General features: G+C 60.3%; 52 protein-coding genes (1 of these 52 only partly in view). 28 read left to right on the forward strand and 24 right to left on the reverse strand.

The window, feature by feature from the left end:
- The first annotated feature begins 116 nt into the window (after positions 1-116).
- The 3 genes from IM284_RS06650 to IM284_RS06660 all read left to right on the forward strand — a co-directional run bounded on the left by IM284_RS06650 (position 117) and on the right by IM284_RS06660 (position 2,997).
- Positions 117-1,022: a LysR substrate-binding domain-containing protein gene (locus IM284_RS06650; RefSeq protein ID WP_049138709.1), complete on the forward strand. Its 906-nt coding sequence runs from the start codon at positions 117-119 to the stop codon at positions 1,020-1,022.
- 140 nt (positions 1,023-1,162) lie between these two features.
- On the forward strand, positions 1,163-2,386 hold the full coding sequence (locus IM284_RS06655; protein WP_047367717.1) for a phosphoadenosine phosphosulfate reductase: 1,224 nt from the start codon (positions 1,163-1,165) through the stop codon (positions 2,384-2,386).
- On the forward strand, positions 2,371-2,997 hold the full coding sequence (locus IM284_RS06660) for a ParB/RepB/Spo0J family partition protein (protein ID WP_028012316.1): 627 nt from the start codon (positions 2,371-2,373) through the stop codon (positions 2,995-2,997). The genes IM284_RS06655 and IM284_RS06660 overlap by 16 nt, the downstream gene beginning before the upstream one ends.
- Here IM284_RS06660 and IM284_RS06665 read toward each other — a convergent pair whose 3' ends face one another.
- Positions 2,998-4,158, reverse strand: a complete 1,161-nt coding sequence (locus IM284_RS06665) for a pyridoxal phosphate-dependent aminotransferase (RefSeq protein ID WP_047367716.1) — start codon at positions 4,156-4,158, stop codon at positions 2,998-3,000.
- Between the two features lie 121 nt (positions 4,159-4,279).
- Between IM284_RS06665 and IM284_RS06670 the strand changes: the two genes are divergently transcribed.
- From IM284_RS06670 to IM284_RS06680, 3 genes are read left to right on the forward strand one after another with little or no spacing between them, the layout of a single operon-like run.
- Positions 4,280-4,894 (forward strand): methylthioribulose 1-phosphate dehydratase, encoded by a 615-nt coding sequence (locus IM284_RS06670; protein WP_047367715.1) that lies wholly within the window; start codon positions 4,280-4,282, stop codon positions 4,892-4,894.
- On the forward strand, positions 4,891-5,580 hold the full coding sequence (mtnC, locus tag IM284_RS06675; RefSeq protein WP_047367714.1) for an acireductone synthase: 690 nt from the start codon (positions 4,891-4,893) through the stop codon (positions 5,578-5,580). The genes IM284_RS06670 and mtnC overlap by 4 nt, the downstream gene beginning before the upstream one ends.
- Positions 5,577-6,119, forward strand: a complete 543-nt coding sequence (locus tag IM284_RS06680) for an acireductone dioxygenase (RefSeq protein WP_047367713.1) — start codon at positions 5,577-5,579, stop codon at positions 6,117-6,119. The genes mtnC and IM284_RS06680 overlap by 4 nt, the downstream gene beginning before the upstream one ends.
- 53 nt (positions 6,120-6,172) lie before the next feature.
- Here IM284_RS06680 and IM284_RS06685 read toward each other — a convergent pair whose 3' ends face one another.
- Positions 6,173-6,643, reverse strand: coding sequence for an SRPBCC family protein (locus IM284_RS06685; RefSeq protein WP_047367712.1), 471 nt, complete (start codon positions 6,641-6,643; stop codon positions 6,173-6,175).
- Positions 6,644-6,685: 42 nt separating this feature from the next.
- Positions 6,686-7,702: an S-methyl-5-thioribose-1-phosphate isomerase gene (mtnA, locus tag IM284_RS06690; protein WP_047367711.1), complete on the reverse strand. Its 1,017-nt coding sequence runs from the start codon at positions 7,700-7,702 to the stop codon at positions 6,686-6,688.
- Between the two features lie 104 nt (positions 7,703-7,806).
- On the opposite strand from mtnA, the gene mtnK reads away from it, so the two are divergent.
- Complete coding sequence (mtnK, locus tag IM284_RS06695) at positions 7,807-9,006, forward strand: S-methyl-5-thioribose kinase (RefSeq protein ID WP_047367710.1); 1,200 nt, start codon at positions 7,807-7,809, stop codon at positions 9,004-9,006.
- Positions 9,007-9,046: 40 nt separating this feature from the next.
- On the opposite strand, the gene IM284_RS06700 is transcribed toward mtnK, so the two are convergent.
- Genes IM284_RS06700 through IM284_RS06715 form a run of 4 tightly spaced genes read right to left on the reverse strand, consistent with a single transcriptional unit; the run spans position 9,047 to position 13,863 of the window.
- Positions 9,047-10,288 (reverse strand): LVIVD repeat-containing protein, encoded by a 1,242-nt coding sequence (locus IM284_RS06700; protein ID WP_047367709.1) that lies wholly within the window; start codon positions 10,286-10,288, stop codon positions 9,047-9,049.
- On the reverse strand, positions 10,285-11,349 hold the full coding sequence (locus IM284_RS06705; RefSeq protein ID WP_047363695.1) for a sugar ABC transporter substrate-binding protein: 1,065 nt from the start codon (positions 11,347-11,349) through the stop codon (positions 10,285-10,287). The genes IM284_RS06700 and IM284_RS06705 overlap by 4 nt, the downstream gene beginning before the upstream one ends.
- Positions 11,350-11,368: 19 nt before the next feature.
- Positions 11,369-12,364, reverse strand: a complete 996-nt coding sequence (locus IM284_RS06710; RefSeq protein WP_047367708.1) for an ABC transporter permease — start codon at positions 12,362-12,364, stop codon at positions 11,369-11,371.
- A complete protein-coding gene (locus tag IM284_RS06715) occupies positions 12,361-13,863 on the reverse strand; it encodes a sugar ABC transporter ATP-binding protein (protein ID WP_047367707.1) in 1,503 nt (500 codons plus the stop codon). The genes IM284_RS06710 and IM284_RS06715 overlap by 4 nt, the downstream gene beginning before the upstream one ends.
- A 159-nt stretch (positions 13,864-14,022) precedes the next feature.
- Here IM284_RS06715 and IM284_RS06720 point away from each other — a divergent pair, with 159 nt between their 5' ends.
- The 4 genes from IM284_RS06720 to IM284_RS06735 all read left to right on the forward strand — a co-directional run bounded on the left by IM284_RS06720 (position 14,023) and on the right by IM284_RS06735 (position 16,777).
- Positions 14,023-15,111: an oxidoreductase gene (locus IM284_RS06720; protein WP_047367706.1), complete on the forward strand. Its 1,089-nt coding sequence runs from the start codon at positions 14,023-14,025 to the stop codon at positions 15,109-15,111.
- A 57-nt stretch (positions 15,112-15,168) separates the two neighbouring features.
- On the forward strand, positions 15,169-15,912 hold the full coding sequence (locus IM284_RS06725; RefSeq protein ID WP_028012303.1) for an SDR family NAD(P)-dependent oxidoreductase: 744 nt from the start codon (positions 15,169-15,171) through the stop codon (positions 15,910-15,912).
- Positions 15,913-16,095: 183 nt separating this feature from the next.
- A complete protein-coding gene (locus tag IM284_RS06730; RefSeq protein ID WP_048338850.1) occupies positions 16,096-16,392 on the forward strand; it encodes a type II toxin-antitoxin system RelE/ParE family toxin in 297 nt (98 codons plus the stop codon).
- Positions 16,373-16,777, forward strand: a complete 405-nt coding sequence (locus IM284_RS06735) for a helix-turn-helix domain-containing protein (RefSeq protein ID WP_047367705.1) — start codon at positions 16,373-16,375, stop codon at positions 16,775-16,777. The genes IM284_RS06730 and IM284_RS06735 overlap by 20 nt, the downstream gene beginning before the upstream one ends.
- Here the strand turns inward: IM284_RS06735 and IM284_RS06740 are convergent.
- From IM284_RS06740 to entC, 7 genes are all read right to left on the reverse strand, one after another.
- Complete coding sequence (locus IM284_RS06740) at positions 16,774-16,971, reverse strand: YbdD/YjiX family protein (RefSeq protein WP_006809671.1); 198 nt, start codon at positions 16,969-16,971, stop codon at positions 16,774-16,776. The genes IM284_RS06735 and IM284_RS06740 overlap by 4 nt on opposite strands.
- A gap of 59 nt (positions 16,972-17,030) precedes the next feature.
- Positions 17,031-19,136, reverse strand: a complete 2,106-nt coding sequence (cstA, locus tag IM284_RS06745; RefSeq protein ID WP_017694336.1) for a pyruvate/proton symporter CstA — start codon at positions 19,134-19,136, stop codon at positions 17,031-17,033.
- 149 nt (positions 19,137-19,285) lie between these two features.
- The gene (entH, locus tag IM284_RS06750; protein WP_047367704.1) at positions 19,286-19,699 is read right to left on the reverse strand and encodes a proofreading thioesterase EntH; all 414 of its coding nucleotides are present in this window, start codon (positions 19,697-19,699) and stop codon (positions 19,286-19,288) included.
- Positions 19,699-20,454, reverse strand: coding sequence for a 2,3-dihydro-2,3-dihydroxybenzoate dehydrogenase EntA (gene entA, locus IM284_RS06755; RefSeq protein WP_047367703.1), 756 nt, complete (start codon positions 20,452-20,454; stop codon positions 19,699-19,701). The genes entH and entA overlap by 1 nt, the downstream gene beginning before the upstream one ends.
- Positions 20,454-21,308, reverse strand: a complete 855-nt coding sequence (locus IM284_RS06760; RefSeq protein WP_041910945.1) for an isochorismatase — start codon at positions 21,306-21,308, stop codon at positions 20,454-20,456. The genes entA and IM284_RS06760 overlap by 1 nt, the downstream gene beginning before the upstream one ends.
- Positions 21,309-21,318: 10 nt before the next feature.
- Positions 21,319-22,929 (reverse strand): (2,3-dihydroxybenzoyl)adenylate synthase EntE, encoded by a 1,611-nt coding sequence (gene entE / locus IM284_RS06765; RefSeq protein WP_047367702.1) that lies wholly within the window; start codon positions 22,927-22,929, stop codon positions 21,319-21,321.
- Positions 22,930-22,938: 9 nt separating this feature from the next.
- Positions 22,939-24,114: an isochorismate synthase EntC gene (gene entC / locus IM284_RS06770; protein WP_047367701.1), complete on the reverse strand. Its 1,176-nt coding sequence runs from the start codon at positions 24,112-24,114 to the stop codon at positions 22,939-22,941.
- 188 nt (positions 24,115-24,302) lie between these two features.
- On the opposite strand from entC, the gene fepB reads away from it, so the two are divergent.
- Positions 24,303-25,262 (forward strand): Fe2+-enterobactin ABC transporter substrate-binding protein, encoded by a 960-nt coding sequence (fepB, locus tag IM284_RS06775; protein WP_047367700.1) that lies wholly within the window; start codon positions 24,303-24,305, stop codon positions 25,260-25,262.
- 46 nt (positions 25,263-25,308) lie between these two features.
- Here the strand turns inward: fepB and entS are convergent, their stop codons facing one another.
- Positions 25,309-26,556, reverse strand: a complete 1,248-nt coding sequence (entS, locus tag IM284_RS06780; RefSeq protein WP_047367699.1) for an enterobactin transporter EntS — start codon at positions 26,554-26,556, stop codon at positions 25,309-25,311.
- Positions 26,557-26,664: 108 nt separating this feature from the next.
- Between entS and fepD the strand changes: the two genes are divergently transcribed.
- From fepD to fepC, 3 genes are read left to right on the forward strand one after another with little or no spacing between them, the layout of a single operon-like run.
- The gene (gene fepD, locus IM284_RS06785) at positions 26,665-27,669 is read left to right on the forward strand and encodes a Fe(3+)-siderophore ABC transporter permease (protein ID WP_047367698.1); all 1,005 of its coding nucleotides are present in this window, start codon (positions 26,665-26,667) and stop codon (positions 27,667-27,669) included.
- The gene (gene fepG, locus IM284_RS06790; protein ID WP_120247346.1) at positions 27,669-28,658 is read left to right on the forward strand and encodes an iron-enterobactin ABC transporter permease; all 990 of its coding nucleotides are present in this window, start codon (positions 27,669-27,671) and stop codon (positions 28,656-28,658) included. The genes fepD and fepG overlap by 1 nt, the downstream gene beginning before the upstream one ends.
- Positions 28,655-29,449, forward strand: coding sequence for an iron-enterobactin ABC transporter ATP-binding protein (gene fepC / locus IM284_RS06795; protein WP_047367696.1), 795 nt, complete (start codon positions 28,655-28,657; stop codon positions 29,447-29,449). The genes fepG and fepC overlap by 4 nt, the downstream gene beginning before the upstream one ends.
- 82 nt (positions 29,450-29,531) lie before the next feature.
- Here the strand turns inward: fepC and entF are convergent, their stop codons facing one another.
- From entF to fes, 3 genes are read right to left on the reverse strand one after another with little or no spacing between them, the layout of a single operon-like run.
- Positions 29,532-33,389, reverse strand: coding sequence for an enterobactin non-ribosomal peptide synthetase EntF (gene entF / locus IM284_RS06800; RefSeq protein WP_047367695.1), 3,858 nt, complete (start codon positions 33,387-33,389; stop codon positions 29,532-29,534).
- Complete coding sequence (locus IM284_RS06805; protein WP_028012289.1) at positions 33,386-33,598, reverse strand: MbtH family NRPS accessory protein; 213 nt, start codon at positions 33,596-33,598, stop codon at positions 33,386-33,388. Before IM284_RS06805 ends, entF begins: the two co-directional genes overlap by 4 nt.
- Before the next feature lie 10 nt (positions 33,599-33,608).
- Positions 33,609-34,808 (reverse strand): enterochelin esterase, encoded by a 1,200-nt coding sequence (fes, locus tag IM284_RS06810; RefSeq protein WP_047367694.1) that lies wholly within the window; start codon positions 34,806-34,808, stop codon positions 33,609-33,611.
- 145 nt (positions 34,809-34,953) lie between these two features.
- On the opposite strand from fes, the gene IM284_RS06815 reads away from it, so the two are divergent.
- A complete protein-coding gene (locus tag IM284_RS06815) occupies positions 34,954-37,194 on the forward strand; it encodes a TonB-dependent siderophore receptor (protein WP_047367693.1) in 2,241 nt (746 codons plus the stop codon).
- A gap of 81 nt (positions 37,195-37,275) precedes the next feature.
- Positions 37,276-37,968 (forward strand): enterobactin synthase subunit EntD, encoded by a 693-nt coding sequence (gene entD / locus IM284_RS06820; protein ID WP_047367692.1) that lies wholly within the window; start codon positions 37,276-37,278, stop codon positions 37,966-37,968.
- On the opposite strand, the gene IM284_RS06825 is transcribed toward entD, so the two are convergent.
- The 5 genes from IM284_RS06825 to betT all read right to left on the reverse strand — a co-directional run bounded on the left by IM284_RS06825 (position 37,904) and on the right by betT (position 43,573).
- On the reverse strand, positions 37,904-38,743 hold the full coding sequence (locus IM284_RS06825) for a metal ABC transporter permease (protein ID WP_047367691.1): 840 nt from the start codon (positions 38,741-38,743) through the stop codon (positions 37,904-37,906). The two genes, entD and IM284_RS06825, sit on opposite strands and share 65 nt — an antisense overlap.
- Positions 38,740-39,588 (reverse strand): iron/manganese ABC transporter permease subunit SitC, encoded by an 849-nt coding sequence (gene sitC, locus IM284_RS06830; RefSeq protein WP_047367690.1) that lies wholly within the window; start codon positions 39,586-39,588, stop codon positions 38,740-38,742. Before sitC ends, IM284_RS06825 begins: the two co-directional genes overlap by 4 nt.
- The gene (locus tag IM284_RS06835; RefSeq protein WP_047367689.1) at positions 39,585-40,391 is read right to left on the reverse strand and encodes a manganese/iron ABC transporter ATP-binding protein; all 807 of its coding nucleotides are present in this window, start codon (positions 40,389-40,391) and stop codon (positions 39,585-39,587) included. Before IM284_RS06835 ends, sitC begins: the two co-directional genes overlap by 4 nt.
- 2 nt (positions 40,392-40,393) lie before the next feature.
- Positions 40,394-41,305 (reverse strand): metal ABC transporter substrate-binding protein, encoded by a 912-nt coding sequence (locus IM284_RS06840; RefSeq protein WP_047362700.1) that lies wholly within the window; start codon positions 41,303-41,305, stop codon positions 40,394-40,396.
- 234 nt (positions 41,306-41,539) lie between these two features.
- Positions 41,540-43,573, reverse strand: a complete 2,034-nt coding sequence (gene betT / locus IM284_RS06845) for a choline BCCT transporter BetT (RefSeq protein WP_047367688.1) — start codon at positions 43,571-43,573, stop codon at positions 41,540-41,542.
- Between the two features lie 128 nt (positions 43,574-43,701).
- On the opposite strand from betT, the gene betI reads away from it, so the two are divergent.
- The 8 genes from betI to IM284_RS06885 all read left to right on the forward strand — a co-directional run bounded on the left by betI (position 43,702) and on the right by IM284_RS06885 (position 52,148).
- On the forward strand, positions 43,702-44,289 hold the full coding sequence (gene betI / locus IM284_RS06850; RefSeq protein WP_047367687.1) for a transcriptional regulator BetI: 588 nt from the start codon (positions 43,702-43,704) through the stop codon (positions 44,287-44,289).
- 13 nt (positions 44,290-44,302) lie between these two features.
- Positions 44,303-45,775, forward strand: coding sequence for a betaine-aldehyde dehydrogenase (gene betB, locus IM284_RS06855; RefSeq protein ID WP_047367686.1), 1,473 nt, complete (start codon positions 44,303-44,305; stop codon positions 45,773-45,775).
- Positions 45,776-45,788: 13 nt separating this feature from the next.
- On the forward strand, positions 45,789-47,453 hold the full coding sequence (gene betA / locus IM284_RS06860) for a choline dehydrogenase (protein WP_047367685.1): 1,665 nt from the start codon (positions 45,789-45,791) through the stop codon (positions 47,451-47,453).
- 148 nt (positions 47,454-47,601) lie between these two features.
- Positions 47,602-48,165, forward strand: a complete 564-nt coding sequence (locus IM284_RS06865) for a fasciclin domain-containing protein (protein WP_028012276.1) — start codon at positions 47,602-47,604, stop codon at positions 48,163-48,165.
- A gap of 43 nt (positions 48,166-48,208) precedes the next feature.
- Positions 48,209-48,763 (forward strand): RNA polymerase sigma factor, encoded by a 555-nt coding sequence (locus tag IM284_RS06870; protein WP_045260746.1) that lies wholly within the window; start codon positions 48,209-48,211, stop codon positions 48,761-48,763.
- Positions 48,760-49,407, forward strand: coding sequence for an anti-sigma factor domain-containing protein (locus IM284_RS06875; RefSeq protein ID WP_028012274.1), 648 nt, complete (start codon positions 48,760-48,762; stop codon positions 49,405-49,407). The genes IM284_RS06870 and IM284_RS06875 overlap by 4 nt, the downstream gene beginning before the upstream one ends.
- Before the next feature lie 272 nt (positions 49,408-49,679).
- On the forward strand, positions 49,680-50,420 hold the full coding sequence (locus IM284_RS06880; protein WP_126326958.1) for an SDR family oxidoreductase: 741 nt from the start codon (positions 49,680-49,682) through the stop codon (positions 50,418-50,420).
- Positions 50,421-50,453: 33 nt separating this feature from the next.
- A complete protein-coding gene (locus IM284_RS06885; RefSeq protein WP_047367683.1) occupies positions 50,454-52,148 on the forward strand; it encodes a thiamine pyrophosphate-binding protein in 1,695 nt (564 codons plus the stop codon).
- Between the two features lie 32 nt (positions 52,149-52,180).
- Here IM284_RS06885 and IM284_RS06890 read toward each other — a convergent pair whose 3' ends face one another.
- Positions 52,181-52,879 carry a GNAT family N-acetyltransferase gene (locus IM284_RS06890; protein WP_028012271.1) on the reverse strand — a complete coding sequence of 233 codons (699 nt, stop codon included), beginning with the start codon at positions 52,877-52,879 and terminating at the stop codon, positions 52,181-52,183.
- A gap of 199 nt (positions 52,880-53,078) precedes the next feature.
- Between IM284_RS06890 and IM284_RS06895 the strand changes: the two genes are divergently transcribed.
- The 3 genes from IM284_RS06895 to IM284_RS06905 form a co-directional block, all read left to right on the forward strand.
- Complete coding sequence (locus tag IM284_RS06895) at positions 53,079-54,647, forward strand: ABC transporter substrate-binding protein (protein ID WP_047367682.1); 1,569 nt, start codon at positions 53,079-53,081, stop codon at positions 54,645-54,647.
- Between the two features lie 97 nt (positions 54,648-54,744).
- Entirely contained in the window at positions 54,745-55,758 is a 1,014-nt protein-coding gene (locus tag IM284_RS06900; RefSeq protein ID WP_047367681.1) for an ABC transporter permease, read from the forward strand.
- Positions 55,758-56,535, forward strand: partial view of an ABC transporter permease gene (locus tag IM284_RS06905; protein WP_193053037.1) — the 5' portion only. It continues 56 nt past the right edge of the window; only the first 778 of its 834 coding nucleotides appear in the window; it begins with the start codon at positions 55,758-55,760; its stop codon lies off the right edge, out of view. The genes IM284_RS06900 and IM284_RS06905 overlap by 1 nt, the downstream gene beginning before the upstream one ends.

Genomic DNA, 56,535 nt, shown 5'->3' on the forward strand with positions numbered 1-56,535 from the left:
AAGATAACTTAAATAACACTTTAAGTTAGTTAACCACAAGGATTGTAAATGGTTAGCTTTAATCTATAGTTATCATCAATATGTTAACAACAGACTCACGGCAAACAGGATGACACATGGCAAATCTTTATGACCTTAAAAAATTCGACCTTAATTTACTGGTCATTTTTGAGTGTATCTATCAACATCTTAGCATCAGCAAGGCCGCTGAAACGCTTTACATTACCCCTTCAGCCGTCAGTCAGTCTTTGCAACGCCTACGTGGCCAGCTTAACGATCCGCTGTTTATCCGTTCTGGCAAAGGGATCACCCCCACGACCGTCGGGACTAACCTGCACCTGCATCTTGAGCAAAACCTCAATCAGATTGAGCAGACCATCAACCTGATGCACCACACCGACATCAAGAAAAATTTTGTCATTTATTGTTCTCAGATGGTGACGCCAGGCTATCTTCTCGACCCCATTCAACTGTTAATGTCTCAAGAAAATTGTGAGGTAGAACAACGCGATATGCTTGTCTCTGCGGAATCAGCAGAGGATTTACTGGCCTACCGTAAAGCCGATCTCATTTTTACCGTTGCGCCCGTGAATAATCGCTCCGTTGTCTGCTCGCATTTCACCACCATTCCCACCGTGATGATCTGCCGCGAAGACCATCCGAGAATTGGTACAGAAGTCTCCGCCGAGCAGTTATACAATGAGAAATTCACGATGTATCAAAGCACGAATACGGGCGTGAAGGAGTATCAGGTTCGAGCCAACGAAGCGTTCCCGGAGAGAAACATCGCGTTCCGTTCGGACTCTCTCAGTTCGCTCCTCTCTATGATCAGCATGTCTGATTTAGTCGGCTATATTCCTCTTTCCATTTTTGAAACCTATAAACACGCTTTAAAATTAAAGTCCGTAGCCGCGCCCTTCAAATTGCCCGAAGCGCAAATCTATATGGTCTACAACCGCGCGTCGTTAAACAGCAGTGTATTCGCCAGCTTTATTGAAAAATTGCATAAGTTGGCTCAATAGAATGGACGCGTCATCGCGAAGGTATTTCCAGCAAGAATAGAGTGAAGGCGTAAAATAATTAGTTGAGAATGAAAACATATAATAACATGATGGCAGTTTAATAGCATTAACGGTATTCCATACGCAGGATGCGACTCATCATGTCTATCTATAAATACCCTCTTCAGGAAAACGTTCTGGAGGCTGCTTCAGAACGCATAAACTGGACGCTGCAAAATTTTACCCGCGTGTGCGTCTCTTTTTCTGGCGGAAAAGATTCAACGGTGATGCTTCATCTTGCTGCGCAACGGGCGCGGCAGCTGAACAGAAAAATAGATGTCCTTTTTCTGGACTGGGAAGCACAGTTCTCCTGCACCATTGAGCATATTGAGAACATGAGGACCCAATATCGTGACGTCATCAATCAGTTCTGGTGGGTGGCGCTGCCGATCACCACGCAAAATGCCCTCTCTCAGTACCAGCCGGAATGGCAGTGCTGGGAACCCGGCATAAGCTGGGTCAGACAGCCTCCGCCTGATGCCATCACCAGTACGTGTTATTTTGATTTTTATCAGCAGGGGATGACCTTCGAGGCCTTCGTCAGGGACTTTGCCGAATGGTATGCGCGAAGGCGCCCCGCCGCAGTGATGGTGGGCATCCGCGCCGACGAATCCTATAACCGCTTCCTGGCAATCGCCTGCGCACGCAAGCAGCGCTTTTCCGACGACAAACCCTGGACGACCGTCGCGCCCGGCGGTCATGCCTGGTATATCTATCCTCTCTACGACTGGAAAACCGCCGACATCTGGACCTGGTTTGCCAAAACGGGCTGCGCCTATAACCCCCTCTACAATCTGATGTACCAGGCCGGCGTGCCACCGCGCTACATGCGCATCTGTGAACCCTTTGGCCCGGAGCAGCGACAGGGCTTATGGCTCTATCATGTCGTTGAACCTGAACGCTGGGCCGCCATGTGCGCACGCGTCAGCGGCGTGCGCAGCGGCGGAATTTACGCGGGGCATGACAACCACTTCTACGGTCACAGAAAGATCCTCAAGCCCGACCACCTCAGTTGGCAAGAGTACGCCATGCTGCTCCTCGACAGCATGCCGCAACAGACGGCTGAACATTATCGCAATAAAGTCGCGGTGTACCTGCACTGGTATCAGAAGCGCGGGATGTCCGATCTTCCCGATACGCAGGAGGGTGATATCGGCTCAAAGGATATCCCGTCCTGGCGGCGAATATGCAAGGTTCTGCTCAACAACGATTACTGGTGTCGGGCCCTCTCCTTTAGCCCGAACAAACCAAAGCACTATCAGCGCTATAGCGAACGGATGAAATCAAAACGCAATGAGTGGGGGATCTTATGCAGCAACGACTGATTACCGAACTGGAAACCTATTTGCAGACGCTCACCGACGAGCAACGTATAGATGCCATCAATGCTTTTCGCCAGGCCATGCATCATCTCAGCCCGTTCAGCGACCAGCCCGTCGACTGCGTGCTGTGGATAAAGCAGGACGCTATCGTTGCCAACGACTACAACCCGAATAACGTGGCGCCGCCCGAAAAGCGTCTGCTGAGTCAATCGCTCGAACTCGACGGGTTTACGCAGCCCATCGTGGTGACGGAAAGCGAGCCGGCGCATTACGAAATTGTCGACGGCTTCCATCGTCACGAAATCGGTAAAAGCAGGGCCGCGCTGAAGCGCCAGCTTCGGGGCTATTTGCCCGTCACCTGCCTGCGCAAAGATCGCCAGCAAAAGCTTGACCGGATGGCCGCCACCATCCGCCACAACCGTGCGCGGGGACGCCACCAGATCAACGCCATGTCCGACATCGTCCGGGAGCTGGCCCAGCTTGGCTGGAATGATGAGAAAATCGGTAAGGAACTGGGGATGGACAGCGACGAGGTGCTGCGCCTGAAGCAGATCAACGGCCTGCTGGAACTGTTTGCAGACCGTCGCTATTCCGAAGCCTGGACGGTGAAATAGTCAGAGCGTCGCCAGACGCTCTGCCGCCGCCAGCAGCGTCGATTCCTGCTTCGCAAAGCACAGGCGAATCAGCTTATGCGGGAAGGGATCGGCGCAGAACACCGACAGCGGAATAGCCGCCACGCCCACCTCCTCCGTCAGCCACCGGCAAAAGCTGACGTCGTCCAGATCGGAAATCGCACTGTAGTCCGCCAGCAGGAAGTAGGTCCCTTCACACGGCAGAATTTCCAGACGGCTTTTGCTCAGCGCATTTACAAACAGATCCCGACGCGCGCGGTAAAAATCCGGCAGCTCGCGATAATGCTGCGGTTCGCTGCGCAGCATGTCCGCCAGCGCCAGCTGGGCAGGCGTGTTGACCGCAAAGGTCAGGTACTGATGCACCTTGCGCAGCTCCGCGCTGATGGCCGCCGGGGCCACGCAGTACCCTACCTTCCAGCCGGTCATATGGTAGGTCTTGCCAAATGACGACACCGCAACCGCGCGCTCGCGAAGCTGCGGATGGGCCAGCACGCTGGCGTGCCCTTCCTCCGCAAAGCAGATGTGCTCGTAGACTTCATCGCTCAGGACGTAAATTTCCCGCTCGGCGATAGCCTGCCACAGCGCGGCAAAATCGGCCTTTTGCCACACCGTCGCCGACGGGTTGTGCGGGGTATTCAGGATCACCAGGCGCGTTTTATCACTCAGCAGCGCGGCGAACGCCTGCCAGTCCGGGCGGAAATGCGGCGGCTGGAGCGCCACGCGCTTCACCACGCCACCGGAGAGTTCAACCGCAGGCGCATAGCTGTCGTAGCTTGGGTCAAAGCAGATGACTTCATCCCCCGCGCGCACCAGCGCGGTGATGGCCGCATACAGCGCTTCGGTCGCCCCTGCCGTCACCGTGATATCGCTGTTCGCATCGGGGTGATAGCCATACAGCGCCGCCGTTTTGTCGGCAATGGCCTCCCGCAGCGCCTGCACGCCGGTCATCGGCGCATACTGATTCGCACCCTGCGCCACGTGGTGCGCCAGACGTTCCTGCAAATATTTCGGACCATCGAAATCGGGGAACCCCTGCGAGAGGTTAATGGCATTGTGCTGCTGCGCCAGGGCGCTCATCTGCGTAAAGATGGTGGTACCGAGATTAGGAAGTTTACTCTGCGGGATCAATGCGTTATTGCTCATGTTGTCGTGCCTGCTTGTAATACTTATGTTGCTGCCACTATAACACGATGTTAGTCTTTGGCAATCAAGACGCTTAGACGTCTAAACCATATCAATATTCCTGGCCGAGGGGTAAAAGGAAATGACAGACAACCTGCTGCTCACACACCTGGTCGACGCCTGCCGCTGGATAGGCGCCAAAGGCTGGGCACCCGCCACCGGCGGTAATATGTCGGTGCGTCAGGACGAGCACCTCTGCTGGCTCAGCGAATCCGGCAAGGACAAAGGCAGCCTGACCACCGACGATTTTCTACAGGTGGAGATCGCCACCAACCGGGCGCCGTCCGGTCGAAAACCGTCGGCGGAGACCGAGCTACACACCCTTATCTATCGCCTGTTCCCGGAGGCTAACGCTGTCCTGCACGTTCATACCGTTAACGCCACGGTGCTGTCGCGTCTGGTCAAAGAAGCCGAACTGAATATCAGCGGTTTCGAGATGCAGAAATCGCTTACCGGGCAGACTACCCATCTGGATACCGTCGCCATCCCGGTGTTTGATAACGACCAGGACATCGACGCCCTCGCCTCGCGCATCGCTCATTACGCCCAGGAGCGTCCGCTTAATTATGGTTTTCTTCTGCGCGGCCATGGCTTAACCTGCTGGGGACGCGACGTGGCCGAAGCCCGCCGTCATCTGGAAGGTTTAGAATTCTTATTTGAATGCGAAATGCGTTTACGACAACTGGAGAGAGTATGATTCGCGCGATTGTGACGGATATTGAAGGAACCACCAGCGATATTCGTTTTGTCCATGATGTTTTGTTCCCCTACGCGCGTGAGCGGCTGGCGGCCTTCGTGACCGCCCAGCAGTACGCCGAGCCGGTCAAATCGATTCTGGACAACCTGCGCGATGAAATCAGCGATCCGCATGCCGGCGTCGGCGATCTCATCAACGTGCTGTTTAGCTTTATGGATGAAGACCGCAAATCGACGGCGCTCAAAGCCCTGCAAGGCATCATCTGGCAGGAGGGCTACATCAACGGTGACTTTACCGGCCATCTCTACCCTGACGTTCTGCCCGCGCTGGAAAAATGGAAGGCGCAAGGGATTGATCTCTATGTTTATTCCTCTGGCTCCGTTGCTGCGCAGAAACTGTTATTTGGCTACAGCGACGAAGGTGATATTACTCATCTGTTCAGCGGCTATTTTGATACCCACATCGGCGCCAAGCGCGAGGTGCAGTCTTACAAGAACATAGCGGCACACACGGGCATCGCCCCGTCGCAGATCCTGTTCCTGTCGGATATTCACCAGGAGCTGGACGCGGCTGAACAGGCGGGTTTTCGCACCCTGCAACTGATTCGCGGTGAAGATGACGGCGCGAGCCATCACCATCAAATCCACCAGTTTGACGAGATTAATCCGGAGCAGATCCCTTCATGAGCGCATTGACCATTTATTCCGATAAAGACGCCAGACAGCACCAGTGGCACAGCACCGACGCCGCCGAGATCGCTCAACAGCTGAACGCTAAGGGCGTGCGCTTTGAGCGCTGGGCGGCAGACCGTGATTTAGGGCAGGATCCTGCGCCCGAAGCCGTGATCGAAGCGTATCAACATGCGATCGACAAGCTGGTGGCAGAGAAAGGCTATCAGAGCTGGGATGTCATCAGCCTGCGCGCCGACAATCCGCAGAAAGAGGCGCTGCGCGCGAAGTTCCTGAACGAACACACCCACGGCGAGGACGAAGTACGCTTTTTCGTGGAAGGTGCCGGGCTGTTCTGCCTGCACATTGGCGATGAGGTCTATCAGGTGCTGTGCGAGAAAAACGACCTGATTTCCGTGCCGGCGGGCACGCCGCACTGGTTTGATATGGGTTCAGAGCCGAACTTTACCGCCATTCGTATTTTCGACAATCCGGAAGGCTGGGTGGCGCAGTTTACGGGCGATGCAATCGCGGATGCGTATCCACGCCTGGCCTGATCTTTTCTCCCTCTCCCACAGGGAGAGGGTCGGGGTGAGGGCACCAGCGCGCACTAAGCGTTAAGCCCTTTCACATACTTCACCAGCTGATCCAGCACTATCCCCCACCCTTCGTGGAAGCCCATCTGTTCATGCTGCTCGCGGATTTCCTTCGTCGGATGGCGCGCAATCGCCGTATAGCGGGTTTTCCCCTCCCCGACGTCTTCCAGCAACAAAATTGCCGTCATAAACGGCTTCTCGGCCGGTTTCCAGCCTTCGGTATAGCCGTCGGTAAACACCAGCTTTTTCCCCGGGTCGATTTCCAGGAAGACACCCCGGTTATCCATCCGCTGCCCGTCCACCTCAAACACGGTGTTGAACCGCCCGCCCACGCGCAGGTCGAGGTCACATTCGGTCACCTTGTGCGGAGCAGGAATGAAGAAGTTTTTGATGTAGTCCGGCGTGGTCCAGCAGAGCCAGAGCAGGTCGCGCGGTGCGTCCACCACGCGCTCCAGTTTTAAGTCTGTTTCAGGATCGAGCGTCACAATGTTGTCCTCTCAGGGAACCCCCTTAAAGGATAGCCGGACTCAGGCAAATTTCCCTTCCGCCACCTCATCCGGCGTGACCACACCCGTATCCAGCACCCAGCCGCTAATCAGCGAGGCGGGCGTGACGTCGAATGCCGGATTATAGACCTGCGCGTCTTCCGGCGCCCACTGCACCGCGCCAAAGCTTCCGGCAACGCCCGTCACTTCGCTGGCGGCGCGCTGCTCGATGGGGATCGCATCCCCGTTCGGGCAGGCCGGGTCAAGGGTCGTTTGTGGGGCGGCGACGTAGAACGGAATGCCGTGGAATTTCGCCAGCACCGCCAGCGAATAAGTGCCGATCTTGTTCGCCACATCACCGTTGGCGGCGATGCGATCGGCCCCTACCCACACGGCGTCCACCTGCCCTTTCGCCATCAGGCTGGCGGCCATGGAGTCGGTAATCAACTGATACGGCACCCCCAGCTCGCCCAGCTCCCATGCGGTCAGCCTGCCGCCCTGCAACAGCGGACGGGTTTCATCCACCCAGACGCTGCTGACGTTGCCTTCCTGATGCGCGCGGGCAATCACGCCCAGCGCCGTACCGACGCCCGCGGTTGCCAGCCCGCCGGTGTTGCAGTGGGTCAGCAGACGGCTGCCGGGCTTCACCAGCGCGCTGCCCGCTTTTGCAATCGCGTCGCAAAGCCGTTTATCTTCCTCAATCAGGCGCAGCGCCTCAGCCACCAGCGCCGGAACGAAATCCTCTTCCCACAGCGCAAGCTTCATGCGGTCGAGGTTGTTCATCAGGTTTACCGCCGTCGGGCGGGATGCGCGAAGCGTTTCCAGCGCCACCGCCAGCTCATCGCGGCTTTTGCCGTTTTCCGCCAGCAGCGCCAGCAGCAGGCTTGCAGAGAGACCAATCAACGGCGCGCCACGCACGCGCAGAGCGTGGATATGCCCAACCAGCGCCTCCACCGTTGAGGCATCCAGCCAGCGTTTCTCCTGCGGAAGCGCCTGCTGGTCGAGAATAAAGAGCTGATTATCCGCCACCCGCAGGCTGGTCGTCTGTAATGTCTGCATGTCGTTAATTCCCTGTTGCGTTGTTGTAGCACATTGTGTCAGGATGAAATCCAGATGTATAGACGTCTACATGTCTTAATTAGTTAACTCGTGAGGAGCAGGCCATGTCGCAATACCGTACCTTTACCGCTCAGGACGCCGTGGAGTATGCCAGGCAGTTTGGTGGGCTTGACGATCCGTCATCGCTGGTAGAGGCGCAGGAAGTGGGCGACGGCAACCTCAATCTGGTTTTTAAAATTTACGACAGCGCGGGCGTGAGCCGCATCATCGTCAAACAGGCGCTGCCCTACGTGCGCTGCGTCGGCGAGTCCTGGCCGCTGACGCTGGATCGCGCCCGCCTCGAGGCGCAAACCCTGGTCGAGCATTACCAGCACAGCCCGCAGCACACCGTGAAAATCCACCACTTTGATCCGGAACTGGCGGTGATGGTGATGGAAGATCTCTCCAGCCATCGCATCTGGCGCGGCGAGCTGATCAACAACATTTACTACCCGCAGGCGGCGCGCCAGCTGGGTGAATACCTCGCGCACGCGCTGTTCCACACCAGCGATTTCTATCTGCACCCGCACGCGAAAAAAGCGCAGGTGGCGAAATTCATCAACCCGGAGATGTGTGAGATCACCGAAGATCTGTTCTTCAACGATCCGTACCAGGTTCATGAGCGCAATAACTACCCTGCCGAGCTGGAAAATGACGTCGCCGCCCTGCGCGACGACGCCCCGCTAAAAATTGCCGTGGCCTCCCTGAAGCACCGCTTCTTCTCGCATGCCGAAGCGCTGCTGCACGGGGATATCCACAGCGGCTCGATTTTTGTGGCCGACGGCAGCCTGAAGGCCATCGACGCCGAGTTCGGCTATTTCGGGCCGATTGGCTTTGACGTCGGCACCGCTATCGGCAACCTGCTGCTCAACTTCTGCGGCCTGCCGGGCCATCTGGGCATTCGCGATGCCGCCGCCGCGCGCGAGCAGCGCCTGACCGATATTCAGGAGCTGTGGAACACCTTCGCGGAACGCTTCCAGGCGCTGGTAAACGAGAAAGCCCGCGACACCGCGCTCAGCGCGCCAGGCTATGCCTCCGCGTTCCTGAAAAAAGTCTGGCATGACGCCATCGGGTTCTGCGGCACCGAACTCATTCGCCGCAGCGTCGGGCTTTCCCACGTCGCGGATATCGACAGCATCCAGGACGAGGCGATGCGCCACGAATGCCTGCGCCACGCGATCGCGCTCGGCAAAGCGCTGATTCTGATTGCCGACCGCATCGACAGCGCGGAAGATCTGGTGGCGCGGGTGCGGCAATACAGTTGATTTTCTCCCTCTCCCTGTCGGAGAGGGCATCAAACCGCACTTACCCCAGATACTCAATCACCGACAGCCCGGCGTTATAGTCCGTGCTGTAGATAATTCCCTGCGCATCCACAAACACGTCACAGGACTGGATCACCTGCGGGCGATTCGGCCGCGTGTCCATCATCCTCTCCGGTGCCGCGGGCACCAGCGCGCCCGTCTCCACCGGGCGATACGGATTAGAAATGTCATATGCGCGCACGCCCGCGTTCTGATACGTCGCGAAAATCAGCGTTGAGCTGACAAAGCTCCCCGGCCGGTTCTCGTGCAGGTTGTGCGGGCCGAAATGCGCCCCTTTTGCCACGTAGTCGGTTTCATTCGGCTGCGGGAAGGTCGAGATGCTCACCGGGTTCGACGGCTCGCGAATATCAAACAGCCAGATCAGCTTCTCGCCGTCTTCCTGGTTATCCAGCACCGATTCGTCCAGCACCACCAGCAGTTCACGGTCCGGCAGCGGCAGGGCGGTGTGCGTGCCGCCGCCAAACGGCGGACTCCAGTTACGGTGGCTAATAAGCTTAGGCTGGGTACGATCCTTCACGTCAAGCAGCGTTAAGCCGCCGTCGCGCCAGCTGCCGTACGCCGTATCGCCGGCAATAATCGCGTGGTGGAGCGCGTAGCGTTTCCCTTCCGGCCAGTTCGGCTGTTCGCCTTCGGCCTGGTTCATGCCCGGCAGCCACCAGCGCCCTGCCACCTCAGGCTTACGCGGGTCGGCCAGGTCGATCGTCAGAAAGATGTAGTCGGTAAAACCGTCGATCAGCGCCGACACGTACGCCCAGCGGCCACCCACGTACCAGATGCGGTGAATGCCGATGCCGCTCAGCGAGAGAAAGCCAATTTCGCGCGGCGCATCCGGCGTGGAGATATCAAAAACGCGAAGCCCGGCGCTCCAGCCCCTGTCCTGAACGTCGCTGACGGTCTCTCCTACCTGACGGGTGTAGTAGACCTTCTCGTCGGCGAAGCGGGCATCGGCAAACAGATCCCGGGCGTTGATCACCAGCAGCAGGTCGTCATGCGCCTGGAGGTGCACGTTCCAGGTGCCCGGCGGCGCAGGCACATAGCCCGCGGGTTTCGGGTTTTTCGGGTCGCGCACGTCTACTATCGAAAAGCCCTGCGACACCATATGGCCGATATAGGCGAAACCGCGGTGCACCATCAGCTGCACGCCGTCCGGGCGACCGCCCTGATCGCTATGGCCGATCAGCCGCATATTGCGGCTGTATTCTGGCGTGGGGAGGATGCTCATTTATTTTTCGCTTCCAGCGTCGCAAACCACGGGGCGATAAAATCTTCCGTCTGGCCCCAGCCCGGAATGATTTTGCCCAGCGACGCTACGTTCACCGCCCCCGGCTGCGCGGTCAGCAGCGCCTGCGGGATCGCAGCGGCTTTGAAGTCGTAGGTGGCAGGCGTGGCTTCCCCGGCAATCTTGTTGGCGATCAGGCGCACGTTAGTCGCGCCAATAAGCTTCGGATCCACCGCCACGCTCACTGCCCACGGGCTACCCGGCTCGCGCATCAGCTGTAAATCCTGGTTGGAGATATCAATGCTATAGAGCTTGATCTCGGTGCGTCCATTCTCCTTCAGCGCTTTATACGCCCCCTGGCTGAAGGCATCCCAGGTGCCCCAGATGGCGTCGATTTTGCCTTTCGGGTATTTCGCCAGGATCGCACCCACCTTGTTGGCGGTGTCGCCCTGCACGTCAGAAGAGACCGCGCCGATGGACTCCAGCTCTTTAATCTCCGGGTACTGCTTTTGCAATTCTTTATAGGCTGCCTGACGGCGCTCCATCGGCGGGAAGCCCGCTACCCACAGCTTGACGATATTCGCCTTGCCGTTGAAATCTTTCGCCAGTTGGCCGAAGGAGAGATTCGTCAGGGAGGCGTCGTCCTGCTGAGTGACGGTCACGCCCGGGATCTCGCCGTTTACGGCGGTATCAAATACGGCGACCTTGATCCCGGCATCCACCGCCTTCTTCACCAGCGCGGTGGAGTACGGATCGCGGCCCTGCGACAGGATGATCCCGTCATATTTCTGGCTGATGGCCTGGTTAACGAAGTCCTGGAATTTGGCGTCATCCCCGTTGCTCAAAAAGGTGCTGACCTTAAAGCCGAGCTTTTTCCCTTCCTGAATGGCCCCGGCAACAAACTGCGTGGTGTTGTCGTCCGAGCCGAGGTTACGGATCACCGCGATGCGGATCGGTCCGTCGTGGTTCGCAATGGCGGCCGGAACCGGCGCGGGCGTGGCCGCAAATCCCGGCAGAGAAGTGAGTAACCCCAGTGCGACCAAAGAGAGCGCAATCTTTTTCATTTTTTATCCCGTTGTGTTGTCAGCGTTTTTGTATGTAGGTAATCGCCAGCGCTACCGCGAGCACCAGCCCTTTTATTATGTCCATGGCGTAATACGGCACGGAGAGCATCACCAGCCCGTTCGACAGCACGCCGAGAATCACCGCCCCGACCAGCGTCCCCAGCGCATTCGGCTTGCCGGATCCGGCCAGCGAGAAGCCGATCCACGCCGCGGCCACCGCATCCATCAGATAGCCGCCGCCCGCATTGACCTGCGACGACCCGATGCGGGAGGCCAGCAGAATGCCGCCCAGCCCCGCCAGCAGCGAGGCAATCACGTAGGCCGCCACCTTGTAGCGCGTGGTGCGAATGCCCGAGAGGCGCGCCGCTTCCGGGTTGCCGCCAATGGCGTACATCCGGCGTCCGTGAGTGGTCAGCGACAGCCCCAGCTGCGCCAGAAGGGTCACCGCCAGCATGATGATGACGATGGTCGGCACCTGCCCCAGCAGGCTGAACGCCGCCGGAATGGTCCCTTCCGCCATGTCGCCGCTCGGCAGCACCATGTTCTCGGTAATCGACCCGCCGTAGCTGTAGGTCATTGCCACGCCCTGGATGACAAACAGGCTGGCGAGCGTCGCGAGCATGTCCGGAATACGCAGGATGACGATCAGGAAAGCGTTAAACAGGCCGACCAGCGTGCAGAGCGCGAGAGTGATTACAATCGACTCGGTGGTGCCGAAGCCGTGCCAGACGAAAAGCGAAATCACCAGCGCGTTCGCCAGCGACGCCGTGGAGCCCACGGAGAGATCGAACCCGCCGACGGTCAATGAAATCGACACGCCAACGGCAATCACCGTCACGATGGCAATCGAGCGCAGAATATTGATGATGTTGTTCGGATCGAGGAAGCTGTCCGACGCCATGCCAAAGACGGCCACCAGCGCGACGACGGTGAGCAGCATGCCCCATTTATAGAGAAAATCAAAAAGTTGCTGACGGCCAGACGCCGCCGCGGTCACTGAAAGGGCCTTGCTCACGACGCCGTTCCTCCGGTTGAATAATAAAGTAGTGTCTCTTCACGGGCCTCAGCCCCGGCGATTTCCGCCACGATGCGCCCGTCCCACAGGACGCAGATGCGGTCGCACAGTCCCACCAGCTCGGCAAACTCACCGGAGGCGTAAATCACCCCTTTGCCCTCGCGAGCCAGGCCGTCAATCAGCTGGAACAGATCGGTTTTGGCCTTCACGTCCACGCCTTTGGTCGGCTCGTCGAAGATCAGCACGCTGGCGTCATTACGCAGCCACTTGCCGATGGCTACCTTCTGCTGGTTACCGCCGGAGAGACGTCGCAAAACCTGTCCGGGACCGCGGGCGCGAACGCCGACGCGGGCAATGACCTCTTCCGCCCAGCGCCACGCCTGACGATGACCAAACAGGCTCCAGCGCGAAAAGCTGTTATCGGCGCACACGGCAAGGTTCATGCTTACCGGCTCGTCGATAAAAATGCCCTCCTTGCGCCGCTCCTCCGGCACCAGCGCCAGGCCGCGCAGCACCGAGTCTGCCGGATCGCGCGGCTGCCAGGATTGATGATTCAGCTCACCGCGCGCCACGCGGCTTTTGGTGGCGCCAAACAGCGCCTTACAGAGTTCGGTTTTCCCCGCCCCCGCCAGCCCGGCAATGCCGAGGATTTCGCCTTTGCGCAGGTGCAGGGAGATATCCTTCAGCAGCGCGTCGTCGTGCAGGCCTTCCACTCGCAGCAGCGTTTCGTCGCCGTGCGGCGGTCGCGCGGGCGGGTAGATATCGCTCAGCACGTGGCCGAGCATCTTCTCAACAATCTCTTCACCGCTGAGATCGGCCATCGGGCCGGACTCAATCAGCTTGCCGTCGCGCAGCACCGTCAGGGTGTCGCAGATAGCTTTTAGCTCGTGAATGCGGTGGGAGATAAACACCACGCCGATGCCCTGCTGTTGCAGACGTCTTACCACCGCAAACAGACGCTCGCTCTCGTGCGCGTCCAGCGGCGCGGTGGGCTCGTCAAGAATCAAAAAACGGCAGTGGTGGGACAAAGCGCGTGCCAGCAAAATCTGCTGCTTTTCGGCCAGCGAACAGCCGTCGATGGAGCGGCGAACGTCCAGCGTAACGTCGAGCTGCGCCAGCGCCTGCCGCGCCTGCTGACGAACGGTGCGCCAGCGGTAGCGGTGCCCAGGCTGCGCTAACTGGTCGAGCATGATGTTCTCCGCAATGCTCAGCCCGGGGATCAGCGCCACGTCCACCTCCTGCTGCACGAGGTGGATGCCCAGCCGTTTGGCGTCCAGCGGCTCGCGAATGTTTACCGGCTGGTTGTTAATGGAGATTTCGCCCTCATAGTGGTCGTGCGTCCCGCACAGCACCGCCATCAGCGTTGATTTCCCCGCACCGTTGGCGCCCGTCAGCGCATGCACCGACCCGCCGTTCAGCGTGAAGTCCACGCGCGTCAGCGCCTGAAAGCAGGAAAAGGCCAGGCTGATACCGCGCATTTCAAGACGACTGGAAACCATCCGCGTAAATCCTTCATAACTCTTCTGATTTATCGAATTTTTCACAGCTCCGGTTGACTGACAACGACGGAAAAGGCATAAGATAAAGCGAAATATTATTAGCCATCCGGATGTCCAGACATAACATCGGGTTAGCGCTTGCGAAAAAAGGACAACACCATGAGCAACACCGACATCCGCGTCGTGCCCGGCCCGGCGAACTACTTCTCCCATTCCGGAAGCCTTGCGCATCTGAATGACTTCTTTACCCCGGATCAGCTTTCCCGCGCGGTGTGGATTTACGGCGAGCGCGCAATAGAGGGCGCTCGCCCGTTCCTGCCGGAGAGCTTTAACGCGCCGGGGGCGAAGCACCTGCTGTTTAAAGGCCACTGCAGCGAGCGCGACGTCACCCGGCTGGTGAACGAATCCGGCAGCGATGCCAGCGTGGTGATTGGCGTGGGCGGCGGCGCGGTGATGGACACCGTCAAGGCCGTGGCGCGCCGCTTAGGCGTTCCGTTCGTGGGCATTCCCACCATCGCCGCCACCTGCGCAGCGTGGACGCCGCTCTCCGTCTGGTACAACGATGCCGGTCAGGCGCTACATTTTGAGATTTTTGACGACGCTAACTTTCTGGTGCTGGTGGAGCCGCGGATCATTCTGAACGCCCCGGCGGAATATTTGCTGGCGGGCATCGGCGATACGCTGGCGAAGTGGTACGAAGCGGCGGTTCTCGCCCCACAGCCGGAAAACCTGCCGCTGACCGTGCGCCTTGGCCTTAACGGCGCGCTGGCGATCCGCGACGTGCTGCTGGAACACAGTGAGCAAGCGCTTGCCGACCAGCAGCGCGGCGAGCTAACGCAGGCGTTTAGGGACGTGGTGGACGCCATTATTGCCGGCGGCGGGATGGTCGGCGGCCTGGGCGAACGCTACACCCGCGTGGCGGCGGCGCACGCGGTGCACAACGGCTTGACCGTGCTGCCGCAGACGGAAAAATACCTGCACGGCACCAAGGTGGCCTACGGCATTCTGGTGCAGAGCGCCCTGCTCGGCCAGGACGACGTGCTGGCGCAGCTGGTGGCGGCATACCGGCGCTTTAACCTGCCGACCACGCTTCGCGAGCTGGACGTCGACATCAATAACCGCGACGATCTCGACAAGGTCATCGCCCACACTCTGCGCCCGGTGGAGTCGATTCACTATCTGCCGGTGACGTTAACGCCTGAGGTTCTGCGCGCTGCGTTTGAGAAAGTAGAATCCTTCCGCCGTTAATTGCGCCGACGGGCTATACCTAATGATGGTTCTCACCACTCTCGTAACGAGGTCATCATGCAGATCGATTTAACAGGTAAAAAGGCGCTGGTTACCGGAGCCAGCCGCGGGCTGGGTCGTGCGATTGCCCTGTCGCTGGCGCGCGCCGGTGCCGATGTGGTCATCACCTATGAAAAATCCGCCGATAAAGCCCAGGCGGTCGCCGATGAAATTAAGGCGCTGGGGCGGCACGGCGAGGCCATTCAGGCCGACAGCGCTAGCGCGCAGGCGATTCAGGATGCCGTCACCCATGCGGCACGCTCTCTCGGCGGGCTGGATATCCTGGTCAATAACGCCGGTATCGCGCGCGGCGGCCCGCTGGAGTCCATGACGCTGGCGGACATCGACGCCCTCATCAACGTCAACATCCGCGGCGTGGTGATCGCTATTCAGGAAGCGCTGGTACACATGTCCGACGGCGGGCGCATCATCAACATCGGCAGCTGTCTGGCGAACCGCGTGGCACAGCCGGGGATTGCCGTCTACTCAATGACCAAATCTGCACTGAACTCCCTCACCCGCGGTCTGGCCCGCGATCTTGGCCCGCGCGGCATTACCGTTAACCTGGTGCACCCCGGCCCGACCAACAGCGATATGAACCCGGAGGACGGTGAACAGGCTGACTCACAGCGTCAGCTTATTGCCCTGGGCCATTACGGCCAGCCGGAAGACGTCGCGGCGGCGGTCACCTTCCTCGCCAGCCCGGCAGCCGGGCAGATCTCAGGCACCGGTCTGGACGTGGACGGCGGTTTGAACGCCTGATCGCATTTTTCCTGCAAGCCTCTGTCGCCCGGCAGAGGCCTTTTCGAGCCGCCTCGACGGTTTGCGTTTTGCCTCTTACCGGCGCTTTTTTTCCGCTCTACAGTACCCCATAAGAAATTCGGAATTTATCTAATAGTCTTATTATTTCCTTATATTTTGTGTGGGCGTACAGTGGAGGTACGGATGAAGATTGTCTGGTCTAATGGTGCAAAAAAGGCTTTTTCTAGAATTGACGAGCGGTATCAACGCCGCATTGAGGTAAAGCTTGCCGAACTGGATGACCGCTCGGCACCCCGACCCGATATCAAAAAAATATCGGCGAAAGAAAATCATTTCCGGCTACGCGTTGGCGATTACCGCATCCTGATTACACTTCGGGACAATCCCAATACCCATTGTTATGTTTTAGCCGTCAAACGCAGAACATCAACGACTTACCTTCACGAGGAGAACGCTCCCTATGGCTGTTCAGCTAATTAAGGACGATAACGGAAAAACGCAGTACGTAGTTATTCCCTATGATGAATACTTTCGCATGTGCTTACAGATGGCGGAGATCGACGACGAAACCGACGACGATCTGGAGGATATTGAAGTCGAACACGATTGCTATGATGACGTGGAATTGCCCGGAGACGTGTGCAGCATCATGACCTGGCAGAACGTCAGCCTGCAGGCCGCATGGCGCATTCTGCGCGGCATGTCACAGCAGGAGGTGGCGGAAAAACTCGGCATCAGCCAGTCCGCCGTATCACAGCTTGAAGCGCTGGACTCCCGTCCGCAAAAGCGCACCCGCGAAAAGCTGGCGGCAATTTATGGCTGCAAGCAGGAGCAAATCAGCCTCTATTTACCGAAAGAGGGTTAACAGCACTTCGCCCCGCCCTTGCCGCCGTAACGGGCGTCCTGGCGGTCGCGGAAAAACTCTTCGTAGGTCATCGGCGTCTGGTCCGGGTGGTTGACGCGCATATGCTCGACGTAGTTATCGTAATCCGGCACGCCAATCATCATTTTGGCGGCCTGGCCCAGGTACTTACCTGCTTTAGAGAGGGTGTCGAACATCATTCTGGTCTCACTGGAAATGTAGGCCGGGTAAGCGCTAGCGCCACCCGGCACACAGGTTAATGCGCCCCTTTCGCCTGGGTCACAATCTCGTCCAGGTTTTCAGGCATCGGCTCATACGGCGTCTCTTTCGCCGTCGGCGTGTCGACCTTCAGCGCCGCCAGCGCGGTTTTCAGAGAATACAACGCCAGCACCACAACCACCACCATAAAGAAGATGGTCAGTCCGGCATCCAGACGGTTGTTGAATACCAGCTGAGACAGCTGTGACTCGGTGTACTGCGCCGGGATCTTGCCGCTGTCGATCATCGCCTGGAACTTGTTGGCGATCGCCAGGAAGCCCACCTTATTGTCCGGACTGAAGGCTTTTTGCCAGCCCGCCGTCAGGGTACAGATTAGCAGCCAGGCGGTTGGCACCAGCGCCACCCACGCGTAACGCTGGCGCTTCATCTTGAACAGCACCACCGCGCAGAGCATCAGCGCCATGCCCGCCAGCATCTGGTTGGCGATACCGAACAGCGGCCACAAGGTGTTGATCCCGCCCAGCGGATCGACCACGCCCTGATGCAGGAAGTAGCCCCACGCCAGCACGCACAGCGCCGTCGCCAGCAGGTTAGCCGGGAGCGAATCGGTCCGCTTCAGGTTCGGGGAGATCACCCCCAGCAGATCCTGCAGCATAAAGCGCGCCGCACGGGTTCCCGCATCCACCGCCGTCAAAATAAACAGCGCCTCGAACAGGATGGCGAAGTGATACCAGAACGACACGTCCATCAGCCCGCCCAGCGCGCCGTGCAGGATGTAGGCCATGCCCACCGCCAGCGTCGGCGCCCCGCCCGCGCGGGAGATAATTGACTGCTCGCCCACCTCATTAGCGATATGCGTCAGCGTTTCCGGGGTAATGGCAAAGCCCCAGCCGCTCACCACCTGCGCGGCAGAGGCGACCACGTCAACGGTGCCGGCCGGGGCCAGTACCGCCATCGGGCTGTTCATCGCGAAGTAAACGCCCGGGTCGATAATGCAGGCGGAGACCAGCGCCATAATTGCCACGAAGGACTCCATCAGCATGCCGCCGTAGCCAATCAGGCAGGCCTGATTTTCATTCGCCAGCATCTTCGGCGTGGTACCGGAGGCAATCAGCGCGTGGAAGCCCGACACCGCACCGCAGGCGATGGTAATAAACAGGAACGGGAACAGGTTACCAGTCCAGACCGGGCCGGTACCGTCGATGAATTTGGTCAGCGCAGGCATGGTCAGGGTCGGGCGCATAATCAGAATGCCGATGGCCAGCCCGACAATGGTGCCGATTTTCAGGAAGGTTGAGAGATAATCGCGCGGGGCCAGCAGCAGCCACACCGGCAGCACCGCCGCCACAAAGCCGTAGCCCACCAGCATCCAGGTCAGCTGCACGCCGGTAAAGTCGAAGAATGGTGCCCAGGTCGGGCTTTCCGCCACCCAGCCGCCGGAGATAATCGCAAATACCAGGAACACCAGGCCAATGACAGAGACTTCACCAATGCGCCCCGGGCGCAGGTAGCGAATGTAAATCCCCATAAACAGCGCCAGCGGAATGGTAAAGGCGACCGTGTAGGTTCCCCACGGGCTGTGGGTCAGCGCTTTCACCACGATCATCGCCAGCACCGCGAGGATGATCACCATGATCATAAAGGTCGCCACCAGCGCAATCACCCCGGCGGTTGCCCCCATCTCCTCTTTCACCAGCTCACCCAGAGAACGGCCGTCGCGACGGGTGGAGACGAACAGCACCATAAAGTCCTGCACCGCGCCCGCCAGCACCACCCCCGCGAGGATCCAGATCATCCCCGGCAGGTAGCCCATCTGCGCCGCAAGCACCGGCCCCACCAGCGGGCCTGCTCCGGCAATCGCCGCGAAATGGTGACCGAACAGCACTTTTTTGTCGGTCGGCACGTAGTCCAGCCCGTCGTTGTGGCGCACGGCAGGCGTCATGCGTGTGCCGTCTACGCCCAGTACCGTCTTTGCGATATAGCGGCCATAAAAACGGTACGCAATGAGATAAATGCAGACGGAGGCGACGACGATCCAGAGCGCATTGATCTGCTCCCCCCGGTTGAGGGCGATATAGCCCAGGGCAAAGGCTCCCACAACGGAGAGCACCGCCCACGTAAGGTATTTCCCTGAGTTGTTCATAGTTGTTGTCCGTTGTTGTGAAACAGTGAGATGTTACATTTTGTTTCTAGAACAACGGATAAAATTTAACAACTTTGAAACGCAATAATGCGTGGTCAAACCAGAGATTTACACCACAGTGTTAAGCCGATCACTTTCAGCTGAATGGCCTACCCCAGCACCATCGTGCTCAACCGACAGGTACAGCACCGCCGCCCCTGCTCGTCGAATACCACGATCTCCCAGCTCTGGCTCGAACGCCCCAGATGTAGCGGCTGACACACGCCGCGCACCTTACCGTGAGAGACCGCGCGATGGTGCGTGGCGTTCAGCTCTGTGCCGACCACGTTCTGCCCGTCGCGGGTCATCAGAAAACCGGCCATTGAGCCCAGCGTTTCCGCCAGCGCCGCCGACGCCCCGCCGTGCAGCAGGCCAAACGGCTGATGGGTACGGGCATCCACCGGCATCTCTGCTTCCAGCGTGTCGTCCCCGAGGCGGGTATAGACGATGCCCAGATGCGCCACCAGGGTGTTCATGCTGGTGGCGTTCAGTTCTTCAAGCGATAAATGACGTTTCCAGATCATTACGCCCCCAGCGTGGAGCCGCCGTCCACCACGATATCCTGCAGGGTAATATGGCTGGCGGCATCGGACGCAAGGAACAGCACGGTGGCGGCAATTTCCCGCGGGCGGGCGATTTTGCCGAGCGGAATGCCGAGCTTGAACTGCTCGCCAAAGCCGCGAATGCGCTGCTGCTCCGCATCGTCGCTTTTCCACAGGGTGCGCTGCATGTCGGTGTCCGTTGAGCCCGGCGACACCAGGTTACAGCGCACGCCGCTGCCCGCCAGCTCCAGCCCGACGGTCAGCGCCAGGCTTTTCAGCGCTGCCTTCGACGCACCGTAGGCACTCATGCCGATGCGCGGGGTGTGCGCCGCGTCGGAGGCCACGGTCACTATCGCCCCGCCCTGCTGACGGCGGAACTGGCCCATCGTCTGCTGAAACAGGTTAAACGCGCCGCCGACGTTAACCGCAAAGGTCTGCTGCCAGTCCTCCTGCGAAAGCTCGTCCGTCGCGCCCATGCGCAGAATGCCCGCCGCGTTAACCAGCACGTCGAGGCGCTCAAGGGTGCCAAGTAAGCGCCCGCAGACGTCGCCCACCTGCGACGCATCCGCCACGTCCAGCGTTTCGGTGGCAAACGGATAATCGTCCTGCGGGAAGGCCAGATCGAACCCGGTCACCCGCGCGCCCGCCTCCACAAAGGCCAGCGCGGTCGTATAGCCAATACCTTTACCCGCGCCCGTTACCCAAACCGTTTTACCGGTAAAATCGGCCCCCGCCATCACTTCACCTCACGGGAGAGCAGCGCCCACCAGGCGTCAAGGGTCGGATTTTTCGCCAGCATCACGAAGTCGATGTCGCCGTGCACCTTTCGCCAGCGGGCGGCCAGCGCCATCATGCGCACCGAGTCCAGACCGTAGTCGATCAGGTTTTCGTCATCCATCGGCTCGTCGGACTCGTCCAGCAGCGGCAGGATCAGCGCGCGCAGCGCGGCTTTCGTTGCCGGAACGGACGGCAGCAGCTCATCGGTCATCACCACGCGGCCAGAACGTCCTGCCACGTATTTCAGCGACATCAGGTGCTCGTCGCGGGTGAAGTCCGCCAGCGCATCGGCGATAAAGAACGGCTTGATGTCGCGCATAAAGGCATCTGTGGCGGTGGTCATGCAGCCGATATGGGCATAAACGCCGGTAATCAGCAGCTGGTTGCGGCCGGTCTCTTTCAGCATCTGCTCCAGCGGCGAGCGGTGAAACGCGCTGTAGCGCCACTTCACCAGCACGGTGTCCGCTTCGTCCGGCGCCAGTTCAGCCACGATACGCTGCTGCTCCGGCGAGCGGGTCAGGCCCGGCCCCCACATGTCGTTCAGCAGGGCGCGGTCTTCATCGCTCTGCTCTTTCGGCTGCGCGGTGTAGTACACCGGGATATTGTGTTCTTTGCAGTACGCGCGCAGTTTAGCGATGTTCGCCACCACCTGCTGCATCATGTCGCTATTTTCGCCCCAGAAGTTCAGGAAATACTCCTGCATATCGTGGATCAGCAGCGCGGCGCGCTCCGGCTCAAACGCCCAGTTGACCTTGTTGGTCGGCAGCTCTGCGGCGGTTGGCAGCGCGTAAGCGGTTAATTTTGGAATGGCCATTCTCTGTTCCTCAGCCCCGGGCGCGTTCAGCAAGCCACAGGCGCAACTGTTTCTTATCAACTTTGCCGACCGGCGTGAGCGGAAGCGCATCCACGCTCTCCACGCGGTCCGGCAGCTTAAATTCGGCAACGCCCTGCTCACGCAGGAAGCGGCGCACCTCAACCGCGCGCAGGGGCTGTTTCACCACCAGATACGCACAGCTTTTTTCGCCCAGCAGGGTGTCCTCCATGCTCACCAGCGCGGCGTGGATCACCGCCTCGTGGCGCAGCAGCAGGTTTTCGATCTCTTCGGCGGCAATTTTTTCGCCACCGCGGTTGATCTGATCTTTCTCGCGCCCCTGCACGGTGATGTAGCCCTGCTCATCGATGGCGATCAGATCGCCGGAGCAGTAGAAACCGTTGGCATCAAAGGCGCTGGCGTTGTGCTCCGGGCTGTTGAAATAGCCGCGGAAGGTGTACGGGCCGCGCGTCATCAAACGTCCGACTTCCCCGCGCGGGAGCGGATTGCCGTCCTCGTCCGCCACCCACACCTCGTCATCAGGGCACATCGGACGACCCTGGGTATTGATGATGCGTTCCGGTGCGTCGTCGAGGGCGGTGTAGTTCACCAGCCCTTCCGCCATGCCAAACACCTGTTGCAGCTGGCAGCCGATTTCCGCCGGAATACGCGCCGCGAGCGTGGCGGAGAGGCGTGCGCCGCCCACCTGGAGCAGCTTGAGGGATTTCAGCTGCGCGTTCCCCGCACCGTCGGCAATCGCCTGCAGCCAGAGGCTCACCGCCGGAGGGACCAGCGACGTCACGTTGATCTGATGCTGCTCAATCAGCGGGAAGCAGAGCGTGGCGCTCGGATCGTTCGCCAGCACCACGCAGCCGCCCGCCGTGAACACGCCTAACGATCCCGGCGAGCTCATGGCGTAGTTATGCGCCGCGGGAAGCGCGTTCAGATAGCGGGTGTGCGCAGTGATGCCGCAGATTTCATTGCTGCGGCGGATGCTGTAGTCGTAGTCGTTGTGCGTACGCGGGATCAGCTTCGGCGTACCGGTGCTGCCGCCGGAGAGCTGGAAGAACGCCACCTCGTCTGCGGGCGTCGGGTTGGGGATGAAGTTGTCCGCCGGGCGCGCAATCGCCGCTTCCAGCGCATGTTCACCCTTATCGCCGCGCAGCAGCACGGCGCGAACCGAGCGGTGTTCATCCACAAAGGTATTGAGAAAATCATCCCCCGCGAACAGGGCATGTTCGCGATCGGCGATCAGCACGGCGGGTTTGATCTGGGCGGCGTAGGCGTTCAGCTCGCTGCGCTGATGGCTAAAGAGCGCGTTAACCGGCGCGACGCCGATCTGCAGCAGCGCGAAAAAGGTGATGTAAAACTCGGCCACGTTGCCGAGCTGCACCAGCGCGGTCTCGCCGCGGTGCAGCCCCTGAGCCTGGAGGGCAGACGCCAGATTCGTCACCGCCTCATTAAACGCGCGGTAGGTGATGTGGCGATCGCCGTCAATAATCGCGACCGCATCGTTTTGCGCATGGTCCGTCAGGATGTGGGTCAGCGGCAGATCCTGCCAGTAGCCTTTTTCACGGTAGCGGCGGGCAAAATCCTCAGGCCAGCGGGTAAAAGGGATGGTCATGGGTATTCCTTAGTGCAAACCAAACACGTTAAGCATGGTGGAGAGCTTCACGCCCGTCTCACGCCACTCGCCCACCGGGGAGGAGGCAGGCACAATGCCCGCGCCGGCAAACAGGCGAACGGTATTTTCGTGAAGACGCGCGCAGCGGATGGTCACCACCCACTCGCCGTTGCCTTCACTGTCGCACCAGCCGACGATGCCGCCGAACAGCTCGCGGTCGAACGGCTCCAGCTCGGCAATCAGTTCTTTAGCCGCCTGATGCGGGAAGCCGCTCAGGGCCGGGGTCGGGTGCAGCAGGCAGGCCAGCGTCAGGGCGTTTTCGTTCTCGCGCGCGTCACCTTCAACCGGCGTCGCCAGATGCCACAGCGTCGGCGTGGTGATGAGCTGCGGGGAAGACGGCATGCTCAGGTGATGGCTGCGCGGTTCCAGAATGGCCTTCATCGCCTGGGTCACCAGGTCGTGTTCGTGGCGGTCCTTTTCGGAGGCCAGCAGCTTATTGCCCGCCTCGCGATCCAGCACGTCGTCCGGCTGGCGGCGCGCGGAGCCTGCAAGCGGCAGCGAGCTAAAGTGCCTGCCCTCTTTGCGCAGCAGCAGTTCCGGGCTGGCGCCGAGCAGCACGCCGCCGTCTTCCAGCGGCACGTGGAAGTTAAAACTCGCCGGGTTCTGAGCGATCAGACGCTCCATCAGCGCGCCGCTGTCCATTTTTTTGTCGGTGGCGATATCAATCAGGCGCGACAGCACTACCTTATTCACCTGCGGCGTGGCGGTGAGAGACGCGGCGCGCGCGACCATCTCTTCAAAAACGGGCTGAGCGGGGATCTCGGTGCGCTGTTCCACCTTCAGCGCCTGCGCGCCGGAGAAATAGCGTGCGGACTGCTGACGCGCGGGACGGGAAAACGTCTCCCAGCGTTGCGGAATAAACAGCGAAGACGGCTTGCGGGTATCGAACGGGATGGCCCCTACCATGACGGGATGGGCGATGCCGCTGGCTTTCGCATCCCGGAAAGCCTGGGTTAGTTTCTGCTGGAACTGCCCCGCCGGATCGTCGCCGCCGACGGCAGGTTCAGAGAATCGGGCAAAACAGCCTGAGGTGGTAAAACTGCGGTAAGGCGACATAAAGAAAAAGCTGTCTGATTGCAGCGTGGTCGCGGTGTGCTGAACTTCCTCAGCCAGGGACGTGTCCATATCATCCTCCTCAAAATGATAAAAGAAGCAATAATGATTATCATTTATATTTTCGTCGGCTAACCTAATCCCACAGCGCGCCGCTGTCAACCGTCGGGCCATTAACTTCTGCGACAAACGCTTGCATCCCTTCCCGGCAACCATGAAAATGAGAAGCATTATCTTCAATAAAAACAGGATGCCGCTCTGTGAAAATCGCTGCCGTTTGCCGCAATGCCCTTCTTCTGACAGGACTTTTTGTTTTAGGACTAACCTCAGCCACCGCCGCAGACTGGCCGCGCCAGGTCAACGACAGCCGCGGCATGCACACGCTTGAGAGCAAACCGACGCGCATTGTTTCTACCAGCGTGACCTTAACCGGCTCCCTGCTGGCGATTGACGCGCCGGTCATTGCCAGCGGCGCAACCACGCCGAACAACCGCGTGGCGGACGCGCAGGGTTTCCTGCGTCAGTGGGGGGATATTGCAAAACAGCGTAAGGTTGCACGGCTGTACATCGGCGAGCCGAGCGCCGAAGCAGTGGCCGCCCAGATGCCGGACCTGATTCTAATCAGCGCCACCGGCGGGGATTCCGCGCTGGCGCTGTACGATCAGCTCTCCGCCATCGCCCCGACGCTTATCATCAATTACGACGACAAAAGCTGGCAGGAACTGCTGACCCAGCTGGGCACGATGACCGGGCATGAAAAACAGGCCGCTGAACGCATCGCCGCATTCGATAAACAGCTCGCGCAGGTGAAACAGCAGATGAAACTGCCGCCGCAGCCGGTGAACGCCATCGTCTACACCGCCGCCGCGCACACGGCTAACCTGTGGACGACAGAATCGGCGCAGGGCAAGCTGTTACACCAGTTGGGCTTTACGCTGGCGGCGTTACCCGATGGGCTGCACACCTCAAAAAGCCAGGGCAAGCGTCACGACATTATTCAACTGGGTGGAGAAAATCTGGCGACGGGGCTGAACGGCGAAGGGCTGTTCGTGTTTGCCGGCGACGAGAAAGACGTGAATGCGATTTACGCCAACCCGCTGCTGGCGCATTTACCGTCGGTGAAAAACAAACGCGTCTGGGCGCTGGGAACGGAGACGTTCCGCCTGGATTATTACAGCGCGATGCTGGTGTTAGACAGATTGAGTGAGTTGTTTAAGTAGGCATTTTCCCTCCCTCTCCCCGCGGGAGAGGGCCGGGGTGAGGGCATCAGGCCGCACCGTCGTTCAACACGACCTCCTGCCTGAACCGCCGCAATTCCACCAGCGCCACCAGTAAGATCGCGCCAACCATCGCTAACACAAACCCGCTGCTGCTCGCCGACGCCACCGGGGTCATTATCGCCCCCAGCCCGCCGAGGATCGCCGCGCCAATCGCATCGCCCGTCACGTTCTGCGCGGTCCACAGGCCGTTGATACGCCCCAGCATCCCTTCCGGCGTCTGGGTCTGGATCAGGGTGTACTGTAAAAGTGAGCTGACCGCACTCAGCCAGCCGAAAATCACCAGACACATCACCCCCAGCGCCCAGACCGGCATCAGGCTGAAGAAGCCGATGGCGATAAACGAGGCCAGCGTGGCCACCAGCATAATCAAGCCCGGACGCGCGCTTTGGGCCAGGTTACCGCTGGTCAGCGCCCCGCAGGCCGCACCGAGCGGAATGGCGGCGTACAGCACGCCAATCTCTGAGGCGCTCATCTGCCACTCGCCCGCCAGCGCCGGGTAAAGCACGCGCACGGCGCTCGCCATCGTCAGCAGGCCGCCGAGCAGCGCAATGCCGCCAATCAGCGGGTTGCTGAACAGAAAACGAATCGCGGCCATCAGGGACTTCAGCGGGTGCTCGCGCGGCTGCGGCGGCGGGGGCAGGAGCGGCAGACGCAGCAGCGTCAGGGTGGTGATAAAGGTGCCCGCCGCGGCAAGGCCGTAGTTCCACGCCACGTTGCCGGTGGCCAGCAGCAGGCCGCCGACCATCGGCGAAATCACCGAGCCGAGGCGCACGGTGAGCATGGTGATCGCCCCCGCCTGCATCAGGTTCTCGCGCCCCACCAGCGCGGGCGTTGCCGCCAGCAGCGCCGTCACGCCGAGCGAGGCGAAAAAACCGTCCCACAGGCCAAGGGCATAAATCGCCATCAGCGACGGCTCCGGCAGCATGGCGTTCAGACACAGCCCGATAAAGCCCACCCCGCAGGTGCCGCGCGCCAGCAGGATCAGCTTCTTTCGCTCGTAGCGATCCGCCAGCACGCCGCCGACCATCAGGCCGATAAACATCGCCCCGCCGGTTAAGGTGACGGATAGCCCCACCAGCCAGCTGGAGTGCGTCATAGTCTGGATCTGTACCGGCACGGCGACGCCGAGCAGGCCGAGGGACAAAATGGAGATAAAGCGAGCGATAAAAACGGCGCGATACGCCGGGTGCGTTTTCAACAGGCTGAGGTTAAGCAGCCAGGATTTTTGATTCATGACAAAGCCTTGAGTCTATTTCTACCCATTCCATGGGCGCACATGCTAACATAGCCAAATAAGATAGATAACGATAATCACTATCATTATCAAATCATGGATGTTGCTATGTCGTTTTCCTCTTCTGCGGTGCGCGCCATTGCCGTGCCCGTATTATTGCTACTGCTAATCCTTGCGATTGCACTCAGCCTGCTGGTCGGCGCGAAGCCGCTACCCGCGTCCGTTATCGTTGATGCGCTCTCCGGAACCTGTCAGAGCGCGGACTGCACCATCGTGCTCGACGCCCGCCTGCCCCGCACTCTTGCCGGACTGCTGGCCGGTGGCGCGCTCGGCCTTGCGGGTGCCCTGATGCAAACCCTTACCCGTAACCCGCTGGCGGACCCCGGCATTCTCGGCGTCAACTCCGGCGCCAGCTTTGCCATCGTGCTCGGCGCAGCGCTGTTCGGGTTGACGTCACCCTCTGAACAGCTGGCGATGGCCTTCTGCGGCGCGCTGGCCGCCTCGCTGGTGGTCGCGTTTACCGGCAGCCAGGGCGGCGGGCAGCTCAGCCCGGTACGCTTAACCCTGGCAGGCGTGGCGCTGGCCGCGGTGCTGGAAGGCTTGTCCAGCGGCATCGCCCTGCTCAACCCGGACGTCTACGACCAGCTGCGCTTCTGGCAGGCCGGTTCGCTGGATATCCGCACCCTTGAAACCTTAAACGTGGTGGCAATCCCGGTCATTATCGCCGCCGTCGTGGCGCTGTGTTTAAGCCGGTCGCTGAACAGCCTGAGTCTCGGCAGCGACACCGCGACCGCCCTCGGCAACCGCGTCGCGCGCACGCAGCTGACTGGCCTGCTCGCTATCACCGTGCTGAGCGGCAGCGCAACCGCCGTGGTCGGTCCGATCGCCTTTATCGGCCTGATGATGCCGCATATGGCGCGCTGGCTGGTGGGGTCGGACCACCGCTGGTCGCTGCCGGTCACGCTGCTGGCCACCCCTGCCCTGCTGCTGTTTGCCGACGTGCTGGGCCGCCTGCTGGTGCCCGGCGAGCTGCGCGTCTCGGTGGTGAGCGCGTTTATCGGCGCGCCGGTGCTGATCTTCCTGGTACGTCGCAGACGCGGAGGTGGCGCATGATGGCTCCTTCCCGTCGTTTACTCACCAGCGTCTTCATGCTGGCTATCGCCATTACTCTGCTGGCGGTCTGGAGCCTGCAAAGCGGTGCCGTAACGCTTGATTTCGCGCAGGTCTTTCACGCCCTCACCGGCAGCGCGCCGCGTAACATCACCATGGTGGTCACCGAATGGCGACTGCCGCGCGTGGCGATGGCGATCCTGGTGGGCGCGGCGCTCGGCGTCAGCGGCGCGATTTTCCAGTCGCTGATGCGTAACCCCCTCGGCAGCCCGGACGTGATGGGCCTGAATACCGGCGCGTGGAGCGGCGTGCTGGTGGCGATGGTGCTGTTCGGGCAGCATCTGACGGCCATTACCTTTACGGCGATGGCGGGCGGCATTCTGACCTCGCTGCTTATCTGGGTCCTGGCCTGGCGCAACGGCATTGACACCTTCCGGCTGATCATTATCGGGATAGGCATCCGCGCGATGCTGATGGCCTTTAACACCTGGCTTTTGTTGCAGGCGTCTCTGGAAACCGCGCTCTCCGCCGGGCTGTGGTATGCAGGCTCCCTCAACGGCCTGACGTGGAGCAAAACCTGGCCCGCCGCGCCGCTGATTTTGCTGATGTTTATCGCCGCCCTGCTGCTGGTACGCCGGATGCGGCTGCTGGAGATGGGCGACGACAGCGCCTGCGCGCTGGGCGTGAGCGTTGAGCGCTCGCGCCTGATGCTGATGCTGGTGGCGGTATTGCTGACCGCTGCGTCCACCGCGATTGCCGGGCCGATCTCGTTTATTGCCCTTGTCGCGCCGCATATCGCGCGGCGTCTTAGCGGCACCGCACGCTGGGGCTTGACCCAGGCTGCCCTGTGCGGTGCGATGCTGCTGCTGGCCGCCGACCTCTGCGCCCAGCGGCTGTTTATGCCTTATCAACTTCCGGTGGGCGTAGTGACCGTCAGCCTCGGCGGGATTTACCTCATCGTCTTGCTCGTTCAGGAGTCACGCAAGAAATGACAGATTCAACAACCCGCTTGCGCGGCGAAAACTTGACCCTCGGCTATGGCAAAAAAATCATTGTCCGTGATTTAACCGTCGCCATTCCGGACGGCCACTTCACCGCGATTATCGGTCCGAACGGCTGCGGCAAATCAACCCTGCTGCGCACTCTGAGCCGCCTGATGTCGCCGACAGAGGGCAGCGTATTCCTCGACGGGGAGCAGATCCAGCGCTTCGCCAGCAAAGAGGTGGCCAGGCGCATCGGGCTGCTGGCGCAAAACGCCACCACGCCGGGAGATATCACGGTGCAGGAGCTGGTCTCGCGCGGGCGCTACCCACACCAGCCACTGTTTACCCGCTGGCGCAAAGAGGACGACGAGGCCGTGAAGCGCGCGATGGAGGCAACGGGCATCACCGATCTGGCTCAGCAAAGCGTGGATACCCTCTCCGGCGGACAGCGACAGCGGGCGTGGATCGCGATGGTGCTGGCGCAGGAAACCGCCATTATGCTGCTGGACGAGCCGACGACCTGGCTGGACATCAGCCATCAGATTGACCTGCTGGAGCTGCTGAGCGAGCTGAACCGCACGCAGGGGTATACCCTGGCGGCGGTGCTGCATGATTTAAATCAGGCCTGCCGCTACGCCACGCATCTGATTGCCTTGCGCGACGGCGAGATTGTGGCGCAGGGCGCGCCGAAGGAGATTGTGACGCCAGAGCTGATCGAGCGGATCTACGGCATGCGCTGCATGATTATTGACGATCCGGTGGCGGGTACGCCGTTGGTGGTGCCGTTAGGTCGGCGGTAATTGCCGGGTGGCGGCTACGCCTTACCCGGCCTACATTCAGCTCCCGTAGGCCCGGTAAGCGCAGCGCCACCGGGCATTTGCACTATGCTAAAATTTCCTTCAGTATCGGCCCAATCTTTTCAAACGCCTGCGGTGAAATGATATCCACGTGGGCGCAGTCCTGGCTGTAGACCTCCAGCTCGCCCACCCACGGCGCCCAGGCCGTATGCGGATCCATCGTTCGCGTACTTTCGGCAACAAACAGCGTCGCTTTACCGTCAAAGCATGAACTGTGCGCGGTGGTGAGCAACCGCACCGCGTCCGCGTAGTTGCCTTCAATGGTGTTAAACAATTCGCTGGAGCCCTGTCCCTGCTGGGCGGCGATAAACGCCTGACGCTCGCGCTCGATCTCCGCCAGCACTTCCGGGTCAAGGCCGTTTGCCTCTTTCTCCGCCCAGTTCTGGGTTTCCGGCGGCCAGGTATCCAGCAGGCCAAGGAACGCCACCGCTTCGCCCTGCTCGCGCAGGCGCGCCGCAATGCCCTGCGCCAGCGTGCCGCCGAGCGAATAGCCGAACAGGTAATACGGCCCGTGCGGCTGCTGCTTACGCAACGTTTTCAGGTGATGTTCGATCACCCCATCGAGATCCGCGCACTGCTGCATCGGGCCGTTTGGCCGCGGCGACTGAATGCCGACGATGGACCAGCGCGGGCTGAGGTAACGCGCCAGGACGCTGAACTGCCAGGCAAAGCCGGACGCCGGATGGAAGCAGAACAGCGTCGGGCCGTTGCTTTCACGCAGCGGCAGCAGGGTTTCATACCCCAGACGCTGCGCCTGTTCGTCGCTCAGTTGCGAGTCCAGCAGCGCGCTGAGCTTGCCGACCGTCGAGGCGACCATAATCTGCCCCGGCGTGACCTTGCGGCTGAACGCACGACCGAGCTGAGCCGCGAGGCGCATCGCCAGCAGCGAGTGGCCGCCAAGGGCAAAGAAGTCGGCGTCGATATCGTTCACTTCGCAGCCCAGCAGCGCAGAAAACGCCTGCGCCACGGCGGCTTCGGTTTGCGTCTCGGGTGCGCGACCGCAGGTTTTGCTGGTCAGCTCCGGCAGCGGCAGCGCCTTGCGATCCAGCTTGCCGTTGGCGCTTAGCGGCAGCGCGCTGATTTGCAGCAGCACCACCGGCACCATATGCGGCGGCAGCTGTGCCCTGAGCGAGTCCAGCAGCGTGTCGCGATCCAGCGGTAAACCGGATTCGGAAACCACATACCCTACCAGCTGGCGGGCATCGCCGCCCGTTGCCGCAGCCTGATTGAACACGCACGCATGCGCCACGGCCTGGGCCACGTCCGGCAGCGACAGCATCGCCCGGTCGATTTCGCCCAGCTCAATGCGCTGACCGCGGATTTTCAGCTGGTCATCGCTGCGGCCCAGATATTCCACCGCCCCGTTGTCCAGCCAGCGGGCAACGTCTCCGGTGCGATACATCCGCTCGCCTGGGGCAAACGGATCGGCAATAAAGCGGCTGGCGGTGAGGTCGGGACGTCCCAGATACCCCTGGGCCAGCTGAATGCCGGTGAGATACAGATCGCCCGCCACGCCGAACGGCACCGGGCGCATCATCGCGTCCAGAATGCGCAGCCCCGTATTCCACACCGGGAAGCCGATCGGCACGCTGTTGCCCTCCACTGCCGCCAGCTCCGGGCCGTACGCCGGATACCAGCTCACGTCCACCGCCGCTTCGGTTGGGCCGTAGAGGTTGTGCAGCGGTACATGAGTGAGCTGCTCCCACTCGCGGCACAGCGCCGTTGGCAGCGCCTCGCCGCTACAGAACACCTGCTTCAGCGTCCTGCAACAGTCGACGTTTTCCGGCGTCAGCGAGGCGACAAATGCCGCCAGCATCGAGGGCACGAAGTGGGTGGTGGTTACGCCATATTCTGCGAAGAAGCTCTGCATCGCCTGCGGATCGCGGTGCGCGTCCGGCTCGGCCATCACCAGCTTTGCCCCGGCGATAAACGGCCACCAGAACTCCCACACCGACACGTCAAAGCTGCACGGCGTTTTCTGCGCCACGACGTCATGCGCCGCCAGTGGATAATGATCCTGCATCCACTTCAGGCGGTTAACGATGGCGGTATGCCCCACCATCACCCCTTTCGGGCGTCCCGTTGAACCCGAGGTAAAGATGATGTACGCGGTCTGCTCCGGCTTCGCCAGACGCAGAGGTTCAGCGCCTGTGGCTGGCAATAGCATGTTGTAACTAAATGAAGGTATCGGCAGATCGTTAAAGCGCGGAAGCTGCGCGTCGGTGGTAATGAGGAGCGACGGTTTCGCGTCCTCCAGCATCATCCGCAGACGATCGTCCGGGTAGCCGGTATCCAGCGGCAGCCAGGCGGCGCCGGCTTCAACAATCCCGTGCAGCGCCAGGGTCAGGAACACCGAGCGCGGAAGCGCCACCGCCACGCTGTCGCCCGGCTTCACGCCGCGCGCGCGCAGCAGATTTGCCAGCGCGACCACCTGCTCGCGCATCTGGCGGTAGTTCAGCTCAATATGGGCATCCGCCAGCGCGGGAGCGTCCGGCGTTTTGCTCGCCTGCTCCGCCACCAGATCCGCCAGCGTGGTGGAGGGCAGCGCCAGGCCGGTATCGTTGATGTGCGCCAGACGGGCGTATTCCTGCTCTGATACGGTTTCCACGTCGCCACAGCGCAGGTCAGGGTTCGCGGCAAACTGCGCCAGCATCGCGTTCAGGCGCGAAACGTGGCGCTTCAGCGTCGCGTCGTCGTAACGCTGCCTGTTGGCGAGGATCTCAATGCTTAATCCGCCCTGCTCATCCGGGAACAGCGCCAGCTCGAGATCGTTCACCGGGCCGGTCGCCAGCGTGTGGGTGATGGCCTCCACGCCGTCAATATCCAGCTGATAATCAAACACCTTCACGTTCAGCACCGGCCCAAACAAGGGTTCGTCCCCTGCGGCCCGCCCACTGTCGCGTACGATTTGCTCGGCGTCGTAGCGCTGATGGCGACGCATCTTTTTCAGCTGGTTCGCCAGGCGCAGCGCCAGCTCTGGCAGGCTCTCAAGCGGATTAATATTCACCGCCAGCGGCAGGACGTTAAGCACCGGGCCGGTTGCGGTCAGCGCGGCGGACCCCATGCGGCGCATAAAGATAAACCCGGCGGCGTAGTCCAGCCGTCCGGTGAGGCGGCCGAGCCACAGCGCCACCAGCGCAAGCGCCAGATCGGTGCGCTGTGCCTGCCCGGCTGCCTGCGCCAGCTGGCTAAAGGCGCGAGCGTCCATTGCAATTTTCAGGCGCAGGATGTCGGTAGTGGCGGCGCGTCCCGGCAGCGGCGCGGAGGAGAGCGAGACCGGAGGAGGAAGCTGTTTGCGCTGCCCGGCCCAGAAAGCACCGTCGCGCTGCCAGGCCTCGCTGTCGCGATAGCGCTGATACTCGTCAACGACCTCGGCGAACGGAGTAAACGGTGAGGCTGGGGTGGGTTCCCCTTTCTTCCAGGCAGCGTAAATCCCGGCGATCTGGCGGGTAATCGCCGGGAAACTGAAGCCATCCACCACCAGATGGTGATAGCGCTGATACCAGTACCAGCGGTGGTCACCGACCTGAATCAGCTGATGGAAAGCGAGCGGCTGACCACTGTCCACGCGCAGATCCTGGCTGAGATCGGCCTCCATCAGCGCCACGGCGGCGTCGTGAGAATCAACGCGAACGATGGACGGCTCCGGCAGGATCAGGGTCTCATCGACCCACTGCCAGACCTCGCCGTTATCTTCAGCGAAACGCGTGCGCAGGGTATCGGCCTGCATCATGCCCTCGGCGATGGCGTTAGCCAACAGCGGCGCGTCGATATTCCCTTTCAGCTCGGTGTAGTGGGCCACGCTCCAGGCGTTTGGCAGCGAGGAAAGCTGCTCTGCCATCCAGATACCCGGCTGGGCGGCGACGAGAGGGAGACGGTTCATGCGCGCTCCCCCGCAAAAGAGGACGGCTCAAGCGTCTGCCAGCGTTGCGCCAGCCACTGCTGGCACGCCTCCTGAGAGTGCGGCTCGCAGACCACGCGCCAGCCCGCGGGCAATTCGCACTGCTGCGGCCACAGGCTGTACTGCCCCTGGTCATTTTGCAAAATGGCGAACTGTCCCTGCGGATTATCGAAAGGATTGCTGAATTCCATACAGACTCCGTTATTGAATGAGCGGCTGCCAGAGGGTCATCAGCCCCTGCGTCAGCCCACCGCGCCAGCAAAGCGCATCGTGTCCGCCGTCAACCTGACGCCAGATAACCGGTTGCTGAGTGTGTAGTTCGGCGAGGATCGCCTGGTTTGCGCGCAAGATAAGCGGCTCGTTGCGCCCGGCCTCAAGGACGATGCGCAGCCCGCGAGCGGTTTTTTCACCCGCTTTGAGTTGTTCAATGACCAGCCCGTCCTGCTGCCCGCCGCGGTGCGGCCACCAGTAGGAGCCGGACTGGCTGAGCACGCAGCCAAAACGCTGCGGCCAGTGCAGTGCGGCATAAAGGGAGGAGAGACCGCCAAAGCTTTGCCCTGCGACCACCGTACGGTCGGCGCGGTCGCTAAACGGCGAGCGTTGTTGGACAAGGGGGAGAAGTTCTTCCTGCACCGCCAGCCAGAAGTCGGGATTGCACGGTAGCTCGCGGTTACGGTGCTCCATATTAATAACATCGATTAAGACATAGACCGCAGGCGGCAGGTTGCGCTCGGCGGTGAGCGACGCCAGCGCAGGCCAGACCGGCATGCTTTCGGCCCAGAACTGCCCGTCGAGCAGCACCGCCAGCGGGCGCTCGGGGCTTTCATCCCCGGTGGTAAAAATCCACACGCGGCGACGGTTCTTCAGGCGCGCGCTGTGCCACTCAATGCAGACAGGCTTTTTGTAAGGCGTATCAGGATGGTTCCAGCCCGGCTGTACGGGCGCCTCCGGCATTTCCAGCGCCGAGACGGCGTGCCCGCGCCCGCCGCGCCAGCTCTGCGGATTCAGCGGGTCTGAAACCGCGTGAGGCAGCAGCTTGCGCCAGCCTTCGCGCAGCGCCATGCGGTCCGGCTGCTCGCCTTCAAATACTGCATCGGCAAAATCGTTTTCGTTATCGGAGGGGATAAAACAGTAGCTGCCGCGCCATTCGGGGCTGAACTCCCCCTGCCACTGCCAGACGTCGGTATCGGGAATGCGTTCAAGCGATTGCGGGCGGGCATTCTGATGGTGGTCGGTCACGCCGGTAACGTAGAGCCAGACGCGTTTAACCGTTGAGGTCTGCTGGGTTCCTGCCGGGTCCCGCCACCAGAATGTGACGCGATAGTTTTCCTCATGACGTTGCCATTCCGGCCCGTTTTTCGACTGCCACCACGCTTCACTTCCGGTTGTTAACGCCGTCACCCTTATAACCCCATGTTTAGCAATATTTTTTGTTTCAGAGCAAATTTTATTGATAATATTATTGATAACTATTTGCATTTGCAATAGCGTATTGCCCGCGCTGTGGGAAGCGCGTTCATAAATAACCATAAAAGCGGGACGTACAATGAATAAGAAGATTCACTCTCTGGCCTTGCTGGTCAATTTAGGGATTTATGGCGTCGCGCTGCCTGTCATGGCAGACGACAACGCCGCCTCTGCGCAGCACGAAGACACGATGGTGATCACCGCCGCCGAGCAGAATTTGCAGGCGCCAGGCGTGTCGACCATCACCGCCGATGAGATCCGCAAAAACCCGCCCGCGCGGGACGTGGCGGAAATCATCCGCACCATGCCGGGCGTTAACCTGACCGGGAACTCCACCAGCGGCCAGCGCGGGAACAACCGTCAGATCGATATTCGCGGCATGGGCCCGGAAAACACCCTGATCCTGATCGACGGCAAGCCCGTCACCAGCCGCAACTCCATCCGCCTGGGCTGGCGCGGCGAGCGAGATACCCGCGGCGATACCGGCTGGGTACCGCCGGAGATGATCGAGCGCATCGAGGTCATTCGAGGCCCGGCCGCTGCACGCTACGGCAACGGCGCGGCGGGCGGCGTGGTGAACATCATCACCAAAAAGTTCGACGACCAGTGGCACGGCTCCTGGAACACCTACCTGAACGCGCCAGAGCATAAAGACGAAGGTTCTACCAAGCGCACCAACTTCAGCCTGAGCGGCCCGCTGGGCGGCGACTTCAGCTTCCGCATGTTCGGTAACCTGGATAAGACTCAGGCCGACGCGTGGGACATCAACCAGGGCCACCAGTCTGAGCGTACCGGAGCCTACGCCAACACCCTGCCCGCGGGCCGCGAGGGTGTAGAGAACAAAGACATCAACGGCGTGGTGCGCTGGGACTTCGCGCCGATGCAGTCGCTGGAGTTTGAAGCGGGCTACAGCCGCCAGAACAACCTCTATGCGGGTGACACGCAAAACACCAACAACGACAACGCGCTGGTGAAGAAGAACTACGGCAAAGAGACGAACCGTATTTATCGCCAGAACTTCGCCGTGACCTGGAACGGCGGCTGGGACAACGGTATTACTACCAGCAACTGGGCGCAGTACGAACACACCCGCAACTCCCGCCTGGGCGAAGGGCTGGCGGGCGGTACGGAAGGCCTGTTCAACAGCAATAAATTCACCGACACCGATCTGGCCGACGTGATGCTGCACAGCGAAATCAACCTGCCGATTGATTTCATTGTGAACCAGAACCTGACGCTCGGCACCGAGTGGAACCAGCAGCGGATGAAGGATTCAACCTCCTTCTCGCAAACCCAGCAGGGTGGCACCATCCCGGGCATGAGCGAAGACCGTAGCCCGTACACGTCAGCGGAGATCTTCTCTCTGTTCGCTGAGAACAACATGGAGCTGACCGACAGCACCATGCTGACCCCTGCCCTGCGCTTCGATCACCACACCATCGTGGGCAATAACTGGAGCCCGTCCCTGAACCTGTCGCAAGGTCTGGGGGATGACTTCACCCTGAAGATGGGCATCGCGCGCGCCTATAAAGCGCCAAGCCTGTATCAGACCAACCCGAACTACCTGCTGTACAGTAAAGGCCAGGGCTGCTACGCAAGCTCCGACGGCGTGGGCTGCTACATGATGGGTAACGACGATCTGAAAGCGGAAACCAGCATCAACAAAGAGATTGGCCTGGAGTGGAAACGCGACGGCTGGCTGGCGGGCGTGACCTGGTTCCGCAACGACTACCGCAACAAGATTGAAGCGGGTTACGCGCCGATTGGCCAGACCTCCACCGGTAAAGTCACCACCGATATCTACCAGTGGGAAAACGTGCCGAAGGCGGTGGTGGAAGGTCTGGAAGGCTCCCTGAACGTGCCGGTCAGCGACACCATCAACTGGACCAATAACATCACCTATATGCTGCAGAGCAAGAACAAGGAGACCGGCGACCGTCTGTCGATCATTCCGGAGTACACGCTGAACTCAACCCTGAGCTGGCAGGTGCACCAGGATGTGTCATTGCAGTCGACCTTCACCTGGTACGGCAAGCAGCAGCCGAAGAAGTATAACTATAAAGGCCAGCCGGTGACCGGGTCTGAGAAAGACGAGGTCAGCCCGTACAGCATCGTTGGCCTGAGCGCCACCTGGGACGTGACGAAAAACGTCAGCCTGACCGGCGGCGTGGACAACGTCTTCGACAAGCGCCAGTGGCGCGCGGGTAATGCCCAGACCACGGGGAACGCGACAACCGGTGCGTATATGTACGGTGCGGGGGCGTATACGTATAATGAACCGGGTCGCACCTGGTACATGAGCGTAAACACAAGATTCTGATACAGGCAGTGACTTCCCCCTCTCCCTGTGGGAGAGGGTTGGGGTGAGGGCATCAGTCCGCACAATTCAGAGGGAAAAACCATGCACACCACCCACAGCACATTTTCTCTCGCCGGCCTCACCCTCCACCGCATCACCTTCGACCCCACCACCTTCACCGACGCCGATCTCCTCTGGCTCCCCCATCACGCCCAGCTCGCTGACGCCGGACGTAAACGCAAGGCTGATCATCTGGCAGGACGCATCGCCGCCGCGCACGCCTTACCTGACCACACCGTTCCCGCCATCGGCCCCAGCGGGGAACCGCTCTGGCCGGACGGAATTTCCGGCAGCATCACCCACAGCGGTACCCAGGCCATGGCGGTAGTGGTTCGCGATCGACACGCGCTTATCGGCATCGACTGCGAAACTATCCTGCCCGAAAATGAAGCCAGAGAAATTAAGGACGGCATTATTGATGCCCAGGAAGAGCGCGTGCTTTCCCACTCGGGTTACCCGTTCGCCCTCGCCCTGACGCTGGTTTTCAGCGCCAAAGAGAGCCTGTTTAAGGCCCTTTTTCCGCAGGTGCAGGCTTACATGGGGTTTGACAGCGCGCGCGTCACCCTGCTCGACGATAACACGCTTACGCTGGCGTTGACCCGTCAACTGTCAGGCTTTAACGAAGGCACCGCCTTCACCCTGCACTGGCAACTGCGCGGTGAGCAGGTCATCACCCTGCTGTCACACGTTCCTGCCGACGCGCCTTCACGCTGGTCACCACAAACGTCACGATAAACACCACCGCGAACAGGACCACTATGGTCGGCGCGGGCGCACTGTCGAGATAAAACGAGGCATACACGCCGCTGACCGACACCAGTATTGATACCGCCACTGCCACCAGCAGCGCCATGTGAAAGCGTCGGGCGATCAGCACCGCCACCGCGCCGGGGGCAATCAGCAGCGAAATCGACAAAATAATCCCCACCGCCTTCAGCGTCGCCACGATGGTCAGCGACACCATGCACAGTAAGCCATAGTGCAGCCAGCGGGCGCGCAGGCCGCTCGCCTGCGCCTGCTGATAGTCAAAGCAGAACAGCAGGAAATCACGCCATTTCAGGCCAATCACCAGCGCAATCAGCCCCGCCACGAGACCGCTTTGCAGAATGTCCATCCCGTTAATGCCCAGCATATCGCCGAACAGAATGTGGTCGAGATGCACCTCAGGTTTGACGGCGATATAGAGGATCAGCCCCGCGCCGAACATCCCGGAAAAGACAATCCCCATCACCGTATCCTGCTTGATGCGGCTATTGTCCTTGAGGTAGCCGGTGGCAACCGCGCAAAACAGACCGGCAACGAACGCGCCCAGCGCCAGCGGCAGGCCCATCACCCACGCCAGCACCACGCCGGGAAACACCGCGTGGCTCATGGCGTCGCCCATCAGCGCCCAGCCTTTGAGCACCAGAAAAACCGACAGCAGCGCGCAGGGCACGGCTACCAGAAGTGAAATCAGCAGCGCGTTGTTCATGAACGCAAACTGGAAGGGTTCAAGGAGCAGCGCCATCATGGGTGTGCCTCCTTCGCGCGGCGGCGGCTGGCGAGCAGCCCGTGCTTCGGCGCAAAGACGAACGCCAGCAGGAACAGCAGCGTCTGGGCGACCACAATAATGCCGCCGGTGGCGCCGTCCAGATAATAGCTGGCCCACGCGCCGAGGAAGCTGGTGAGGCTGCCAATGGCGACGGCAATCACCAGCAGACGCGGGAAGCGGTCGGTGAGCAGCCACGCGGTTGCGCCGGGCGTAACCACCAGGCAAATCACCAGAAATGCGCCGACGGTTTGCAGCGCCGCCACGGTGGAGACCGCCAGCAGCGTGAAGAACAGGATCTTCAGGCGCTCCGGGCGCAGGCCGATCGCGCGGGCGTGGTTCTCATCAAAAAAGGTCACCATCAGATCTTTCCATTTGAACAGCAGGATAACCATCGACACCACGCCGATAATCGCCAGCTGGACGATATCCTCCGGAGCGATAGCCAGAATATTGCCGAGCACGATGGTCTGAATATTCACCGAGGTTGGGTTGAGCGAGACCATAAACAGCCCCAGCCCGAAAAAAGAGGAGAAGATCAGCCCGATAATGGCGTCCTCCTTCAGGCGGCTGCGCTGGTTGAGAAACAGCATGCTGCCCGCCGCCAGCCCGCCCGATAAAAACGCCCCCAGCGAGAACGGCAGCCCGAGCATGTAAGCGCCCGCCACGCCCGGCACGATGGAGTGCGAGAGCGCATCGCCGATCAGCGACCAGCCTTTGAGCATCAGGTAGCAGGAGAGAAACGCGCACAGCCCACCCACCATCGCCGAGACCCACATAGCGTTAAGCATGTACTCATAGCCGAAGGGTTCGAGAAGCGCGTTCATTTGGCCTCCTGCCGGTGCGTCACGAAGGGCCGCTCGTCGTCGGTAATGATGCGATCTTCCGAGCCGCTGAGTACCACGTGGCGCAGCACGCCGCTGAAGGCGCGCTCAAGGTTTTCGGCGGTGAAGGTGGTTTCCGTCGGACCGCTCGCCAGCACGGTGCCTTTGACCATCACCGTGTAATCGCAAAACTCCGTGACCGAGCCTAAATTGTGGGTCGAGACCAGCATGGTTTTGCCCTCGTCGCGCAACTCGCGCAGCAGGCTGATGATTCTGGCTTCGGTTTTAACGTCCACGCCGGTAAACGGCTCGTCGAGCAGGATCACCTCGCCCTGCTGGGCAATCGCCCGCGCCAGAAAGACGCGCTTCTTTTGCCCGCCGGACAGTTCGCCAATCTGCCGATGGCGCAACTCGAGCATATCCACGCGCTTCAGGGCGTCGGTCACGATCTGCCGATCCTGCGCTTTAGGCCGCCGCAGAAATCCCATATGCCCGTAGCGCCCCATCATCACCACGTCCTCGACCAGAACCGGAAACGACCAGTCGACCTCTTCCGACTGCGGCACGTAGGCGACCAGGTTCTGGCGCAGCGCCCGGTGAGGCGGCAGCCCATTGAGGGTGATAGTGCCGCTCGCCGCCCGAACAAAGCCCATCACCGCCTTAAACAGCGTGGACTTGCCGGAGCCGTTCACCCCCACCAGCGCGGCAATCGATCCGCCGGGCACGCTGAACGACGCATTGCGTAGCGCCGTGTGGCCGTTGCGGTAGGTCACGGTCACGTCCGTGACGACAATCCCCTTCTGCATGGTCACTCCTTCATGCCGTCGCGAATGCCCTGCACCAGCGTGCGGGTGGTGACGTTCAGCAGATCGATATAGGTCGGCACCGGGCCGTTTTCCGCACTCAGGGAGTCAACGTACAGCACGCCGCCGTAGTGGGCGCCGGTTTCCCGCGCCACCTGACGCGCCGGCTTATCGGAGACCGTGCTTTCGCTGAATACCGCCGGGATGCGGTGTTTCTTCACCAGATCGATCACCTTGCGCACCTGCTGCGGCGTCCCCTGCCGATCGGCGTTGATCGGCCACAGGTAAAGTTCCTTCATGCCCAGATCCCGCGCAAGATAGGAGAAGGCGCCCTCGCTGGTCACCATCCAGCGTTTGTCTTCCGGGATCTCCGCCACCTGCTTGCGCAGCGGTTCGAGGGTCGCGACGATCTTCTGCTTGTAGGCCTCAGCGTTGCGTTGGTAGACCTGCGCGTTGGCCGGGTCGTACTTCACCAGCGCGTCGCGGATGTTATCAACGTAAATCAGCGCGTTGTCCGGCGACATCCACGCGTGCGGGTTAGGCTTGCCGTCGTACGGCCCCTCGCTGATGCCCATCGGGGTGATGCCCTGGGTGACAATCACCTCCGGCACGCCGTTCAGGTGCTGATAAAAACGCTGGAACCACAGCTCCAGGTTCATGCCGTTCGCAAGGATCAGCTGCGCCTTTTGCGCGCGCTTGATATCCCCCGGCGTCGGCTGGTACTCGTGGATTTCAGCGCCCGGTTTGGTGATGGAGGTGACTTCTGCGGCATCCCCCGCCACGTTTTTCGCCATATCCGCGATGACGGTAAAGGTGGTGATGACCTGGAACTTTTCAGCCGCCAGCGCGCCCGTGCTGGTCGTAGCCGTGAGCAGCGCGCCGAGCAACAGACGCTTTAATCCTTGCAGTGGGTGCATCGCAGAAGTCTCCTGAGGTGGTGAAATTCAAAGCAAAATTAGCCCGTGCTATAAGGTATAGCACAGGCTATATTTAAATGAAAATGGTTATCATTAAAGTTATGTCAATGAAGGGTGGGCCTGACGGCGCTTCGCTTATCAGGCCTACGGAAAAGCAGTTTTGAAGGCCGGGTAAGCGCAGCGCCACCCGGCAAAAAAATGGCTGGATTTTTAATTAAAAGAGTTTGTCATTACTCAAACATCCGGGAACATCACGCTATTCCCCGGCGCTTCCCTGTGCAGATGGATAAAGTTCAGGTGCCGTTCATACTGGTCCAGAATATCCGTAATCACCTGCTCCTTGCTGTAGTCCATCAAATCATTCCCCTGGCTACCCTCCAGTAAGAAGGTTTCCAGCCGGTAGTAGGTTGATTTTCCGCTGCGCGCCCGGTAGGTAAAGCCGGGTACCGAGTACTGCTGCGGCCAGATCTGATATACAAAGTTCTGCTCGTCGCCCATGTGCACCAGCAGATCCAGATGACCCAGATTTTCGCCCTCTTCCGGCGGCAGGTTTTTCAGCTCCACGTAGGCGCCGCGCAGCCTCAGCTCCTGCGCCACCTCTTCCATCGCCGGGTAGCAGACCGTCTCCATCATCTGTTTGGTGTAGCGCGTGCCCGGGTAGTTCATCAGGCGCGACAGGCGTTTCTTCCAGCTCAGCCTGTCCTGAGCGCCCATTGGCCGCGGCGCGGTGTCGCGGCTGGCGCTGACGCGCCGGTAGTCTTCCACTTTGAGCGATTTATACAGCCCGGCCATCACGAAGAAGATCACAAAGCTGAACGGCAGCCCCATAATCACCGTGGTGTTCTGCAACGCCGAAATGCCGTTGGTCATCAGCATGCCGAGCGTCAGCAGGCCGATGGCGACGGACCAGAAGATACGCAGCCAGTTCGGCGCGTCGCTGTTGATGTCCTTCAGCCTCGAGGTGAAGTTGCCCAGCACCAGCGCGCCGGAATCCGCCGAGGTGACGTAAAACAGCAGGCCGGTGATGGTCGCCACGGAGGCGCTAAAGGTAAACGCCGGATACTGCGCCAGCAGGCTGTAGAAGCCGCGCTCCGGGTGCGCCATCGCTTCCTGGGCAAAGGTTGCGTTGCCGTGGATGATCTCGTGCAGCGCGCTGTTGCCGAAAATCGACAGCCACAGCAGGGTAAAGGTGAACGGGATGATCAGGGTGCCCATCACAAACTGACGAATGGTGCGCCCGCGCGAAATGCGCGCCAGGAACAGGCCAACAAATGGCGACCATGCGACCCACCACGCCCAGAAGAACAGAGTCCAGTTGTTCATCCACTCCACCGGGCGGTCAAAGGCGAAACTATTCAGCGTCATGCCCATGAAGCGGTTCACGTAGTCGCCCACGTTCAGCACCAGGGCGTTGAGCAGGAACGACGTGTCGCCCATAAACAGCACGAACAGGATCAGGCCCAGCGCCAGCGCCACGTTCAGCTCAGAGAGCACGCGGATGCCCTTATCCACGCCGGAGGTCACCGAAATGGTGGCGATAATCACCGAGAGCGCAATCAGCGCCGCTTTCGCCGCCATCGAATCCGGGATATCAAACAGCACGCTTAGCCCGTAGTTGAGCTGGACCACGCCAATGCCGAGCGTCGTCGCGATGCCGAAGATGGTGCCAATGACCGCCGCAATATCGACGCTGTGGCCAATCGGGCCGTTAATTCTTTTCCCGAAAATCGGGTACAGCGCGGAGCGGATGGTGAGAGGCAAATTATAACGATAGCTAAAGTATCCCAGCGCCATGCCCATCAGGGCATACATCGACCAGCCCGTCAGGCCGTAGTGGAACAGCGTCCAGACCATCGCCTGACGCGCGGCCTCCATCGTCTGCCCCGCCCCTTCCGGCGGCTGCATATACTGCGTGACCGGCTCGGCTACCGAGAAGAACATCAGATCGATGCCGATGCCCGCGGCAAACAGCATCGCCGCCCAGCTCAGCAGGCTGAACTCGGGCTTGGACTGCTCTGGCCCGAGCTTCACCGAGCCGAAGCGCGAGCAGGCAATGCAGACCACGAAGACGATATAGAGCGTCGCCGCCAGCAGGTAGTACCAGCCGAAGGTCTTCGACACCCAGTTCAGGGTGCGGCCAATCCACTCGGCAGAAAAATCGTTAAAGAAAATGGTCGTCAGGGAAAACAACAAAATCAGCCCGGCGGACGTATAAAAAACGACCGGGTTGATTTTGTCTTTTTCTCTGTCTTGTGAAAGGTCTGTCATCCAGTATCCCCACTGTTTTTGTAACTATTGAAATCCAAAATCGCAACAATTAAGACACATTTTATATTGAACGTCCAATCAAAAACCGCTTTAATAGATTACCAACGCTGATGAATGGAGTGGCAAAAATGCCCAAAGTGGGGATGCAGCCGATCCGGCGCAGGCAGCTTATCGACGCCACGCTGGAAGCAATTAATGAAGTGGGCATGCATGACGCAACCATTGCGCAGATCGCCCGTCGGGCGGGCGTGTCCACGGGGATCATCAGCCACTATTTCAAAGATAAAAACGGCCTGCTGGAAGCGACCATGCGCGACATCACCGGCCAGCTGCGCGACGCGGTATTAAGCCGCTTACGTGCCCTGCCGAACGGCAGCGCGGAGCAGCGTCTGCAGGCGATTGTCGGCGGTAACTTTGATGAAACCCAGGTGAGCAGCGCGGCGATGAAGGCCTGGCTAGCCTTCTGGGCGAGCAGCATGCATCAACCGATGCTCTACCGTTTGCAGCAGGTCAGCAGCCGCCGGTTGCTCTCAAACCTGGTGTACGAGTTCCGCCGCGAGCTGCCGCGTGAACAGGCTGAAGTGGCGGGCTACGGGCTCGCCGCGCTGATTGACGGGCTGTGGCTGCGCGCCGCGCTAAGCGGCAAACCGCTGGACAAAACCCTCGCGCAATCGCTCACCAGCCACTTTATCAGCCAGCATTTACCGACCGAATAACCGAGGAGGAAGCATGTCCCGAATGGCAGAACAGCAGCTTTATATCAATGGTGGTTATACATCCGCCACCAGCGGTCGCACCTTCGAGACCATCAACCCGGCCAACGGTGAAGTTCTGGCGAGCGTGCAGGCCGCCGGGCGCGAAGACGTGGACCGCGCCGTAGAGAGCGCAAAGCGCGGGCAAAAAATCTGGGCGGCGATGACCGCCATGGAGCGCTCGCGCATCCTGCGTCGCGCCGTCGACATCCTGCGCGAGCGCAACGACGAGCTGGCAAAGCTGGAAACCCTCGACACCGGTAAGGCGTTTTCTGAAACCTCGACCGTCGACATCGTCACCGGTGCGGACGTGCTGGAGTACTACGCGGGGCTGATCCCGGCGCTGGAAGGCAGCCAGATCCCGCTGCGCGACACCTCATTCGTCTACACGCGCCGCGAGCCGCTGGGCGTGGTGGCGGGCATCGGCGCGTGGAACTACCCAATCCAGATCGCCCTGTGGAAATCCGCCCCGGCGCTGGCGGCGGGCAACGCGATGATCTTCAAGCCGAGCGAGGTCACCCCGCTCACCGCCCTGAAACTGGCAGAAATCTACACCGAGGCGGGCCTGCCGGACGGCGTGTTTAACGTCCTGCCGGGCGTGGGCGGGGAAACCGGTCAGTACCTGACCGAGCATCCGGGCATTGCCAAAGTCTCCTTCACCGGCGGCGTCGCCAGCGGCAAAAAGGTGATGGCGAACGCCGCGGCCTCTTCCCTGAAAGAGGTGACGATGGAGCTGGGTGGTAAATCTCCGCTGATTGTGTTTGACGATGCGGATCTGGATCTCGCCGCAGACATCGCCATGATGGCCAACTTCTTCAGCTCCGGGCAGGTGTGCACCAACGGCACCCGCGTGTTCGTGCCTGCAAAATCTAAGGCCGCGTTTGAGCAGAAAATCGTTGAGCGCGTGGGCCGCATCCGCGCGGGCGATCTGTTCGATGAAGCTACCAACTTTGGCCCGATGGTCAGCTTCCCGCACCGCGACAGCGTGATGCGCTATATCGCCAAAGGCAAAGAGGAAGGCGCGCGCGTGCTGTGCGGCGGCGACGTGCTGAAGGGCGAAGGCTTCGATAACGGCGCGTGGGTGGCCCCGACCGTGTTCACCGACTGCACCGACGAGATGACCATCGTGCGCGAAGAGATCTTCGGCCCGGTGATGTCCATCCTCACCTATGAAAGCGATGAAGAAGCCATTCGCCGCGCCAACGACACCGACTACGGTCTGGCGGCGGGCATCGTCACCGCCGACCTGAACCGCGCGCACGGCGCCATTCACCAGCTTGAAGCGGGCATCTGCTGGATCAACACCTGGGGTGAATCCGCCGCGGAGATGCCGGTTGGCGGCTACAAGCACTCCGGCATTGGCCGCGAGAACGGCGTGATGACGCTTCAGAGCTACACCCAGGTGAAGTCCATCCAGGTTGAGATGGGTAAATTCCAGTCCATATTTTAACCGGGAGGTTTATTTGCAATTTGACTACATCATTATCGGGGCCGGCTCTGCCGGCAACGTACTGGCTACACGACTGACTGAAGATCCGAACACCACCGTCCTGCTGCTTGAGGCGGGCGGGCCGGACTACCGCTTTGATTTCCGCACCCAGATGCCTGCCGCGCTGGCCTTCCCGCTCCAGGGCAAGCGCTACAACTGGGCGTATGAAACCGAGCCAGAGCCTTTCATGAACAACCGCCGCATGGAGTGCGGACGCGGCAAAGGGCTGGGCGGCTCGTCATTGATCAACGGCATGTGCTACATCCGCGGTAACGCGATGGATCTGGACAACTGGGCGAAAGAGCCGGGTCTGGAGCACTGGAGCTACCTCAACTGCCTGCCCTACTACCGCAAGGCAGAGACCCGCGACGTGGGGCCGAACGACTACCACGGCGGCGACGGTCCGGTGAGCGTCACCACCTCTAAGCCGGGCGTAAACCCGCTGTTTGAAGCAATGGTGGAAGCAGGCGTGCAGGCGGGCTATCCGCGCACCGACGATCTCAACGGCTACCAGCAGGAAGGCTTCGGCCCGATGGACCGCACGGTCACGCCGCAGGGCCGACGCGCCAGCACCGCGCGCGGCTATCTGGACCAGGCAAAACCGCGTCCTAACCTGACCATCCGCACCCACGCCATGACCGATCGCATTATTTTTGACGGCAAGCGCGCGGCGGGCGTTGAGTGGCTGGAAGGCGAGAGCACCATTCCGTCAAAAGCGACGGCGAATAAAGAAGTCCTCCTGTGCGCAGGCGCCATTGCGTCACCGCAGATCCTCCAGCGTTCCGGCGTAGGCAATGCTGAATTGCTGAAGCAGTTCGATATCCCGCTGGTGCACGATCTGCCCGGCGTGGGAGAAAACCTGCAGGATCATCTGGAGATGTACCTCCAGTATGAATGTAAGGAGCCCGTTTCCCTCTACCCTGCCCTGCAGTGGTGGAACCAGCCGAAGATTGGCGCGGAGTGGCTGTTTGGCGGCACCGGCGTGGGTGCGAGCAACCACTTCGAAGCGGGCGGATTTATCCGCAGCCGCGAGGAGTTCGAATGGCCGAACATTCAGTACCACTTCCTGCCGGTAGCGATTAACTACAACGGCTCAAACGCGGTGAAGGAACACGGCTTCCAGTGCCACGTCGGCTCCATGCGCTCCCCGAGCCGTGGACACGTGCGCATTCAGTCGCGCGATCCGCACCAGCATCCGGCGATCCTGTTCAACTATATGTCCCACGAGCAGGACTGGCAGGAGTTCCGCGACGCGATCCGCATCACCCGCGAGATCATGCACCAGCCGGCGCTGGACAAATACCGCGGTCGTGAAATCAGCCCGGGCGTCGAATGCCAGACCGACGAACAGCTGGACGAGTTTGTGCGTAACCATGCCGAAACCGCGTTCCATCCGTGCGGCACCTGCAAAATGGGCTATGACGAGATGGCGGTGGTTGACGGTGAAGGCCGCGTTCACGGGCTGGAAGGATTACGCGTGGTGGATGCGTCGATCATGCCGCAGATTATTACCGGCAACCTGAACGCCACCACGATTATGATCGGTGAGAAAATTGCTGATGCGATTCGCGGGCGCGAGCCGCTGGCAAAAAGTACGGCCGCGTATTATGTGGCCAACGGGGCGCCGGTCAGGCGCTGAGGATATTTCCCCTCCCCCTGGCCCTCTTCCATACGGGAGAGGGCTTCCCACCCAAAATTTATTTTTATTTTCCTGCATCCAGTTCACCCCCTCCCCTCGTATATGCATATGTGAGCAATCCCTTTGCTCCCCAAACCGAGGAAAGATGATGAAAAAGCTAACCCGTGTTGCACTCGTCACCAGCGCTTTACTCTTCTGTGCAGGCACATCAGCCGCCATGACGTCAGGCTCCGTGATGGTAGGCGGAGCCGAAATGTTCCCGAGCAAAAATATCGTTGAAAACGCCGTGAACTCGAAAGATCACACCACGCTGGTGGCCGCCGTCAAAGCGGCTGGACTGGTGGAGACGCTTCAGAGCAAAGGGCCATTCACCGTATTTGCGCCGACCAATGCGGCGTTTGCGAAATTGCCTGCCGGCACGGTCGAGAACCTGGTCAAACCCGAAAACAAAGCCACGCTCACCAGCATCCTCACCTATCACGTGGTCGCCGGTAATTACGATATGAAGGCGCTGGAGCAGAAAATTAAACAGGGCGGCGGACACGCGGAGCTGAAGACCGTTAACGGTCAGCCGCTGTGGATCATGAGCAACGGCCCGCACAACATTCAGCTTAAGGATGGTAAAGGCAATGTGGCGAACATTAGCACCTATGACGTTCATCAAAAAAACGGCGTGATCGATGTAATTGATACCGTCCTGATGCCTAAGTAGTTGTCTATACTTCGGAAGTGTGACGTTACCTTCCGGGAAAAACATGGATAACGCGCTGGCAGAACAGCAGCAGAAATTAATGCAGGCGGTCGCAAACGGCGATCGCCGCGCATTTGAACAACTCTATCGACTCACTTCGCCACACCTGTTTGCCGTCGCGCTGCGCATGCTGCGCGACCGCGCGTGGGCAGAAGAGATCCTTCACGACTGTTTTATCACCGTCTGGAGTAAAGCCGAAACCTACAACGCTGCACTGAGCTCCCCAATGACCTGGCTTACGCATATTGTTCGCAATCGCTGTATTGACTGGCTGCGCAGCGGGCAAACCCGCGCTGCCGAACGCGAGTCACCGTATAGCGAAGTGCTTTTGCCCGGCGAGAACGATGAACAGAATAACTGGCACGACGATGCGCAGGCAGAGCGGCTCAGGCATTGCCTCGAACATTTGAGCAGCGAGCAGCGCCAGAGCATTACGCTCGCCTACTATCAGGGAATGTCTCACAGCGACATTGCCGACTGGCTCCAGCAGCCTGTAGGCTCGGTGAAAAGCTGGATACGTCGGGCAATGGATCATCTTCGGGAGTGCGTGGGGTTATGAATGACGCAGAAAAACGCGACGACATGCTGGCAGCAGAGTATGCCCTCGGCACGCTGCGGGGAGGAGCGCGGCTTCAGTTCCAGAAAAGGGTCCTCCGTGAACCGGCTCTGGCCGCCCGCGTGGCGTACTGGCAGGACATGTTCAGCACGCTGGATAGTCATCTTGTGCCCGTCCCTCCACCCGAGACGGTGTGGAAAAGAATCGCCCTCGACCTGCCGCCCAAAAAGCCTTTACGCCAAAGTCGGCCTTATCTCGGCTGGATGGTTGCGGCCTCACTCGCCGCCCTGACGGTCGTTGCCTGGTATGCCACCCGAGCCCCGGAACTCGCTCCGCTGATGGTACTCAACGATGCCCAACAGCACGGGCAGTGGGTCGTCAGCGCGGACGCCAGCCGCCAGCACCTGAGCATTGCCCCGCTTCGACCGACAGCTGTCGCCGCGCAACACAGCCTGCAGCTTTGGCTGATCCCAGGCGGGCAGGCGCCGGTATCCATGGGGCTGCTGCATAACGACATCCCCACACGCGTCACCCTCAGGAACGCAACGCTCCCTGCTGACGCCACGATAGCCATAAGCCTTGAACCAGAGGGCGGATCGCCCACCGGCCTCCCCACAGGCCCGGTGCTTTACAGTGGCAAACTGTAATCCTCAGGCCCTGTTTGCAGGGCCGTCATCGTCCCCCCTTTTATTTATATAATATTCTCGGTTACCTATAAGAATTAAATATTAGGCCTGCAATTAATTTAATTATTAAAAAACGACATTGACAGACGCTTCCGTACTCCATTAAGTTTTAAACGAACATCATTTTATTCCCGATACAGAATATATCAAAAACCGCATTAATGAATTTGTCATTATTCATTAACGCTTCTCTGCCTTTTATTTTTTGCATCACTCAATAGCGAGATAAGATCATGAATATTAGTGCAAACAAGGTGGTTGTCATCACCGGTGCCAGCAGCGGTATTGGTCAGGCCATTGCCCTCCATTTAGCGAATAACGCGTTTTCGCTGGTGCTGGTGGCGCGCCGTCTGGACAGAATTAATGCCCTGGTGGATCAGATTATTCAACAGGGCGGCAAGGCAATTGCCGTAAAGGCTGACGTGACCCGTCAGGAAGAGGTGCAGCGCGCCATTGACGCTGCCGTTGCCGCATACCAGCGCGTGGATGTGGTGATCAATAACGCGGGCTTTATGGCCATCGCTCCCCTCAGCGAGCTGAAAACCGACGAATGGGACAAGATGATTGATACCAATCTGAAGGGCGTGCTGTACGGCATCGCTGCCGCGCTCCCGGTGTTCCAGCGTCAGGGCAGCGGGCATTTTATTAACGTTGCCTCCGTTGCGGGCATCAAGGTGCTGGCCCCTGGCGGCGTGGTGTATAGCGCCACGAAATTCGCCGTCCGCGCGCTGAGCGAAGGCTTACGTCAGGAGGCAGGTAAAACTATCCGCACGACGCTAATTTCGCCCGGCGCCGTCGAAAGCGAACTGCAATTCGGCAGCTCTGACGAAGACAGCAAAAAATTTCTCCATGAGTTTTATAAGCAGGCTATTCCGGCTGACGCAATTGCCCGCGCGGTTTTATTTGCCATAGAACAGCCTGGCGACGTTGATATTAATGAAATTGTTGTGCGTCCAACGCAGGAAGAATTTTAGCCTGCGTTAAATAATGCTGAATGAGGTGTCATTATGATTAAATCATTAACGTCCTTATCAGATCTCAATATGCGAACGGGTGCCGATATTCTTCTTGAAGTGCTGGAGAGTGAAGGCGTGGAATATATTTTTGGCAACCCCGGCACCACCGAACTTCCGCTCATTGATGCCCTGCTTCGCCATGAAAATATTCACTATATTCTGGCGCTTCAGGAGAGCACCGTGGTGGCGATTGCCGACGGCTATGCGAAAGCCTCCGGCAAAACGGGCTTTATCAATTTGCATACCGCCAGCGGCCTGGGGCACGGCATGGGGAATCTCATTAATTCGCGGATTATGAAAACCCCGCTGGTGGTGACCGTTGGACAGCAGGATACGCGACACTACGTCCGCGACCCGCTTCTGTATGATGATATTGTTTCCATCGGCTCTCCAGTCATGAAGTGGGCGCAGGAGGTCACCAGCGCCGACCAGCTCCCGGTGCTGGTGCGCCGCGCGTTTCACGCTGCCAGCTATCCTCCTGGCGGCCCGGTGCTGCTCTCCCTGCCGATGAACGTGATGGAAGAGCTGAGCGACGCCGGGATACAGACGGCGTCGAGAGTAAACTACCACACCGTTGCGGGCTCGCTGGACGAGCTGGCGGAGGCGCTCAGCGAGATCGCGCCGGGCAGGATCATGATTGTGGCGGGCGACGAGGTGCACTCCAGCGGCTCGACGCAGGAAATTGTCCAGCTGGCGGAAGCGCTCGGCGCCCACGTCTACGGCTCCTCCTGGCCGCTGAATTTGCCATTTCCCACCCAGCACGCGCTCTGGCGGGGCAATATGCCCACCACCGCCAGCGAAATCGCCAGCATCGTCAATGCCTATGACGCCGTGTTTATCATCGGCGGCAGAAGCCTGATCACCATTTTGTACAGCGAGGGCGAGGCCATTCCGGCAACCTGCGCGGTGTATCAGCTCTCGGCGGATATGCACGAGCTTGGCCGCACCTATGCCACTCGCCTTTCGCTGATGGGGGATATCAAACTGTCCCTGCACGAACTGCTGCCGAAGCTTGAGCAGCGCCTGATCGCCAACACGCTGGCCCACCAGCAGTTGCTGGTGGCGGCCCGCGACGAACGTGAAAAAGAGTGGCAGCAGCAGGAAGAACGTCTGTCGGCAGAGCGGCTGCGCCCGCATATTTCGCCGATGGTCGCAGCCTTTGAAGTCATTAAATCCATTCCGCCGGGTATCACCATCGTTGATGAGGCGATAGCGACCGCCAGGCATGTCCGCCGGTTCATCTCTGACCAGCAGCATCAGCGCTACTACTTTATGCGCGGCGGCGGACTGGGCTGGGGGATGCCTGCCTCCGTGGGGCATTCGCTGGGACGCGGACAGGAGCCGGTGGTCTGCCTGATCGGCGACGGGGCCTCCCTGTACTCGCCGCAGGCACTCTGGACGGCAGCACACGAAAATCTGCCGGTCACCTTTATCGTCATGAATAACAGGGAGTACAACATCCTGAAAAACTTTATGAAGAGCCAGGCCGACTACAGCTCAACGCGGCTGGGCCGTTTTATCGGGATGGACCTCGTGAACCCGCATATCGATTTTCAGTCGCTGGCCACCGCCATGGGCGTCCACTGCTGCCGGGTGACCGAGGCAGCGGATATCGCCGAAGCGGTAACGCGCGGCCTGCAGTCCGGAAAAACCAACCTGATTGAAATCGCTATTTCCGCGGATTAGCCGCGTGGTTGGGCTGTACCCTACATAAAAACTTATAACCGAAACGCCTCAAGCCGCTTTATCTGCCGTCCTTCCTCGTCAAAATTCGCCGCCGCCAGCCAGGCGCGCAGCTCCGCGTCTCTTTGCGGCCATTCGCCATCAATAATAGAAAGCATATCGCTGTCGCGGTTGCGGCCTTTCCGCACCAGCCGCTGGCGTAAGCGCCCTTCCCAGACGAACCCAAGCCGCTCCGCGGCGCTGCGCGATGCGGTATTCATCGAATCGCACTTCCACTCCAGCCGTCGGTATTTGTGGTCAAAGGCGTTTTTCAGCAGCAGCCACACCGCCTCGGTGCCGATGCGAGTGCCTTTCATCCTGCGCGACCAGGTGACGTGGCCGATCTCCACCGAGCCCTGAAAGCGCTCTATCGCCATATAGCTCACCAGTCCGACCGCCTTTTCAGTGCGTAAATCCATCACGGCAAAGGGCACTAGGTCATCATCCATCACCTTTCCGGACACCCAGTGTGCGGTGGCTTCCACGCTTTCAGGCCGGGTGCTGGCAAGCCACGTCCAGTCGCTGTCGTCGCCCAGCGCGTAGGCCTCAAAGAGATCCGCCGCGTGACGCCCGGCGTCCAGCGGCTCAAGACGGCAATACTGCCCGGTCAGCGGCGTGCGGGTTAATACCTGCGCGCACTTCCAGTCCGGGACGAGATCGTTAACGGTTTGACCATATTGATTGATTTCGGGCACGGGGGTGACTCCCTGAAAGGTAAGAATTTTGTTATAGCAGGTTAAAAGGGCGGCGAAAAGAGAGGCGTTAATAACCAGGCCGCATGCGATATATCCGCATGGCATAAGCAAAGCAGAATTTCGACTTTGAAGAAATGTGGAGTCGACCTAACGTAGCGGAGCATAAAACAATCACAATATAATCTTCTCAGGGATCGCTATGACAAAAAAACTGTTGCCGTTACTGATGCTGGCTGCGCTCTCAGGCGCTACCCACGCCGCTACGCCGCCGACGACGCTGGTAGTTGCTCAGGGTCTTGATGACATCGTGAGCCTCGACCCGGCCGAAGCCAACGAGCTCTCCAGCATCCAGACCGTGCCGAGCCTGTACCAGCGTCTGGTGCAGCCGGACCGCGATAATCCGGAAAAAATCACGCCGGTTCTGGCAGAAAGCTGGGACGCGGATGCGGCAGCAAAAACCCTGACCATCAAGCTTAAACCCGATGCAAAATTCGCCTCCGGCAACCCGCTGCGCCCGGAAGACGTGATTTTCTCTTATACCCGCGCCGTGAAGCTGAACAAATCCCCGGCCTTTATCCTCAACGTGCTGGGCTGGGACGCGAGCAACATCGCCAGCCAGCTGAAAAAGGTGGACGATCATACCCTCCAGCTTCACTGGACGGCGGACGTTAGCCCCTCGGTGGCGCTGAATATTCTCTCCACGCCGATAGCCTCCATCGTCGATGAAAAGCAGGTCGCGGCAAACGTCAAGGATAATGACTTCGGCAACGCCTGGCTGAAAATGCACTCGGCGGGCAGCGGCGCGTTCAAAATGCGCGTCTATCAGCCGCATCAGGCCATCGTGCTGGAAGCCAACGATTCCGCCCCCGGCGGCGCGCCGAAGCTCAAAAGCATCATCATTAAAAACGTTCCCGATCCGGCTTCACGCCGCCTGCTGATCCAGCAGGGGGATGCGGACGTGGCGCGCGATTTGGGTGCAGACCAGATTAGCGCCCTCGACGGCAAGCCGGGCGTGAAGGTGCTGAGCATTCCGTCCGCCGAGCAGAATTACCTGGTGTTTAACACCGGCAACAGCGCCAATCCGCTGCTGAACAACCCGGCGTTCTGGGAAGCGTCGCGCTGGCTGGTCGACTATGACGGCATCACTAAAAACCTGCTGAAAGGCCAGTATTTTGTTCACCAGAGCTTCCTGCCGGTCGGCCTGCCGGGCGCGCTGGAAGACAATCCGTTTAAATTTGACCCGGCAAAAGCGAAGGCAATCCTCGCCAAAGCGGGCATTAAGGACGCGCACTTCACGCTGGAAGTGGAGAACAAGCCGCCGTTTATCACTATTGCCCAGTCGATGCAGGCGAGCTTTGCTCAGGGTGGCGTGAAGGTGGATCTGCTGCCTGCCGCCGGGAGCCAGGTCTATGCCCGCGTGCGCGCTAAGCAGCATCAGGCGGCGATTCGTCTGTGGATCCCGGACTACTTCGATGCGCACTCAAACGCCAGCGCCTTCGCGTGGAACGACGGGAAGTCCAGCACCGTGGCCGGTCTGAACGGCTGGAAAATCCCGGAGCTGAACAAGGCCACGCTGGCGGCGGTTGCCGAACCGGATCCGGCGAAGCGTCTGGATCTGTACAAGAAGATGCAGGAACAGCTGCAGCAGAGCTCGCCGTACGTGTTCGTCGATCAGGGCAAAACCCAGATCGCGGTGCGCGATAACGTGAAGGGATATCAGCAGGGGCTGAACGCGGATATGGTCTGGTACGATCGCGTCACGAAGTAGCCCTTGTTGCCGGGTGGCGTTGCGCTTACCCGGCCTGTGTTCTCGGTTTTTGTAGGCCGGGTAAGGCGAAGCCGCACCCGGCATGAAGAGATTTCCCATGCCACATCTTTCCACCCGCGTGCTTCAGGGTCTGCTGACCCTGCTGCTGACGCTCTTCGGGCTGCTGCTCGTCACGTTTGCGCTTTCGGCGTTTTCCCCGGTCGATCGCGTGCTGCAGATCGTCGGGGATCACGCCAGCCAGTCAACGTACGATCAGGTTCGCCACCAGCTCGGGCTGGATCGTCCCCTGCCCGTGCAGTTCTGGCACTATCTGCAAAATCTCGCCCACGGTGATTTAGGCACCGCCAGCGCTACCGGGCAGCCGGTGCTGCAGGATCTGCTGCACGCCTTCCCCGCTACGCTGGAGCTGGCGACGCTGGCGTTAATCATTGGGTCCGTGCTCGGCGTGACGGCCGGGGTGCTGTGCGCCCGCTACGCCGGTTCGCCGCTCGATGTCGCGATCAGAACGCTTACCCTGCTCGGCAACTCGGTGCCGATTTTCTGGCTTGGCCTGCTGATGCTGGCCCTGTTCTACGCGAAGCTGCAGTGGAGCGTGGGCCCCGGCAGGCTGGACGATATCTGGCAGTTCACCGTCGAGCCGCGCACCGGCTTTGCGCTGATAGACACCTGGCTTTCCGGCGATCGCGAGGCATTCCGCAACGCCATCAGCCACCTGGTGCTGCCGGTGCTGCTACTGGCCTATTACTCGCTGGCAAGCATTACCCGCCTGACCCGCTCGGCCTGCCTCAGCGAAATGAACAAGGAGTACATCCTGCTTGCCCGCGCCAAGGGTGCCGGGGTGATGGCCATTCTGCTGCGCCACGTGCTGCCGAACATTCGCAGCACCCTGCTGACGGTGATCGCCCTGGCCTATACCAGCATGCTGGAAGGTGCGGTATTAACCGAAACCGTGTTCTCGTGGCCGGGCATCGGACGCTATCTCACCACCGCCCTGTTCGCCGGAGACACGACCGCGGTTATGGGCGGTACGCTGCTGATTGGCGTCTGCTTTGTACTGATCAATAACCTTACCGACCTGCTTGTGCGGGCGACCGATCCCAGGGTGCGCTGATGCCGTTTTATCTCTTCTTACGCCGCCTGCGCCGCTCCCCTGCCGCCGTTTGCGGACTGATTGGCCTCGCGCTGCTGGTGTTTATTGCCCTGTTCGCGCCCTGGCTGGCGCCGGTAGATCCGAACTGGCAGGACGCTGCCGCGCGCCTGGAGGCACCTGGCGCCCGGCACTGGCTGGGCACCGACAGCTACGGGCGCGATCTGCTCTCGCGCCTGATTTACGGCACCCGTCCGGCGCTCGGGCTGGTGGCCCTGGTGACGGTCATTACCCTGCCCGCCGGGCTGCTGGTGGGCATTTTGTCCGGCTACTACGGCGGCTGGGTGGAGCGTATCCTGATGCGCTTTACCGACGTGGTGATGTCGATGCCGCGCCTGATCCTCGCCTTCGCGTTTGTGGCGATGCTTGGCCCGGGGCTGGTCAACGGCGCGCTGGCGCTGGCCTTAACCACCTGGCCCGCCTACGCGCGTCAGGCGCGGAGCGAGATTCAGCGTCTGCGCCACAGCGATTATCTGGCCGCCGCGGAGATGATGGGGATCCGCGGCCTGCGCCTGCTGGTCGGCCATATTCTGCCCCTGTGCCTGCCGTCCGCGATTGTGCGGCTGGCGCTGGATCTGGCGGGGATTATTCTGGCCGCCGCCGGTCTCGGCTTCCTCGGCCTTGGCGCGCGTCCGCCCATGGCCGAATGGGGGGCGATGATTGCCGACGGCATGCAGGTGATTTTCGACCAGTGGTGGATTGCCGCCATTCCGGGCGGCGCCATCCTGTTTGCCAGCCTGG

Source organism: Enterobacter cloacae complex sp. P12RS (assembly GCF_014895875.1).
GTDB classification, from domain to species: Bacteria; Pseudomonadota; Gammaproteobacteria; order Enterobacterales; family Enterobacteriaceae; genus Enterobacter; species Enterobacter bugandensis.

What these genes read in the sequence shown, in the direction of transcription:
- IM284_RS06650 (WP_049138709.1), top strand. Translation starts at nt 117, where the DNA reads ATGGCAAATCTTTATGACCTTAAAAAATTCGACCTTAATTTACTGGTC.
- IM284_RS06655 (WP_047367717.1), top strand. Translation starts at nt 1,163, where the DNA reads ATGTCTATCTATAAATACCCTCTTCAGGAAAACGTTCTGGAGGCTGCT.
- IM284_RS06660 (WP_028012316.1), top strand. Translation starts at nt 2,371, where the DNA reads ATGCAGCAACGACTGATTACCGAACTGGAAACCTATTTGCAGACGCTC.
- IM284_RS06665 (WP_047367716.1), bottom strand. Translation starts at nt 4,158, where the DNA reads ATGAGCAATAACGCATTGATCCCGCAGAGTAAACTTCCTAATCTCGGT.
- IM284_RS06670 (WP_047367715.1), top strand. Translation starts at nt 4,280, where the DNA reads ATGACAGACAACCTGCTGCTCACACACCTGGTCGACGCCTGCCGCTGG.
- mtnC (WP_047367714.1), top strand. Translation starts at nt 4,891, where the DNA reads ATGATTCGCGCGATTGTGACGGATATTGAAGGAACCACCAGCGATATT.
- IM284_RS06680 (WP_047367713.1), top strand. Translation starts at nt 5,577, where the DNA reads ATGAGCGCATTGACCATTTATTCCGATAAAGACGCCAGACAGCACCAG.
- mtnA (WP_047367711.1), bottom strand. Translation starts at nt 7,702, where the DNA reads ATGCAGACATTACAGACGACCAGCCTGCGGGTGGCGGATAATCAGCTC.
- mtnK (WP_047367710.1), top strand. Translation starts at nt 7,807, where the DNA reads ATGTCGCAATACCGTACCTTTACCGCTCAGGACGCCGTGGAGTATGCC.
- IM284_RS06700 (WP_047367709.1), bottom strand. Translation starts at nt 10,288, where the DNA reads ATGAGCATCCTCCCCACGCCAGAATACAGCCGCAATATGCGGCTGATC.
- IM284_RS06705 (WP_047363695.1), bottom strand. Translation starts at nt 11,349, where the DNA reads ATGAAAAAGATTGCGCTCTCTTTGGTCGCACTGGGGTTACTCACTTCT.
- IM284_RS06715 (WP_047367707.1), bottom strand. Translation starts at nt 13,863, where the DNA reads ATGGTTTCCAGTCGTCTTGAAATGCGCGGTATCAGCCTGGCCTTTTCC.
- IM284_RS06720 (WP_047367706.1), top strand. Translation starts at nt 14,023, where the DNA reads ATGAGCAACACCGACATCCGCGTCGTGCCCGGCCCGGCGAACTACTTC.
- IM284_RS06725 (WP_028012303.1), top strand. Translation starts at nt 15,169, where the DNA reads ATGCAGATCGATTTAACAGGTAAAAAGGCGCTGGTTACCGGAGCCAGC.
- IM284_RS06730 (WP_048338850.1), top strand. Translation starts at nt 16,096, where the DNA reads ATGAAGATTGTCTGGTCTAATGGTGCAAAAAAGGCTTTTTCTAGAATT.
- IM284_RS06735 (WP_047367705.1), top strand. Translation starts at nt 16,373, where the DNA reads ATGGCTGTTCAGCTAATTAAGGACGATAACGGAAAAACGCAGTACGTA.
- IM284_RS06740 (WP_006809671.1), bottom strand. Translation starts at nt 16,971, where the DNA reads ATGTTCGACACCCTCTCTAAAGCAGGTAAGTACCTGGGCCAGGCCGCC.
- cstA (WP_017694336.1), bottom strand. Translation starts at nt 19,136, where the DNA reads ATGAACAACTCAGGGAAATACCTTACGTGGGCGGTGCTCTCCGTTGTG.
- entH (WP_047367704.1), bottom strand. Translation starts at nt 19,699, where the DNA reads ATGATCTGGAAACGTCATTTATCGCTTGAAGAACTGAACGCCACCAGC.
- entA (WP_047367703.1), bottom strand. Translation starts at nt 20,454, where the DNA reads ATGGCGGGGGCCGATTTTACCGGTAAAACGGTTTGGGTAACGGGCGCG.
- IM284_RS06760 (WP_041910945.1), bottom strand. Translation starts at nt 21,308, where the DNA reads ATGGCCATTCCAAAATTAACCGCTTACGCGCTGCCAACCGCCGCAGAG.
- entE (WP_047367702.1), bottom strand. Translation starts at nt 22,929, where the DNA reads ATGACCATCCCTTTTACCCGCTGGCCTGAGGATTTTGCCCGCCGCTAC.
- entC (WP_047367701.1), bottom strand. Translation starts at nt 24,114, where the DNA reads ATGGACACGTCCCTGGCTGAGGAAGTTCAGCACACCGCGACCACGCTG.
- entS (WP_047367699.1), bottom strand. Translation starts at nt 26,556, where the DNA reads ATGAATCAAAAATCCTGGCTGCTTAACCTCAGCCTGTTGAAAACGCAC.
- fepD (WP_047367698.1), top strand. Translation starts at nt 26,665, where the DNA reads ATGTCGTTTTCCTCTTCTGCGGTGCGCGCCATTGCCGTGCCCGTATTA.
- fepG (WP_120247346.1), top strand. Translation starts at nt 27,669, where the DNA reads ATGGCTCCTTCCCGTCGTTTACTCACCAGCGTCTTCATGCTGGCTATC.
- fepC (WP_047367696.1), top strand. Translation starts at nt 28,655, where the DNA reads ATGACAGATTCAACAACCCGCTTGCGCGGCGAAAACTTGACCCTCGGC.
- entF (WP_047367695.1), bottom strand. Translation starts at nt 33,389, where the DNA reads ATGAACCGTCTCCCTCTCGTCGCCGCCCAGCCGGGTATCTGGATGGCA.
- IM284_RS06805 (WP_028012289.1), bottom strand. Translation starts at nt 33,598, where the DNA reads ATGGAATTCAGCAATCCTTTCGATAATCCGCAGGGACAGTTCGCCATT.
- IM284_RS06815 (WP_047367693.1), top strand. Translation starts at nt 34,954, where the DNA reads ATGAATAAGAAGATTCACTCTCTGGCCTTGCTGGTCAATTTAGGGATT.
- entD (WP_047367692.1), top strand. Translation starts at nt 37,276, where the DNA reads ATGCACACCACCCACAGCACATTTTCTCTCGCCGGCCTCACCCTCCAC.
- IM284_RS06825 (WP_047367691.1), bottom strand. Translation starts at nt 38,743, where the DNA reads ATGATGGCGCTGCTCCTTGAACCCTTCCAGTTTGCGTTCATGAACAAC.
- sitC (WP_047367690.1), bottom strand. Translation starts at nt 39,588, where the DNA reads ATGAACGCGCTTCTCGAACCCTTCGGCTATGAGTACATGCTTAACGCT.
- IM284_RS06835 (WP_047367689.1), bottom strand. Translation starts at nt 40,391, where the DNA reads ATGCAGAAGGGGATTGTCGTCACGGACGTGACCGTGACCTACCGCAAC.
- IM284_RS06840 (WP_047362700.1), bottom strand. Translation starts at nt 41,305, where the DNA reads ATGCACCCACTGCAAGGATTAAAGCGTCTGTTGCTCGGCGCGCTGCTC.
- betT (WP_047367688.1), bottom strand. Translation starts at nt 43,573, where the DNA reads ATGACAGACCTTTCACAAGACAGAGAAAAAGACAAAATCAACCCGGTC.
- betI (WP_047367687.1), top strand. Translation starts at nt 43,702, where the DNA reads ATGCCCAAAGTGGGGATGCAGCCGATCCGGCGCAGGCAGCTTATCGAC.
- betB (WP_047367686.1), top strand. Translation starts at nt 44,303, where the DNA reads ATGTCCCGAATGGCAGAACAGCAGCTTTATATCAATGGTGGTTATACA.
- IM284_RS06865 (WP_028012276.1), top strand. Translation starts at nt 47,602, where the DNA reads ATGAAAAAGCTAACCCGTGTTGCACTCGTCACCAGCGCTTTACTCTTC.
- IM284_RS06870 (WP_045260746.1), top strand. Translation starts at nt 48,209, where the DNA reads ATGGATAACGCGCTGGCAGAACAGCAGCAGAAATTAATGCAGGCGGTC.
- IM284_RS06875 (WP_028012274.1), top strand. Translation starts at nt 48,760, where the DNA reads ATGAATGACGCAGAAAAACGCGACGACATGCTGGCAGCAGAGTATGCC.
- IM284_RS06880 (WP_126326958.1), top strand. Translation starts at nt 49,680, where the DNA reads ATGAATATTAGTGCAAACAAGGTGGTTGTCATCACCGGTGCCAGCAGC.
- IM284_RS06885 (WP_047367683.1), top strand. Translation starts at nt 50,454, where the DNA reads ATGATTAAATCATTAACGTCCTTATCAGATCTCAATATGCGAACGGGT.
- IM284_RS06895 (WP_047367682.1), top strand. Translation starts at nt 53,079, where the DNA reads ATGACAAAAAAACTGTTGCCGTTACTGATGCTGGCTGCGCTCTCAGGC.
- IM284_RS06900 (WP_047367681.1), top strand. Translation starts at nt 54,745, where the DNA reads ATGCCACATCTTTCCACCCGCGTGCTTCAGGGTCTGCTGACCCTGCTG.